Origin of the sequence: Pseudonocardia ailaonensis, assembly GCF_039531635.1 — a bacterium.
Taxonomy (GTDB): Bacteria; Actinomycetota; Actinomycetes; order Mycobacteriales; family Pseudonocardiaceae; genus Pseudonocardia; species Pseudonocardia ailaonensis.
In genome coordinates this window covers 653,498-710,553 of record NZ_BAAAQK010000005.1, presented here as the reverse complement: position 1 = coordinate 710,553, position 57,056 = coordinate 653,498, and the positions used below count along the sequence as shown (strand labels likewise).

Below are 57,056 nucleotides of genomic sequence, written 5' to 3'. Positions count from 1 at the left end.
TCGGAAGCCTGCTGGGCGTTCAGGTAGGCCGCGAAGAAGGGGGACGCCGACCCCAGCAGGGTTGCACCCACCTCCGCCATCAGGCGAGGCGTCCGCTCGCGGTCGAACGTGGAGAACAGGGCTATAACGTGCCCGCAGACCAGCTGGTTGGCCAGGTTGTTCGCGCCGCCGATGTGACTGACGGGGAAGGCGATGGGCCAGACGTCCGACGGTCCGAGGCCCCACCGCACGGTGAAGCCAGTGCCGCCGCTCATCACGGAGCGGTCGGTGTGCAGGATTCCCTTGGGCTCCGCCGTGGTGCCCGACGAGTGGTAAATCCACCGCACTCCGTCCGCGGCGGGCGCCGGGGGCAGCGCGTCGGGGTCCCCGACCGGCAGCGCCAGCCCGCGGCCGTCGTGACCCTCCCACGGCAGCGTGAGGACGTCGAAACCATGGGTGGCCGAGAGCTCGGACGCCATGGCGGCGTGGTCGAAACCGCGGAACCTGTCGGCGACGACGAACAGCCGGGGTCCGACCTGGCGCGCGATTGCATCGACGTCCGCATGCCGCAGCATGGGGATGATCGGGTTCTGGACCGCACCCAGGCGCGCGAGCGCCCCGAGCAGCACCATGGCTTCGAGCCCGGTGGGCAGCTGCCAGGAGACGCGGTCGCCGGGCCGGACGCCGTGCTCCACCGCGAGTCCCGCCGCGACGGCCTCGCATCGGTCGCGGTATTGCCCGAAGGTCAGCGTCCGACTCCGGTCGTCGAGATACATCGTCGCGCCGGGGGTTTCCCTGGACCTCTGCTCGATGAGCTCCCACAGGGTGGCCGGATATGTGGGAACCGCGCGCTCCGCCATGAGCACAGTTGTCCTCCTCAGACGCCGTGGCGCCGCCGGGCGGACCCCGGCGACGCCACGACAGTAGAGCCCGGAATCGGAGCCAGACTATCTCACCAAGCGCTTGCTTGCCTCGTCTGCATCGGGTTCCGTGCCTGAGGTCACTCCGGCCTTGTCCAGGGCGATCCCGCGAATCTCCTTCGACGCCAGGATGAGCAGGAACGTCAGTACGTACATGCCGATGGCGTACCAGGTGAACACGCTCGCGGAGCCGCGAGAGCTGAGCCACGTGTTGAGGTACGAGGCGATGCCTCCGAAGATCGCGGCGGAGAAGGCGACGACGAGCTGATGGCGAGACCACCGCTGCGGGTGGGGAACTGCTCGGCCATCCTGGCGAGCTGGGTGCCGGTGTTGAGCGCGAGCACGAAGTTGGCGATAGACGCCGCCAGCAGGAGGCTTCAGGCACTGCAGCTCAGCAGACCGGGCGAAGACACCGAAGATCGTCCAGTCGAGGAACTTGAGCGCCTGGCCGAAGTTGGCCGCCACCAGTTGTCGCTTCTGCGACATCTTTGCCTGATCCGCCATCGGATCTTCCTGGAATAGTTGGAGCAGCAGACTCGGCACTACGCGGCCGACTGAGGACGAGTAGTGCTGGATGAGGTCGAGCAGACGTTCGATGTGCGGGCCGCGACCGGCCGCGCCGCTGTCGTGGCGCAGCGGGCCTGGAGGTCCGGTCCGTCGTCAGGCGTGAGGAGCCGCAGCTCCAGGCCATCCGGTCGACAGATCACCGGGGAACAGGACTTTTCGTGCAGCGGTCGATTCCGTCAAGTCGACTCTCCATCGAGTTCACACACGTGATCCCGAGCTCTCATGGAGCAGCCGATCGACCAGGCGCCGGCAAGATAGAATTCTACTGTCTGACGAAGTCGTCAAGCTGCCACCCACGCCCGCCTAGTTCCCCTCGGAGCCGAGAATATGCATATACCGAGCATCGATCCGTACGCCGGACAGCCACTTCGGATGCCTCAATTTGACGCTTCTCTCAAATCGCGTCGACAGTAGTTAGGGTCTCGCCGCGCACCCGTGCCCGACGAAATGAGCTATGCGCGCGACGGTGGTCGCGGTGTGGGGCGAGTCGGGGGTCACGACGGGCCACGAGTGCACGGCGTCGGGCAGCACCGAGAGGTCCACCTGTTGCCCCGCCCGCGCCATCCTGGACGCGAGCCCGGCGGCGTCGCCGATCAGGGACTCCCCCGTCCCCACCAGCACTACGGTGGGAGGAAGGCCGACGACGTCGGCGAGGACCGGCGAGACCAGCGGGTCGTCGTCCCGGTGGCCCTGCAGATAGGTCTCCGCCGCCTGGCGGGCAGAGTCCAGAGGAAACATCCGGTCGGTGTTCGTCGGCGAGGTGAACGTGTCCGACACGCACCGGAGGTCCAGCCATGGCGAGAGCAGCACCAGACCGTCCACGGGCAGCCCCTCGTCGCGCGCGACGAGGGCGGCGGACAACGCGAGGCCCGCCCCCGCCGAGTCACCGGCCAGGACCACCCGGCCGGTGCCGGACGCGGACCGCACCGCGGCGAGAACAGCCAGGGCGTCCCGCAGACCGGCCGGGAAGGGGTGCTCGGGGGCCAGCCGGTAGTCGACCAGCACGATCCGCTCCACACCTGCCCCCACCAGCGCGCCGGCGAAGGCGGTGTACGCCACCGGGCTGCCTAGCCTGAACCCGCCGCCGTGCAGGTAGACCAGCACCTCCTGTCCTGTGGCCCCGCGCACCTCGAGCGTCCGGCACGGAACGCCCGCGACCTCGCCGTCCACGACGGCGATACCGGGTACCGCGTCCGGCTCCGTACCGGCCGCGGCCAGCCGCCGGGCGGCCAGCTCGTCGTCGGCCGGGTAGCCGGGCCGCTCAGCGGGCAGTGACGACGGAGTCGCAGCCGACATCTGACACCTCACGATCACGTGTGCAGGACAGGGGCGGGCCGGACCTGCCGTGCGGGCCGGCTCGATGATCGGGCCGGCTCATCCGGGGACGAAGTCAGTCACCGGGTGGCGCTCGACCCACAGCCGGTGCAGCTGGCGGCGGGTGAACAACCAGCGGCCGTCCCGGTTCACGTACCGGTCGGCGTACCGCATGACCCACGTCTCGACCGAGGTGGGGTCCTCTTCGGACACATGTCGGGCGGTGGCGGACACCGACCCCTCGTAGAGACCGGGGCTGGCGCCCTCCCGCACGACCGAGCCAACGACGGCGTGCATCGTCGCCGTGCCCGGACCGGTCCGACCCAGGGCCTTCCGCACCGCGGCAGGCCCGACGATTTCAATCCACTCGCCCTCCGCCCGCACGCCCGACCGGATGGCCGCGACGACCAGGGCTCCTTCGGGGGCGAACAGCTCGGACGCACGGTCGAGATCGTGGACGTCCACAGCGTGTGCGTACTCGTCCGCCAGGGCACGGGTCGCGACCCGGACGGCGGTGAGGTCCGCGCTCACAGTCCGCCCCTCCCTGCGGCACCGGCGGAAACGAGGCCGGGGAAGCGGTCGTGGAACGCCGACACGAACCCGGGGAGGAGCCGCAACGCCTCGTCCTCGTCACGGTCGAGCGAGGTCAGCCGGAACGACAGGTCGGTCACGCCCGCATCGAGGAGCTCCGACGCCCGGTCGAACGTGGCGGCGACATCGAGCCCGCCCGCCTCGGTCCGCGCCATGGACAGCTTGCCCTCGACGCGGAAGGCCGAGGTGTCCCGACCCGCGGCGAGCAGCGCCGCCCGGAGCTCGACCACCGCGACCGCCAGCTCCGGGTTCGACATCCCCATGATCGGGATCCAGGCGTCCCCGAACCGCATGATCCGCCTCAGCACCGCCCGACTGAGCGATCCCGACACCCAGATCGGTACGTCGGGCCGGCGCGGCGAGCACCAGACGTCCTCGGCCCGGGACGGGCCCAGGTCGAGCGAGGCGGGCGCGTCGTCCCACAGGGCGCGGACGGTCTGCAGCGTCTCGTCCAGCAGGTGGCCGCGCCTAGCAAAGTCGAGGCCCGACGCCTCGTACTCCCGCGCCTGCCAACCAGTCCCCACGCCGAGGTCTAGCCGCCCGCCGGAGAGCACGTCCAGCGTCGCCGCGGTCTTCGCGAGCAGGGCCCCGCTCCGGAGCGGCGCGACGAGCACACCGGTCGCCAGCCTGATCCGGGAGGTCCGCCCCGCCAGCATCGCGAGCACGGTGAGCGGCTCGAGCCACGGCTCGTCGGGGCCGGTCGGGAACCGGCCCCATGAGTAGGCATCGGTCTCTGACCCCATCACGACGTGATCGACGGCCACCAGCCGGTCGACGCGTGCCTCGTCGGCGGCGACGGCGACGCGGACCAGCGCGGCCGGATCGAGGGCAGCCGCCCCAAAATTTACCAGTTGCAGGCTAAGCGCGGGTACACGTCGCGCATCGGGCACGGTCACGTCGGTCCTCTCCTGGAGCTGTCCGGGCAGCTCCAGCCCGCCCGGATGCGCGCGAACCGTTGCCCGTCTGGGGTAGACAACCCGTCCTTGACGATAACGTCAAGTGCCGATGGGACAGTGCGATACCATCCAGCTCGTCCACCGTTCGTGGAACCTAACCCGAACAGACCAGGCACATGCTATCGAGAATTGCTGCTGGTAGATCCGTCGAACACAGATTGACACAACTGTCAAGCAGTTGTAGCGTGACGCGGCCCGGGCAGGATCCCGAGCCCTCCCGCACAGAGCGCTGAGGGCTCGTTGGGAACGGTTCACACGCGGCGGCCCGCGGCTCCGGTTTCGCGCGGCTCTCATTCGGAACCCGCGCAGGAAGGGACGACGATGTCGGAAACGACCACCGAAGAAATCATCAAGATCGTGGAGGACTTCCACCAGAACATGGGTCGGCTCAGCCCCGACGAGGCCACGGCCCTCTTCAAAGACGACGGCTACATCCAGATGATGATGAAGGAGCCGTACTCCGGCCGGGACGAGATCCACCAGATGTTCTCGGCCTGGTCGAGCAACTACACCGACGTCATCACCGTGCCGCGGACCGTCACCGGTCAGGACAACCGCGTTGCCGTCGAGTGGCTCGACACCTCCGACCACAACGGCAAGCACTACGAGATCCCCGTGTGCGCGATGTTCGAGTTCGACGGGAACAAGATCGCGGCGTGGCGGCTGTACTACGACTACGCCGCAGAACGCGGCCAGGACGCCGGGCTCAAGCCGCCGGTGGAGTAAGGGTACGGGTCCATCGGGCGGTCTCGCATCATCCGAAGTGGACGCCGCGCCGTCAGCAAGGGGCGGGCTCCCGGAGGCCGGGAGCCCGCCCCAGACGTCTCCGCACCCGTTGCCGCACACGGACAGGACGACCACCCTCAAGGCCTGCAACGCACTCGTCACCGGCGCGAGCCAGAGCATCAGCGCCGCGATCGCGCAGCGGTTCGCCGCCGCGGGGGCGAACCGTTGCCCTCACCGGCCGCACCATGAACTCCGGCGACAGCCCCTGGCCGGCGGTCTGGACGAGGCCGTCTTCCGCTGCGCGCGACACGGGACGGTCGCCGTGCCGCTGGTCGCCGACCTGACGGACGAGGCGGATCGGTCCCAGATCGTCGACTTGGCGGCGGCGCAGCTGGGCGGCCCCGTCGACATCCTGGTCAACAACGCCGCGGCAGGCATCCACCTGCCAGCCGCCGAGATGGCGCCCCGCCACCGGCGCCTGATGTTCGAGGTGAACTTCCACGCGCCCGTCGACCTCGCACAGGCGGCGATCCCCGGGATGCGCGCCCGCGGCGGGGGCTAAATCGTCAACATCTCCTTCGCCGCCGCATGCTCGTAGCCGGGACCGCCTTTCGCGGTGTCGCCCATGGGAACCACCGGCGGCCCCCGGCGCCACCAAGGCGGCGCTGAACCGGTACTCGAACGTGCTCGCCGTGGAGCTGTACGGGAGCGGAATCAGGGTCAACGCGCTCGAACCGGCCAAGGTGGTCCTCACCGAGGGCGCGGCGGCCCACCTTGGGGGACGGGACGTTCGACTGCAACCCGGTCGAGGTGATCACAGAAGTGGCCCTGGCGTTGTCGCAGTGCCCCGAGGAGGCCTCCGGGGGACGTGGACCGACGAGGAGATCGTGGACCGTCTCGGGCTGACGGTCGCACCCCGGACGGCTCCGCCGACCTGGACAGGTGAGATCACGGCGGAAGCCGTTGCCCCTCAGCCCTGCTACGTCAGCTGGAGGACCCCCCGGTTGAGCTTGCCCGCGCGCAGGTCCTCAATGGCGTCCTCGTAGGCCTCCAGCGGGTAGGTGCGCGTGATGAGCTCGTCGAGCAGCAACCGGCCCGCCCCGTAGAGCTCGACGTAGCGCGCCACGTCTGCGGCCGGCCGCGAGGAGCCGTACCGGCAGCCGAGGATGGACTTGTCGAGGTAAAGCGCGCTCATCGGCACGGACAGCTCCGCACCGGGTCCCGCCACTCCCAGGAGAATCACCTGGCCGTGCCAGTCCGTCATCTCGACCGCCTGGCTGACGAGGTCCGGGTGCCCCACGCACTCGAAGACATGCGCCACCCCGGTTCTAGTGAGGTCGCGGACCGCCCGCACGGCGTCGGTCTCGCGCGGGTCGACGAAGGCGGTGGCGCCGAAGCGGCGTGCGTCCGCCTCCTTCTCAGGGTTCGCATCGATCGCGATGATCGACGCGGCGCCGGCGAGCCGGGCCGCCTGGATGACGTTGAGCCCGACGCCGCCGGCTCCGATGACGGCCACCGACTCGCCCACTTGGACATTCGCCCGGTTGAATACTGCACCGGCACCGGTGAGGACGCAGCAGCCGATGAGGCAGGCCGAGGCGAACGGGATCTGCTTCGGGATGGACACCGCCTGCCCCGCCCGGACGACGATCCGGTCGCTGAAGGTGGACAGCGCCGCGAAGTTGTACAGCGGCTCGCCGGCGCGCTGGAACGGGGTCTCGGTGATCCCGAAGGTGCTACGGCACATCCCGGGCCGCCCGGTGACGCAGGCCGGACACACCCCGCAGTTCGCCAGGGTGCTCAGCACGATGTGGTCGCCGACGGCAAGTCCGGTCACCCCCGGCCCGACCTCCTCGACGACCCCCGCGCCCTCGTGCCCCAGGACGACCGGCACGGGGAACGGAAGCGACCCCTTGATCACGCTGAGATCACTCTGGCAGACGCCGCTGGCGTGCACGCGCACGGACACTTCGCCGATGCCCGGCGCCCGGACCTCGACATCCTCGCAGAGCTTCGTCGAACCACCGTCGAAGATGACTGCTCTCACGCTCTCGACCTCCCCGTCGATCCTTCGGGCCTCGGTGGCCCCTCGCCTCAGGCCGCGTCGGCCGCAGGGTTGCGCACCGGGATGCCTAGGAACCGCCGCGCGTTGTCCCCCATGAAGTCGCGGGCCCGCTTCTCGTCCATGCCTTCGGCGTACTTGTAGAAGCCGCGGGGCTCGGTGAGCCCCTCGGGGTGCGGGTAGTCGGAACCGAAGAGGACCCGGTCCCAGCCCACGGTCTCCACGACGTCCTCCACGGAGCCCTCCCAGAACGGGCTGACCCACACGTTGCGGCGGAAGACGTCGAGCGGGTGCTCCTCGAACGTCTGCGGCATCTTCCCGTGGGCGTCCTGCAGGTCGTGGAACAGCGGCTTGATCCAGGCACTGCCATTCTCGATGCTCGCGACCCGCAGCTTCGGGAACCGGGTGAAGGTCCCATGGCAGATGAGGCTGGTCAGCATGTCCGCGATCTCGCGATGCCCCAGGACGACCTGGCGGAACGAGCTCACCGCGGTGAAGTCGTTGGTCGCCGGCGGCTCCCACATGTCGATGTAGTCCGTCAGCGGCGGCTGGCTACCGTGCAGCACGACCGGCATGTTCGCGTCCGCGACGTCCGACCAGAACGGGTCGAACTCGGGCAGGGCCGGGGACCGCCAACCGTGCAGGCCCTTGGTCGGGGCGGGCTTGATCAGGACCGCCCGGGCGCCGTTCGTCACCGCGTACTCGAGTTCACGGCGCGCGTCGTCCACGAGGGCGCACGAGATCACGGGTGTGGAGAAGAGCCGGTCCTGGTAGGAGAAGCTCCAGGTGTCGAGCATCCAGCGGTTGAGCGCGTGGATGATCGCGACAACCAGCTCCGGGTCGTTCGCCGCGGTGTGCTCAACCAGGTTCGCCAGGGTGGGGTAGCAGAGTGCCTCGTCAACGCCGTGCTCGTCCATGACGGCGATGCGGGGCTCCGGCTCCCGGAACGCCGGGATCGAGTCCATGCCCTTGCCCGAGAGCTCGCGCAGCGTCAGGCCCTCGACGTTGTTGCCCGAATAGAACGGCTCCCACGCGCCCGGGGCGGCGACCCGCTCGAACGTCGGGTTCGGGATGAACTCGGTGATGTGGTTGTTGATCGCGATCCGCGTGTGCCTGCCGACCTGCACGAACTGCACGGCCTTGCGGTAGCGCTCCGGGAGGTACCGGGTCAGGGCCTCGGGGGTCTCGTACATGTGCTGGTCTGCATCGAAGATCGGTGCATTCATGAACTGGGTCATTTGTCTACCTCCGGCTGTGGAATAGAATTCGCCCGCACGTTGGTTCGATTGACGTTTACGTCAACTCACTGATCAGGGTCGCCCGAGCAGTCCCCGCAAGGCCGTTCGGGGGCGGTGTGCCCCCTCCGGCACACCGCGCCTACATGCATCCGTCACCTCGTGGGCGGCTTGAGCCCGGCGTGGTCGCGCTGCACGGAGTGGCTGCAGTACACGCGCCAGGCCGCGATCTTCTCGCCGTCCAACTCTAAGACGCCGAAGCACGGGTGCTCGTGGTGCTTACCCTTGTGGTCGCTGGTGTCGAGCCATTCGACGACGACCCGGTTACCCTGGGCCGTCACCGTCCGCGGGATGGTGACGGCCCCCGAGTTGTGGGCCGACCACACGGAGGACATCTGACGAATCTCGGCCCGCCCGGCGTACGGCTACTTCATCATCATCTGTATGTAGCCATCCGCGGTGAACAGGCCGGCCGCCTCGTCCGGGGTCAGCCTGCCCATCTCGGCATGGAACCGCTCCACGATGGCGACGATCGTCTCGGTGCCCGGGCTGGCCACCCGACGTGCCCCCTTCGCGCCTGATTCAGGTGAGGTCGAAGTCGTCCAGCCGGGGCTCGACGCACATGTCGTAGAAGTCCTCGGCCTCGAACGGCGTGTTCACCTGCAGCCGCCCCCACTCGTTCACGTAGTAGTTCTTCGCCCGCGAACCGTCGTCGGCAAGGAAGACGAGCCCCGAGGCCGTCTCCTGCACGAGCTTGTTGTACTCGTCGTGCACCTCCCGGCGCACGTTCATCGAGGAGTGGCCGCCCTCGACCATGGCGACGATGGCCTTGCTGATGTAGGCGGTCCAGATCTCGAACCAGCTGACCAGGCCGGCACCGCCGGAGATCGGCTGGGAGTTGGGCCCGTAGAGCATGAACATGTTCGGAAAGTCGGGAATGGTCATGCCGAGGTACGCCTGGGCCCCCTGCTTCGCCCACTCGTCCTCGAGCCGGATCCCGCCCAGGCCCCGATAGTCGGCCGGCCACAGGTAGCGCCCGGTTTGGAACCCGATCGCCGCGACGATCATGTCGACCTCGCGCGACGTGCCGTCGGCGGTCACGATCTCGTGGGCCCCGATCCGCTTGATCGGCTCCGTCACGAGCTCGGTGTTGTCCCGGACCAGCGCCTTATACCAGTTGTTGTCGACCACAGGGCGCCGGGCGAGGGGGGCGTAGTCCGGGACCAGGCGGTCCACCAGGTCCTCCCGGTCCCCCACTTGCATCTTGATGTACTGGACGAGGCCGGCGCGGATCGTGTCGTTGACCTCGCTGACCGCGCCGCCCTTCGCCTGCCACTCCGGGTCCGGGATCAGGAGCTTGCGGGCGTCGAGCAGCGGCATCTGGCCGACATAGCGGTTCCAATTCCAGTACCACGGCATCGCGTCGAGCAGCCAGCTCACGTGCGGGCTCAGCGGGTCGCCGTAGTGCTCGCGGGGGCTGATCCACTGCGGGGTCCGCTGCATCACGTGGACCTGGTCGGCCTCGGCGGCGATCTGCGACAGCAGCTGCACCCCGGTCGAGCCGTTGCCAATGACGGCGACCCGCTTGCCCCGCGCGCTGTTCTCCTCGCTCCACGCCGTGGAGTGCACGATCTCGCCCTTGAAGTCCTCGACACCCGGGATGTCGAGCTCGCGCGGCGTGGCGAACAGGCCGGCGGCGCTCACGACCACGTTGAAGTCCGCCACGGCCTCACCCTCGGCGGTCCCCGCGCGGACCGTCCAGCAGGAGGTCGCCTCGTCGAAGGTGAGCTCCTTGACGTCGTGCCCGAACCGGATGTTGTCGAGGACCCCCCGCTTGCGGGCGACGTCCTCGATGTACTGGCGGACCTCTTTCTGCCGCGCGAAGTACTCGGTCCAGCGGTGGTCCTTCTCGAACCCGAACTCGTAGGTCGACGAGAGGGTGTCGACACGGGCGTCGGGATAGGTGTTGATGCTCCAGACGCCGCCCACCTCGGATCGCCGCTCGTAGATCATGTACGGGATGCCCAACAGCTCGAGCTGCACGCCCATCACAACCCCGGCGAGGCCCGACCCCACGATGAGCACCCGGAAGTCGGCGGGGAGCTCGGGGGCGGTCCCATCCTTCCACACGGCCCGGTGCGAGAACTCCTCGAAGCACAGCAGCGTCCGCCGCATCCGCAGAAGGTCGTCGGAGACCTCCCGTGCCTCGGCCATCCGGATCAGCGCGTCCCGCCGGTCGGCGTCCGGGATCCGGGTGTCGCGCGGCGCGCCCTCCTGCAGGGACATTAGATACCGCACGGCGAGGTCCTTGAGCTTCGCCTGGTCCTCGTTGGTCAGGGTCACCAGCTCGCCGGCGCCGCCCCGGACGATGATCCGGGTGCTGCGGAGCGCCGCTACCTCGGGATCCTCGGTCGCCTGGTAGAGGGCCATGCGCAGCGAGTTGAGGTCTGCCTGCTCGACCGCCTCACGGACAAATGCTTCGTCGACCACGACCGGCCCACACTCCTGATCTCGATACGACCCGGCCGCGGCGCACGAGTCGGCAGTAGCCCTCGTCCGACACGACCTCGGGACGGGAAGCGGCGTCGTGGTGTCCCGTGCCGATGCGGCGGCAGCCTCATCGGTACGGACCCGGCGGGCCGCTATTCTTGAATAGGGTTCACTTACCGTCAGCGGACGACCAAGCGCTCGACACCGGCACAGCAAGCGCTTGAGTCGACGGGATGAGGAAACTCTCTTTTGACGAAATCGTCAAGAGCTGACGGCGACCACCTCCTAACGCGACCTCGGGACACGGGCCTCGAAGCACGATGACCTGCGACGCGGTGACCACCACCGACCAAGCGTAGTTGACATACCCGTCAAGCACATCTAGAACGAGAGGGATCGGTCGTCCACGACCCGTTCCGTCGACCACCGCGGGCCCACGGCAGGCCGGCGCAACGATGCGGCGCTCCAGCAGCGTGAGGATGCGATGCAGTTCAACTTCCAGTTCCCCACCCGGGCCGTCAAGCACTGGGGTGCCTGGGTCGGCGAGGGTGATCTCGCGGACCTGGCCGTCGCGGCCGAGGAGTGCGGGTTCGCCGTCTTCAGCGCGACGGACCACCCCTTCCCGCTGGAGACCTGGGTGAGCCAGGGCGGGCACCACGCGTTCGACCCGTTCGTCGCCCTGGCCTACGCCGCGGCACGCACCAGCCGGATCCGGCTGCTCACCAACCTGCTGGTCGCCGGGTACCGCAACCCCTACCTGATGGCCAAGTCGCTCGCCAGCCTCGATGTGCTTTCGGGAGGACGCGTGATCGCCGGGATGGGGGCCGGGTACATGCAGGAGGAGTTCTCCGCGCTGGGAGGGACGTTCGCGGGCCGGGGCGCGCGGTTCGACGCCGCGATCGATGCGATGCGCGCGTCCTGGAGCGGAGAGCCGGTCTGCGCGGACGGGCTGTTCCCCGCGGCGGGCAACGTCGCGCTTCCCCGGCCGAGCGGGGCCGCGGGCCCGCCGATCTGGATCGGCGGGAACGGACGGCCGGCGAAGAGGCGCATCAGCAGCAGGGCGGACGGCTGGCTGCCGTTCGAGCAATCCGCCGCGATGGCCGAGGTCACCGGCACGCCGCCGCTGACGCCGGTGCAGCTGCCCGAGGAGATCGCGGAGATCCGGCGGATGCGTGTCGACGCAGGCCGCCCCGCCGAGTTCGACGTCTGCTTCACCCCCCTGCTCGGCAAGGACGCCCGGGCGAACGCGGACCACCTCGCGGCACAGCTCGACGGGTATGCCGACGCGGGCGTGACCCACGTCTGCATCGAGTCGCGGGCGCGCAGCTTCGCCGACTGCCTGACCGAGCTGGAGACCTACTCCACCCTGGTTGCGCCCGTGGCCGCCGGGCCCGGACGCTGAACCACCCACCACTCGACGAGGAGTCCGCAGATGTTCAAGGTCATGCTGCTCGTGAAGCGCAAGCCGGGGATGTCGATGGAGGACTTCGTCGACTACTACGAAAACGTGCACGCCGCTCGGGACAAGAGCGGGTCCGGGATCGTCCACTACGCACGGCACTACCTGCGGCCCGCCCCGTCCTTCACCGACGATGAGACCGCCGAGCCGCCGTTCGACGCCGTGACCGAGGTCTGGTACTCCGACCGCGCGGCCTACGACGCCATCCGGGAGAAGCTGGTGCAGAAACCGGCGTGGGTCGCGGACGTGGTCGCCGACGAGGAGCGGTTCATGGACCGCGCCCGCTGCCGCACCGTGTTCGTCGACTCGCGCGTCAGCGAGATGCACCCCTGAGAACTCCACCGATCAGTTTCACCACCTGAAGGGGAACTACAGTGCCGCAGGCTTAACGGCTCGTCGTCGTCGGAGCAGGCTTCGGTGGCATCTACGCGCTGCACAAGCTGCGCGAGCGCGGCTTCGAGGTGCTGCTGCTGGAGAAGGCTCCCGGCGCGGGCGGGACGTGATTTTGGAACTGCTACCCGGGCGCCCGGGTCAACGTGTCGGCATCGAGTACTCCTACAGCTTCTCGGACGAGATCCAGCAGGAGTGGGACTGGAGCGAGGTGATGCCCACCCAGCCCGAGTTCGAGCGCTTCCTCAACTTCGTCCCCGGCCGGCTCGACCTGCTCCGCGACATGCGGTTCGGGACGACCGTGACGGCCGCGGAGTACGTCGAGTCCACCGCGGGCTGGACCCTGCACACCGACGACGGGCAGACCCCGAGCACTCAGTTCGTCGTGGCGGCGACTGGTCTCTCGGCCCCTCACCCCGTCGGTCCCCGGTCACGAGGACTTCGCCGGGGTGAGCATCATGACCAGCACCTTCTCCCGCGGAGGCTTTCACCGGCAAGCGGGTCGCCGTGGTCGGGACCGGGTCCTCGGGGGTGCAGGTCATCCCGGACATCGCCAAGCAGGCGGCGTCGCTGCACCTCTTCCAGCGGTCGGCAGCGGTCACCAGGCCGGCAAGCAACCGGCCGATCGAGCGCACGGAGATGGAGACGATCAAGCGACCTATCCCGAGCTACGCCGCATGCTGGCCGCATCGTTCACCGGGACCCTGCACGTCGGCGAGATCACGGTCGAGGACCTCCCGAAGGACGCGCTCATCCTGAAGGCGACGCCGGAGGAGATCCAGCGCAAGGTCGACCATGACGGCTGGTCCGCCGCGTGGGGCTGACGGGACGCCCCTTCGGCGACCCGGAGGCAACAAGGCCGCGTCCGAACTGTACGGCGACATGGTCCGCAGGGCTACAACAAGGACCACGTCACGCTCGTGGACCTACGCAAGGAGCCGGTCACGCGGGTCACGCGCATGGGCACCGAGACCGCGGCGGGAGCCTACGAGTTCGACGTCATCGTGTACTCCACGGGCTTCGACGCCATCACCGGCGCGCTGCTGCGGATCGACATCCGGGACCGGGACGGCGTCTCGCTGAGGGACCACTGGACCGAGACCCCGGTGCAGCCGAACGACTCACGCCAGTGGGTGAACCGCGCGTGCTGGGCGGCGCGGGAGCCAGAGACGTAGCCACCGCTGTGTATGCCGAGGATGCACGGCGAGGGCATCACCGGCCGTGCACCCGAACGACGAGCGGCGGCGAGGAGCGGATCTCGATGTCCCTGCTGAGCACGCCCGGTGTGCTGGACGGTCCGCTCGGCCGCGTCGCGGCACGCAGCGCGGGGAGGCTCGTGTCCGAATGCCGCCACCGAGGGAGCCGCGGCGACTAAGGTCCCTCAGCTCGTCCGCGACCGGAAGTCCGTTCTCGGACTGAGCCTTCTCCTCCGAGTGCACGGTCAGAGCGGCATCGAGATGCCACCGTTGACGCGCAGGACCTGACCGGTGACCCGCCGCGCCTGGTCCGACACAAGGTAGAGGACGGCGTCCGCGATGTCCTCCGGCTCGCACAGCTGCCCCAGCGGGGTGCCGGACCGGTGAGCACCCAGCACCTGGTTCCGGCGCGCCTCGTCGATGACCCCGTCCGCACCGCGGAAGTTGCGCTCGGTCATCGGGGTCTCGACGAACCCGGGCGCGACGGTGTTGACGCGGATCCCGCTCGGGCCGAGCTCGGTGGCGAGTGTGCGGGACAGCTGCGCCGCGGCGACCTTGGACATGGCGTAGAGACCGTTGCCGGCCACGGCGAAGTCGATCGCGGTGGACGACATCGTGACGATGGCTCCCCCGCCGACGCTCTCCATATGCGGTGCGACCGCCTGGCACCCGAAGAGCACACCCTTCGTGTTGACGGCGAGGACGGCCTCGAGTTCGGACTCCTCGACGTCGAGCAGCCGGACGTCGAGGATGATCCCCGCGGAGCTGACCAGGATATCGATCCGGCCGTGGCGCACGGCTACCTCGTCCGCGGTGGCGACCATCGCGGCGCGGTCCCCCACGTCGACGGTATGGGCCGTGGCGCTGCCACCCTGCTCGGCGACGGCGGACGCGGTCTTCTCGGCGCCTGCGCCGTCGCGGTCGACACAGGCGACGACGGCGCCGGCCACGGCCAGTCTCAGCGCGACTGCGCGCCCGAGACCACTCGCCGCCCCGGTGACCACGGCGACACGTCCCGCCACGGGCTGATCGGATGACATGAGCTCTCCTCGTCGAGACGTGCCGGCAGGAGCGCCCTCCTCGAACCGCGAACGGCCGCGGCGCAACCCGGCTCCCTGCGGTCTATCGATATTTGACGATAATGTCAAGTAGGCGACCGGCCGGATGTACGGCAGATGGAGGTCCCAATGCACATGACGGAAGGCGACCTCGAGCCGCATGCTCTCGACGATGTCCGCCGGGGCGACGTCGATCAGGTTCGTGAGGATCGGTCCAGCTCGACAATCGCGGGGGCGTAGGGGCCAGGCAGTGCCGATGCCGAACGGCCCTCGGGCCCACGCTCGGCGGATCCGCGCGGGGTCGGTCGTCGCCCGGGACTCCAGCCACGGATCGCCGAGCGCTTGTCCTCACTCGCAGCGGAAACACCCGCCAGCCACGGGCCGCGTGAGAGAGCGCGGCACGGAGGATCTCACCGGGCACGGAGCTCACCCCGGCTCTTCCAGTTGCCCTCACCCGGATACTCAGGCTCATGGAGTCCGCCGTGCCGCCGTGGGCTGTTCCCGCGTGCGCGGAGTTTCCGACCTGCACTGGCTCGCCTACGCCGACGCGCTCCAGGAACGCTCCCCGCTCGCCCGCGGCGTCGTCGCGGCGCTGGAGTGGGTTCGCGGCGAACGTGACGGCCCGCTGACCGGCCGATCCGAGCGGCCGGTGACCGCGGAGTTGGCTCGGGCCGAGATGTGGGCCGCCCACGAGATCGTCCATCCCGACGCGCCCCTGCCGGCGCGGACGCTCGCCGACGAGTTGGGCGTCCCCCACCGTTGTCCTCTCCCGATCGCCCCTCACGCCGCTGACGGGGTGCGGCTCACCCTGCGCTGGCTGCTTGGCGACGTTGCAGAGCCACCGCTCGACCTCCCAGTCCGTGACACCGAGCGCGAGCTCGTCGACGCCGCGATGGCCGCTGCCCCACACCGGTTCTGGGGTCCCGAGGAGCGCCACGCCGCCCGAGCGGAGGCGCGAGCCGCCCTCGAGCGGTCCCGGCGGCTGCTCGATCGGATCGCAGCGATTCAGGATCAGGTCGCCTCGGCTTAGCGCTCGGCGACGGCTTCCGCGTCCCATCCGGCTGTCTCCTCTCGCTCCGACGAGTTCCATGCGGTCTCCTCGCGCATCGCGGTCTCCTCGGCCTCTCGTTGGGCGTCGGCGGTGTCCCGGGCGGCGATCTCCGCGAGGGCGAGTTGGGCACGGGCGACGGCGGCCGTGGTCTCGTCGACGGTTGGGATCCGGCCCGGCGTCGGGTCGGCTCGCTCGTTGTCCGCCGCCACACTTCGATCCCGCAGGTCGTCGATGCCCGTCTCGGGCCCCGCGCCGACATCGGCAACGTCCTCGTCGTCCACCGCCAGGTCGCGCTCGCTGATCTCCCGGTGCCGGTCTTCGACCTGTTGGTCGGCCTGGTGGACGGCGAGCCACTCCTCGGCCGTGACCCGGTCGCCGGGGTGAGCGAGATCCACGCCGCGAGCACCCAGCTCGACACGAGCCCGCTCGGCGCGATCGCGGGTCTGGGCGGTGTGGACGTACCACTTCGACCGCGCCTCATCCGCCTGCTCGAGCTCAACGGCCTGCTCGCGCAGGACCTCGGATTCCGCGCGCGCCTGCTCTGCGTCGTGGCTCAGCTGGCCGCGCTCTTGCTCGTCTGTCGACGTCTCCGAACGTGCTGCCCATATCTCAGCGTCGGCAGCGGTCATGGCTGCCTTCTGGTGGACCTGGTCCAGCTCCTCGCCGACCCAGCGCGGTGCCCAGGTCGTCTCACGTTCGTAGGCGCGGACCCGCATCCGGAGCTGCCCGTCGCTCAGGTCGGCTTCCTCGGCACCGCCGTCGGGAAGGTCGAGCGCTCTGTGGGCGGCCCGGAACATCGCCGACGACTCGGCCAACCCGGCGGCAGGAGCAGCCCCCAGCGGATCGCGCTCGTCAGTGTGTCCGGCGAGCTCGCGGTACGCACCGGCCCAGCCGGCTCGGCGCTCCCACTCCGCCCTCTCGACTGCGTCCTCCGGAACCTGACCGAGAACCGTACGAGCCCACTCGGGCTGCTCGTGTGCCAGCTCCGCCCCGATCTCGTGGCGGCGACGGTCGACGTCGTCGGCACGGTCCTGAAGCCACTGCGTCCAACCCTGCGGAGCGTCGGCCGGGACCAGGTCGGCGGCCGAGGTGATCTCCGGTGTGAGCCGCCCGTGCAGGGTCGTCGTTATGCGGTGGTGCAGGACCTGGGCGGGCGAGCGTGCGTCGGTCAGGTCGCGGCCCTCCACCGCGCCCCGCAGCACAGCGGATGGCTCGTGACCGGCGAGTTCCGCGGTGCGCAGGAGTCGGTCCAGGCTGGATAGTGCCTCGTCCGCGGCGAGCCTCTCGCGGATCGGCGGCGGCAGGACACCGTCGCTCACGAGCCGATCGAGGGTCGCGGCGATGCGCCCGGCCGTCACGTGAGCAATGCCCTCGGCCAGCTGTCCGGCGTGGGTGAGCGTCGAGCGCGCGGTGATCTCTGCCTGCTCTCGCTCGGCGAGGGCGGTGCGGTCGGTGGCGGCTGCGGTGAGGACGTCGCCCAGGACCGCACGAGCTGAGCGGGGCTCGGTCTCGAAGGTCTCACCCGGCAGTGCGTCCGACGCCAGGTTGCGAGTGACCGTCCACGCCGTGTTCGCCTCTCGACCGCGGGTCATCGCGACGTAGAGCGCCTCCGCGCTGGTCCCGGAGCCGAGGACGGCGTGCGAGGTGTCGACCGTGCGCCCCTGCGTCGCGTGCACGGTGCTGGCGTAGGCGAGGGCGAGATGGTCGCGGACGTACTCGGCCGAGAGCTGCAGCGAATCTCCGCCGCTGGTCGGGACGACTGTGAGCCCGCCATCGGTGCGGATGTCGCTCACCCGGTAGATCGATCGGTTGATGGGTGCGCGCGTGTTGCCCTCGAAGCCGAGAAGGCCCCAGCCATTCCGGCGGGCCTGGACGAGATCGCCGCGTCCGGCGACGGTGCCCTGCAGACCGAGCTCGACGCCCGACGGTTCGACACGCCCCAGCTCGACCAGCTCGCCGCGAAGAGCCTCGCTGACGCGCGCGGCCGCATCGTTGCCTCCGACGATCAGCACCGAGTCGCGACCCGCCAAGGTGTCCGCCAGCCACGCGCGCGAGGCGGCCACTTCGGCCTGTTCCAGCGTTCCTGAGCCGACGAGCCGGCCATGACGCTCGTACGCGCCGAGTGCCTCGGCCTCGCCGCCGCGAAGCTCCAGGGATGCGGCGCGCTCCCACTCCGCCGCGAACCGGCGAACCTCGCCGAGCTCGTAGGTGACACCGCGCTCGGAGACGTCCGACAAGCCTCCACCGGGGCCGACCGCGCCGAGTTGCCGCGGATCGCCGACCAATAGGAGCTTGGCCCCGGCGGCGTCGCATCGCCGGACGATCTCCGCGAGATCCCCGGTAGTCGCCATGCCCGCCTCGTCGACGACAACCAGGTCCCCGTCGCGGGGCAGCATCGTGGCCTCCGAGTTGACCAGCCACCGCGCGGTGTTCGTCGCCTGCAAGCCCTCCTCGACGAGCAGGTCGGCGGCGACCTGCGACGGGGCCAGCCCGAGCACCCGGCGCCCGGTCGCCTGCCACGCCTCGGTCAGCGCCCCGACGGTGAACGTCTTCCCCGTCCCGGCGGCGGCGCTCAGCACCTCCACGCGCGCACCCGAGGTCAGGACACCCCGGACCGCCGCGGCCTGGTCAGCGCCCAACTCGTGCCCGGACTCCGCGAACCGACGGATCACTCCGTCCGCGGCCTTATCACCGAGGGTGGGTGCGCCCCGGGTGACCGCCGAGCGCCGCAGCAGTCGCTCGGCGGCAAGCTGCGCGGGAGCACTGAACCGAGCACTCCCCGGGGCCACGAACATCGACTCGCCGTCCGCGCGCGTCAGCTCGACAGGAAGGTCACCGATGGGCGGCGGGCTCAGCGGGATGCTCTGCTGCAGAGCGACATCGGTCAGCCGCTCGAGGAGCGGCCGGATCTCGTCCGGCGACGCGCCGAGCCCGCCCGGGAGCTCGTCCGACACCGCGCGCAGGAGATCGGATCGGGTCCACGAGGCTCGCGAACCCGAGACGTTCGCGATCGCCCGCTCCACCACGTCCCGGACCGACCACTCCTCCGCCGGCGCCGATTCCTGCGATCGGGCCACGACGTCGTCGGCGACCTGGCGCAGTCCGCCGGTGACGGCTTGACGGGACTCGCGCTCCCATCGGTCGAGGCGGTCGGCGAGCGTCTCGGAGCCGTGCTCCTTCGCGGCTCGCGTCGCCAGGGTGGCCTGCTGAGCGATGCGCGTGCGCTCCAACGCCGACGGCTCTCTCCCGAACCGGGAGACGAAGGCGTCGGTCAGCTCCCGGCTGCGGGTGGTGATGGCGTGGCGGCGGGAGGAGAAGACCGCCATCAGGTCGGGATCGATGCCGACGATCTCCCGGGCCCGTCCATCGGGCCGGGTGGCCAGCTCCACGCCGAGGCTCGTCGCGAGGTGCGACTCCATGACGCGCTCGGCGATGGCGCCCGCAGCACCCCGGTGGGTGTGGAGCGTGCGGGAATCGAGGGTGCGCCACGTGCCGTCGGCTGCCTGGACGCGGTTGAGGATCGCGTTGTGGACGTGGAGCTGCGGGTCCTGGTCACGAGAGTCGTGCTGCAAAAACTGGGCAACGACGAATTCGCGGGCGTCGACCCAGCGCCCTCCGCCACCACCGTGGTGACCTGCGCGGGTGTAGCCGGCCGCGTCCTGCAAGTAGTCGAGGCCCGCCCGCGCACCGGCGAGCACGGCATCCTCGACCGCCCGGTGGTGGGCCGTCCAGGCCTCCGCCGCCTGCTGGTCACCCGCGGCGCGAGCGTCGTTGGCCGCACGCTCGAAGGCGACCCCGAGCACCGTCACGCTCTTCGGCGCGGAGAACGTCGCGTCGATGAAGGCGACGGCCTGACGTGCGGACGCCTCGGCCTGGGTCTGGAGTTCCGCGCGACGCTCCGGACCGGCATCCAGCTCGGCCGCGAGCAGGCCACCGTAGATCTCCTCGGCCGCGCGGTACTTGCGATGCGGAGCGGCGAGCAGCGCGGCCTCGCCCCAGGTCGCCCGTGAACGCGACGCCGGATCCCGAGGATCGGCGAGGTGCATGTAGACGGCCTCGATCAGATCCGGGTCGATCTCGCCCACCAGGCCGAGTCGTTCCGCACCGGCTCCGTACCAGAGCCCAGCGGGCTCCCCTGCCGCGACAGCGCCGGTGTAGTAGCCCTCGCGACCGCCCGACACCGGGCCCGTCAGGTAGCCGACGTCGTGTCCCACGGCGAGGCTCAGCACGGCGGCACTCGCAGTTCCATCGGATCGTGATGCCTAGGTGTGACTAGGTTCGTGATCTTGAATAGTTGATCTCTGCCGTGGTGTCTCATCGGTGGCCTCTGCGGTGCTGTGCTCGGTCATGGCGCTCGGCGGTGACGAGTTGCTGGCTGTCGGGTTCGGGGAGTGCTCGGCTCGTGGTCCAGGCTCGAGCGATATCGCTCGCGGCGTTGGCGAGCGGGACGACGGAGCCGTCGTGCAGATCGGTTCCCGCGGTGTGGAGCGCGAGTTCGCAGCTGCCGACCGCGGCGCGCAGTCGCCTCGCGACGCCGGGGCGGAAGCGGTCGTGCCAGTCGCCGATGCGCTGCCAGGACCCCTCCTCGTCGTCGAACGCGGTGGAATGGGCACCGTGGAGCCACCACAGCTCCTCGACGACGACCGGGTGCCACAGCCAGCAGGAGGGCAGCTCGCCGTCCGGGTACCGGAGGTAGACGGACTCGACCCAGTCGATGAGGTCGCGTAGCCCGGTCGCACCCGCTTCGACATCCCTGGCCGCGAGCCACCCGCCCACACCGCTCCCGGCCGTGCCGGTCTCGTCTCCCGCGGGCGGGCGAGCCCGGGTGAGCCGGGTGACGTCGGCCGAGAGCTGGCGAACCAGCGTCTCCAAGTCGCCCACCTTCCGCTGGGTCCGCTCCAGTGCGCGGGCGAGGGCCGTCAGCGTTCCGTCCGCGTCGCTCACGGCCGCCTCCCTGGCAGCGCGATGACGTTCGGGGCGGCGTCGATGGCGGCAGGGGCTGCCTCGTCGCGGCGATCGGCCCGCGCATCCCGGAACCGACTTGCTGAGTCGCCGTAGCGGTCTGGCCCCCGGGTGGCGAGCCAGTCGAGCAGCGCCTCGACAACGACGTCCCGGCGCACCCTGAGCTGGCAGTACCGCTGCTCGCCCCGGATGGCCCGGGCATGCGCACGGACGTCCCGACGACGCCAGACCATGAGCACCTTGCCGACGGCCGGCGGGATCCCGCGCCGGTAGACGACGGCGTGGCCGGTCGGCAGGTTCGCGATCTGCGCGAGTGGCAGCACGGGGACCTTGCGCACGGTCCGAGAGAACGTGCGGCCGTGCAGGTCGGTCGTCGTGACCGGCTCGTCCCGCTCGCCTGCGAGCGCGGACCAGAAGGCCAGGTCGTCGCGGTCGCGCGTACCGCCGAACACCATCACCACCGCAGCGTTGTTGAGGATGATCGCGGCACCGGTCTCGCACCACCGCGCGATGAGCTGGGCCCGGGACTGGAACGCGCCGATGATCGTGACCCCGCGGCCACCCATGTCCGCCGTCCAGGACGGCAGCGGAACCGGGGAGATCAGCGCCGCCTCGTCGAGAGCGAGCGTGAGTGGCGGATCCAACCGCCCGCTCGACCGCGTCGCGGCCAACCGACGGGCTTCGCGGGCGATGTATCCCGTCAGCGCACACACGAGTGGCGCCGCCTGGGTCTCCTCGGCCCCGAGGAGGTAGACGGTGGCGTTCGAGGCGAGGATCTCCTCGACGTCGAAGGGGTGCTCGCCGCTCGCCGCGGCCGACGCCGCGGGCGAGGTCAGCCAGCCCAACGCGGGCATGATCGTCGAGGTGATCGACGTCCGCGTCCGATCGTTGGTGGTGACGAACTGGGTCGCGTCCTCGGCGTAGTCCGGCGCTGGCGAGGTGCGGAGGAGCGAGGCGATCTCGCGCTGCGCCTCCGCGGGCGAGGTGACCCAACCGAGCACCTCGCGCATGCTGAGGTCGCCCAGCGCGGCCGCGTGCAGGAACGCGGCCAGGACGCGACGGGCCTGGGCATCCCAGAACTCGCGGTCACCACCGCCGCCGTGCGAACCGGAGACGAGGAGATCCCCGGCACGCTCGGCGGCCGTGACCGGGTTCTTACAGCCGGTCAGCGGGTCGAAGGTGATCGTCGACGGGTGGCTTCCCAACCCGACGGCGTTGAACACGTAGGTCGGTCCTCTGCTCGACCGGAGCGGAGCCGTCAGCTCCAGCAGATCGGTCCTCGTCGAGGTGACGAGAGCAGCGCCCGGCGCGTCGATGACCCTGCCCGCGATCCACCCCGTCTTCCCGCTGCGAGGTCCGCCAACGGGGACGATCACGTCCTCCACGGAGGCCCAGACCCGCTGGGCGCCAACTCGGCACAGGGCCACGGCGACGTCGAGTGTGCGGATCGGGCCTCGCTCGGAACGCGGCAGGGCGGCCAGCTCGGGGCGGACGAAGGCGGCCTTCCGTCGCATCGCCGTGGCGGACGCGAAACGGGCGATGTCGATGCTGGAAGCGACACCCGACTTGCGGCGGGAACGCGCGCTCCACCGCACCACCCGCGCCGACGAGCGGCTCCACAGGTGCCAGCCGACGGCGGAGACGGGCAGCGCGCCGCCCCCGACGAGCCACCACCCGAGGTGCCCGATCAGGCGCCAGCAGGCGAGGGCCGCGAGCAGGGCAAGTACACCGGCGATCCACCGTGCGCCGCGCCGCCAAGCCAGCGCAGCACCGCCTGCACTGACGACGAACAGCAAGAACGTCATCACTCCCCCTCGGATCGATCGGAACTGCCGTTCGGCTGCCGGGAGGCAGCGAGCAGCTGACGGGCTTCGTGCTCGGTGACCCCGAGCTCCTTGGCAAGTCGCCGGCGGCCGATTCCGTCGGCGATGAGTGCGGCTGCGCGGTCACTCGGCTCGGGCTCGGCGGGTGAAGCCGAGTCCCACCACGTCATGCCCTGGTCGTGGAGGTCCTGATCGACCTCGGGCATCTCGGGCGTGGGCACGCTCCGCCCGACGAGGACTGCGAGGTGCACGACAGCGCCGAGCACTGCGGGAGCGATCCCGGATACGCCGACGACCACCCACCAGGCGGGCTCCAACCGGTAGGCCTCGAGAACATGCCCGAGGGCGTTCGCCGCGACCGACAACACCAGGAGGCCGAGAGCGAGGACCCGTGCGAATCGGCGGGCCCGGGCCGAGGCCTCGGCGCCCAACCACACCATCGAGCCCGCCGCGGCGCCCGCATCCACGACGACCGGGAGCAGCCAGGCCAGTCGGGGGTCGAACCCGCACTGCCGGGCGAGATCGCGCAGAGCGGCGAACGACAGCACGGCGGCCGCCGCCGCGACCACGGCGAGCATCGCCAGCAGCCACCTACGCGCGCTCACCGGGCTCGCCTCAGCCGCGGGCAGGCCTCGTCATGCCCGGTCTCGTTGTTGGCAGGGATCGCGTCGTACGGCCCGCCGTCGGCGACGATCCGACCGCAATCACCGCAAGGCCACCCGGCGGTCGGGCGCCACGCCGCCCGGGCGTGTGCCGTGCTGCCCTCGACCACGAGCTCGAAGGCCAGCTCCGCCGGGATTCCGTGGTCGTCGCTGATCCCGAGCGCGTCGGCGATGTCCTGCCAAGTGCGCCCGACCGAGCGGGCCTGGCAGGCGAAGTCGTAGAGGCGCGCTCGTCCGACGGAGAGGGCGAGCGCCGCTGCTCGGACCCCGGCGAGGGGATCGTCGACGACCCGCACCCAGAACGAAGCCTGGGGGAACGGCTCGCACTCGACGCTCGTCGCACCGAAGAGCTCGATCGCGACCCGCTGGATGCTGTCGACGATGGCACCTCGGTGGAATCGGTGGTCTTCCTCGGTAGTCATCGGTCACTCCTCCTGTCGTGTCGTCGTCGCGCCGTCGTGCTCATCCCTCGGCATCGGAGTCCTCGCCGTTCAGCACCGGGGTCGCGGCGTCCTCGAGCGTCGTGAAGAAGCTCCCGATCGCGGCGGGAACGTCCCGCCCCACCGGGGTCGCCACGAACAGCACCACCGCGATGAGCGAGAAGACGACCGCACCAGCCGGAACCCGCGCCTTCGCACAGATGACGGCACCGACTACGGCAAGGAAGATCAGAACGCCCGCGCTGCTCACTGCACTTCTCCTGTCGGTTCATGCCGAGCGCCGGGCCTTCCGCCAGCGCGGGACCTCGAAGCCGGCGGCACGCATCTCGCGGATGAGGCCGAGGCGTTCTCGGTGGGTGAAGCCACCCCAGATGCCGTAGGCCTCGCCGGTCGCGATCGCGGTCGCGAGGCACTCCGGCTGGACCCCGCACGCGCGGCAGATCGCCTTGACGTGTGGCACCTTCTCCCCCTCGTCGGGGAAGAAGAGATCGGTGCCGACCTCTTGGCAGCCGGCGTCGACCTTCCAGTCGGGATCGATGTCCTGACCGAAGAGAGCCTCGAAGAGCTCACGCGTGTCCACGCCGGACCTCGCCCGCGTCGTAAGTCCAGTCGGCGACATCGACGGCTCGGCTCTCGGACACCGCCGTCTCCGCCATGACCTCGAGGGCCCGCGCGGGGACCACGACCCGTCCCCTGATCTTGAGCGCGGGGAACTCGCCGTCCTTGATGGCTCGGTAGAGGGTCATCTCGGACATGCCCAGCATTCGGGCCGTGGCCGCCACGCTGTAGAAGCGCGGCGCCTCCTCTGGAGTCTCGTGCTGTCTCATCGGACCTCCTGATCTCGCCTCGGCTCACTATATGCATATGGTGCACCTGAAGCGCCTAGTCTGGCTACGGGGCGGTGGATAAGGCGTGTCGCGGGGGACAACTCGACACACGGGGCACAATGCGTCGGACGACGAAAGGCGGGCCGGTGGCGAGGAGCCCCAAGTACCAACAGGTCGCCGACGACCTGCGGGCGAAGATCGCGAGCGGGACGTACCCGATCGGCGAGCCGCTGCCGTCGACCTCCGCTTTGATGTCCGGCTACGACGTCTCGATCACGGTGGCCCGGGCCGCGATCAAGCAGCTCCAGGCCGAGGGGCTTGCCGAGGGGCAGCCCGGCAAGGCTGTCTACGTCGTGGGCGAGCCCGGACCGTCCCAGCCCTCCGCCGAGTTCTCGGAGATCACCCGTCGGATCGAGGATCTTCGGGAGGCTCTCGACTCGGCGATGACCCAACTCGACGCCCGGGTCTCCGAGCTCGAGAAGAAGATCCGTCGCTAAGCCCTCGTCCGAGCTCGTCGAGCCGGGTCAGGAACGCCGCCGACCACGCCGCGAAATCGACGGCGAGACGATCTAGCTCCACCTGCACCTGACGCTCTTCCTCGCAGGTCAGACCGCTCTCTGAGGCCGCCTGCTGCTGCTCCTCGTTCACGCTTCCCACCCTGACTTGCGTCAACGCGCCACGACAGGGCGCACAAGGGGGCACACTCGAACGCGGGGGCACAGAGGGGGCGATCCGTGGAGCCGAACGAGCAGCTCAGCGCCCTGATTCGTGCTGCCGGATTCGTGGACCCCAGCGGGACGATCGCCCGCAAACGGTTCGCGCGCGCCGTCACCGCGGCCGAACACCGCCGAGGGGTGACGCGAGATGTCACGCACACCCACGTCACCCGATGGCTCAACGGGTCCGTGCCACGGGAGGAGACGACGCGAGCGAGCGTCCTCGAAGTGCTGGGCGAGGAACTCGCCCGGCAGGTCCACGCCGACGAAGCGGGCTTTGGCGTTGCGACGATCTCCCCCGACCTGGGCCTGATCTACCCCGTAAACGCGGACGCGTCCGCGACGACGCTCGCTGCACTCCTCCAGGCCGACATCGACCAGGCAGCCGTCATCGTCGACTCGGCGGTGAGTCCCTCCGCGTGGAGCCAGTCGTCGCTCTCCTGGGTCGTGAGGACGCGGGATCCCGCGCACCGCGTGCCGCGACGGATCGGCGCAGCGGACGTCGACCGAGTCCGGCAGACGCGGGAGAGTTTCGCGTTGCTGGACAACAGGTTCGGCGGCGGGCACGCGCGGCGGTCGCTCGTCGTCTACCTGCGCGAGGACCTCCCTGCCATCCTCCGAGCGAGCGCCGGCTCCGAGACCCGCGCCGACCTCCTGGCCGCGAGCGCGGAGATCACCCAGCTCGCTGCCTGGGCCTCGTACGACGCCGGACACCATGGTCTCGCGCAGCGCTACTTCATCCAGGCCCTGGGCCTGGCGGGCGCTGCCGACGACCACGGGCTCGCCGCCGGCGTCCTGGACGCCATGAGCCATCAGGCCACCTTCCTCGGCAGCTTCTCCGAGGCAGCCACTCTCGCCCGAGCCGCACTGCTCGGGACGACCTCGCTCAACGTGCCGATCCTCAACGCGCACTTCCATCTCATGGAGGCGCGCGCCCTCGCGCGCATGGGAGACGCGATGGCCTGCGATCAGGCGTTGAGCCGAGCTGTCGCGGCGTACGAGCAGCACGTCCCGGGGCACGGTCCGGAGTGGGTGCAGTACGTCGACGACGCGGAGGTGGCCGCCGAGCTGGCGCACTGCCAGCGCGACCTCGGCCGCAGCGGACAGGCCATCCACTGGGCGACGAAGGCGGTCACCGACGCAAGCGGCAGCTACGCGCGCAGCGACTTCTTCGCGACGATGGTCCTTGCCCAAGCCCAGTTCGACGCCGGTCAGCCCGAGGAAGGCGCTCTCACCGCACTGCGAGCTCTCGACCAGGGCGAAGCGCTGCGGTCCCGGCGGATCGTGTCCTACGTCGTCGAGCTCCACCAACGGCTCGGACGTTTCCGCGGATCGCGCGTGCTCGCCGACTTCACGGAGCAGGCGCACTCGCGGCGACTCTGGCAGGCCGCTGTCAGTACGCAGACCAATCGCGACGACTCCCGCCGGTCCGGATCGCGTCGATCCGCTTAGCGGCCTCCTTGGCCGACTTCGCGGACGTCGCGGCTTGCTTGCTCAGCCACGACGTCATGGCGATCTCGCGGATATCCGCGAGGTCGGTGTACGCGTGCCAGCCAAGGATGTCGTGGCCGTACGCCCGGACGAAGGCCGCGTACTCCTCCGCCGTGTGCCAGCCGAGCCGGTCGTAGAAGAGTGCGGTCTGGATCAGGTCCCACTCGCGCGGCCCGGTCGCCATGCTGTCGAGGTCGATAAGAACCGCCTCGCCGTCGCGGTCAAGCAGCACGTTGCCCACGTTCGCGTCGCCGTGGATGATGCCCGGCTCCAGCTCGTAGGGCAGCGCATCGAACACCAGTCGCGCCCACTCGTACTTGTCGCGAAGGAACTCCTCGTCCTCCGGAGCCAGGCCCGGGTACTCGGGGAGCGGCTCCCAGTCCTCACCGAACGGCCTCACCTCCGGGAGCTCGACGTCGGGGTGGCTCTCCAACGCGTGCAAGTCCCGGAGGATGTAGCCCACCTCGTCGAGTGGGGCGTACTCCTCGACGTCGGTCGCCGACCGCCAGAACGTCACCACCCTGCCGTCGGCCTCGATCGGCTGCTCGACGTCGATGACGCGCGTCGCCGGGTAGTCCACCGCCGCCAACCACCGCGCGACAGCCACCTGCCGCCGCGCACCGTCGAGTGGCGCACCCGGCCTCGACACCCGCGCGATGACCTCGTCGGGGAGCCGGTAGACGGCGTTGGAGCCGTAGCGAACGAGCTTCGACGGCTCGTACGGGATGTGGACCGCCTTCGCGGCGCCGCGCAGTGCCACGGAGGGGTCGTCGAGTTCGGGCTGAGTCGCCTCGGCGTCGCTGATCGCGCACCTCGATTTCGTCGTCATGGGCGGAGCCGCAGCCGGTTGAGGTCAAGCCTAGGCGCGGCAGCGGAGGCAGGTCAGTCGGCGGGATACAGCCGGCGCGTGAACGAGCGGGGCTGCTCGGCTCCGTCGATGAACCACGCCACCGGCTTCCGCGTACCCAGCTGCCCAACGCGAAAGCTCGTGACCGAGGTCGACAGCACCCGGTGGTCCGTCGAGCGAGACCGCGCGTACTCCAGCGCCTCCCCCTCGGACCCGAACACGACCTCGATCCCACCCACGTCGTCCGGCTTCGTGGCATGGACCGAGTACACGATCTCCGACACGCCCGCCTCCTAAGTACGCCAATCTACGACATACTACGACGAAACTCGTAGACCGCGACGCCAGACACCTAGCGTGCGTGTCGTGGCCCGGCTACTGACCAGCGGCGAGCTCGCCAAGGAACTCGGCGTCAGCCTCCGCACAGTGCATCGCTGGATCGCCGATGGGCTTATCGAGCCGGAGTTCCGGACGCCGGGCGGCCACACGCGCTGGAACGTCGAAGCCGTCCGCGAGCGGCTCCGGTCCGCCGATCAAGACCATTGAACAGCCAGCTCACCGAAATCCAGGTCACTCACACAGGGCCTGAGATACTGGACATACCCGCGCAATGCAGAAACCCATGACGATCTGCGGGCTACGAGTTCGGTCCACGCCTCCTTCAGATCATCAAAATTGCTGGCAACTCGACCATCCTCCGCAGAGGACATCATCGACGCTTGGTCTGTTCGGCAGCTAGACGGCGGCCCGGCCATCGATACTCTCAGCAGGAGGCCGGCTTTTAACCTCTAGCTTCCATAACAGGGATCGGGCGTGGAGATCGACATGAGGCCGTATCCCCTGGCGAGGCGCCTGCGCGTGCTGCATCAGCTAGGCAACGGAGTCTCCGTGTCCCGAGTTGCTCGCGCTGAGGGCATCCCGACCTCGGCCGTCCGACGTTGGAGAGACTCCGAGGACGCCGAGTCAACCGTCGCGGTGACTATTGCGAACGGTCGCGTCACAGGGGTTTCCATCATCCCTGCTCGGTGACAATGCAAGGAGCCCGGCCGCACCGGGAAGGACTTCGAGGGATTTGATCCCGCTTAACGTCCAGCTTCCATCCGCTACTGAGTCCCGACGCGGCCAGGCATCTCTGCAAGTGAAGCACGGGACTCCCTTCGCGTCATCAGCCCTGATGACACGAACCTGGTTTTGTCGGTGTCCACCTCCATAGTGCGGAGCCGATCATCCTCCATCTGACGAAGGGCCTGCTGATGGCAACGACCGAGGACTGGTACGACGCGCTGCTGAACGCCGTCGGTCTCGACGGGAACCGGGCGATCCTGCGAATCACGACGACGTACCAGGCTGCGGGCGGTGACGGCAGCAAGGTCTTCCCGCCGACGTTCCCCGCGCCCGGTGGGAGGACCGGAGAGTCCATCTACCTGCTGGAGGACCGGGTCGTTGATGGCAAGCCGCGGAACGCAGTCGTTCTCGACCAGGTCCCGTCCCAGGCAAACCGAGCCGAGGAGGCGCTGCTCCGGGCGTACCGAGAGGGCCGAGTGCAAGTGCCCCTTCTGCAGATCGACCACTCGGGCGCGGCTCCCCTGGTCCTGACCTCGTTGGAGTTCCCCCACCGGTACGCCGACGCCTATCTGCGCGACAGCTTGCTGGACGGAGAGGCCTTCGACCGCACGAGCCTCGGCAAGGAGTTGCTCTCCGCCTCACTCGCCGACGCGACGGCGCTCTACAGCCGCGATCCCGGGTCGTTGATCTACGGGGCCTGGAACAGCCACCGCAAGGGCCGCCAGCAGAAGTTCCCGCGGGTGTATTCCAGCGAGATCGTGGGATGGGGCCCGGCGACCGGTGCTCGTCACGCCGGTCGGATGGATCCAGCAAACCTGTCCGGGGCCCGGAAGGGTCCGGCCGACAGCTGGGAGTTCACGATCTCGGCCAAGAAGGCCAAGGACGAGAAGCTCAGCGAGATCGGGCACGGCAACGTTGCTCCAAACGCACAGCACGGAGGTGTCACGATCACCTCGGCCCAGCGCTTCGCCACGCTCTCGCTCGCCGGCCTCGACCGGATCCGATTCGGCTCCCAGCCACGCTCGGCGGCGGTCGCCGCACGCGCAGCGCTCGCGGCCTATGCCCTGGTCGCGGACCGGCTGGCGTTCGGGGGGCCGTCCCTGTGGCTCCGCAGCGGCTGCGAGCTGGTCGTCGCCGACGAGCGGATCGACTGGGTCCTGCGCGGGGGCGCGACCGAGAGCCTCACACTGACGACCTCCGATGCCGTCGACCTCTACGGGCTTGCCGTGGCCGAGGCGGAGAAGCAGGGTCTGCCCTTTGCACTGGAACCCGTCGCGCTGACGCCGTCGAAGGCGCTCGCGCAGGCGATCGACTACGCGCTCACCAAGGCGGACGGGGACGAGGCCTGACCGTGGGCGTCACCATCTCGATCGATCTGCTGTCGGGCGTCTACGACGCCGCCGACCCCGAGGATCCACGGCGGGCCGAATGGCCGCCCCACCCCGCGCGGCTGTACTGCGCGCTGGTCGCCGCGGCCCGAGACGAGACCGACCGGGCTGCACTGCAGTGGCTGGAGCGGCAGGATCCGCCGCTGATCATCGCCGCCGGGCAGGCGCAGGAGACCAGCCGAAGCGGTTACGTGGTCGTCAACGCAGTCAGCGCCAAGGGCGGCAACCAGTCCCACCCCGGTCGCACCAACGGCCTGCGGGTCCGGAGTTCGTCGATCCCCGCGGCCTCCACGGTTCGCATCACCTGGTGCGAGGAGGCACCGGCCGGGGCCGTCGAGGCCCTCGACAGGATGGCGCGTCGGATTCCCTACCTGGGCCGATCCACGGGCATTGCCCTCGTCGCGGCCGCAGCCGCTGCCGACGAGTGCCCCGAAGAACTCGTGGTGTTCGAGCCATGCTCGCTGCTCGACCGCGAGCACATGGTGCGTATCCCCTACCCGGGTTTCCTCTCGGAGCTGGACTCGTTGTTCGCCGCGGACCGGCAGGCCTGGGAGGCCAGCCGCTACCAGCCGTATCGACGTCGGTCTGCCGAATCCGCCGCTCCTGCGGAGACCGAGGCGGTCATCCCGTCCGTCTACACGGAGCTGGTGACCTTGAGGTTCTCCGGCCTGGCCCCACAGGCGTCGTTGACCGTCCCGTTCACGACCGCGCTGCGCAAGGCGGTGCTCGCGGTCGCCGGGGACTCGGCGCCGGCGGCGCTCCACGGGCACGGCGCCGACGGGCGTCCCCACGTCGCTTTTCTGGCTCTGCCCGACGTCGGAGGCGAGTACTCCGACGGGCACCTTCTCGGACTCGCCGTCGCCGTCCCCGACCTACCTCCGGCCGAGCGCCGGGCGGTCCTCGCAGCCGTCGGGGGCCTTCGCCGAGGCGAGGTCGAAGGGACCATGACGCTGAACGTGCCGCCCATCGGCAAGGTCGAACTGCTCCAGCCCGCCGAGGTATACCGGCCCTGGGGAGCCTCCCCGCAGCGCTGGCGCCGAGGCAGCCGACGCTGGGTCAGCGCGACTCCTGTCGTTCTGGATCGGTTCCCGAAGCGACCAGAAGCCGTTGAGCAGGAGATCCGCACGGGCCTGCGGAAGGTTGGCCTCCCTGAACCGCTCGAGATCGCGATCAGCAAAGAGCCCCTGGTTCGGGGTGCGGCTCGGATACGACCACCCGACCTCCCCAGGCGCGCCCAGGGCCGGCCCTACCGGCACATCGCTGTCACCTTCGATCGACGTGTGTCCGGCCCGGTGCTCGTCGGAGCCGGCCGCTATCTGGGCATCGGCCTCCTCGCCCCCGTAGGAGCCGACGATGACCGTTAGTGACCCGGCGCTGCGTGCCGAGGACTTTCCCGAGTTCTTCCGCGCAGTCCACGGCGTCGACCCCTTCCCCTGGCAGCTCGACCTGACAGGGAGGGTTCTCGCCGAGGGCAGATGGCCCGATCTGGTCGACGTGCCGACGGGCCTGGGCAAGACCAGCATGATCGACATTGCGGTGTTCGTCACTGCAGCCACGGCGAGAACGGCTGGCGCGGAGCGAGCCGGCAGGCGTCGGATCTTCTTCGTCGTGGACCGCCGCCTGGTCGTCGACGAGGCGTTCGAGCACGCGACCCGTCTCTCGGAGCTGCTGCAGGAGGCCACCAACGGAGCTGGAGCCATGGCGCGGGTGGCCAGGGCGCTCCGCGCGCTCGCTCCCACCGCCTCCGGAGACCTCCTGCCGGTCACGAGGATGCGCGGGGGCACAACGTGGGCGGCAGCGTGGATGGACCGACCCGACCGGCCCGGAATCGTCCTCGGCACGGTAGACCAGGTCGGAAGTCGGTTCCTGTTCCGCGGCTACGGGGTCTCCGACCGGCGCAAGCCCCTCGACGCCGCCCTGGTGGGCACCGACTCGTTGATCATGGTCGACGAGGCTCACCTCGCGACGGCGCTGCTGACCACGTTCGGGGCCGCCTCACAGCGGGACCAGCTGGGGCTACCCGTCCCCGACCCGCTCACCGTCCGGCTGTCCGCAACCGCAGAACCGACCTTCGAGACCTACGCGCTCGATGTCGACGCGCACCGGGGCACCGCCGTCGCCTGGCGGAGACTCAACGCCGGGAAGGGGCTTCGCCTCGTCGAGTCCACCCCGAAGGGCTCGGCCAAGGACATTGCGGCACAAGCCATCGAGGCCGTCTCGGCCCTATCCGGCGGTGGCCGAGCACCGGCAGTGCTCGTGGTGTGCAATACGGTCGATCGGGCCCGCGAGGTGTTCACCAAGCTGCGGGCAGGCCTGCCGGAGGCAGACTGCGAGCTCCTCATCGGGCGCTCCCGTCCGATCGACCGGCCGGGCCTGCAGGAGCGCGTCCTGCGCCTGCTCGGTGTCAGACGGCGAGCGACGGACGTTCCTGCGGTCCTCGTCGCCACTCAGACAGTGGAAGTCGGGGTCAACCTCGACGCCGACGCGCTGATCACCGAGTCCGCCTCGTGGGACGCCCTCGTCCAGCGCCTCGGCCGACTGAACAGGCTGGGCCTGTTCTCCGACCGGTTCCCGGGCGATGGCCACGCCGTGGCGACAGTCGTCCACGACGGCACAACGGACGGACCCGTCTACGGTGCGGCCCGAGACGCCACGTGGTCAACCCTGACGACCCTCGCCGAGGGCGCGACAGGGGACATCGACGTCTCGCCCCTGGCTTGTCGAGCGCACACCGCATCGGCGTTCGCCGACAGGAGCTACCTCCGTGCGACCCGCGGCGTTCCAGTCTTGCTGGGGCCGACGCTGGACACCTGGGTCCAGACCGCGCCAGTTCCGCTCAACGACCCGCCCGTGGCGCCCTTCCTCCACGGCTTCGACAGCGGCGCCCCTGCCGTCCAGATGGTGTGGCGAGAGGGGCTCGTTGAAGACGATCCGTTCGACGGGGACGCCGAGCTGCCGGCGGAGCGGCTCGACGCGTTGTTGACCCAATGGCCGCCAAGGTCTCCCGAGATCGTGGAGATTCCGTTCGTCGCCGCCCGCCGCTGGATCGGCGGGCAGTCCCCGGAGCCCGTCAGCGACGTGGACATCTCCGGCGAGGAGCTCGGTCGACAGCAGCCCGTCGCCGATCCCTTCCGCGTGCTGGCGCAGCGGGCCAGCAGGCAGACCGGACGCGCTCGGACGGACGCACCGACGCGCTGGTCGTGGATCGATGCCGAGCAGCTGCGCCCAGGCGACCTCGTTGTCGTCCCCACGGAGCGGGGAGGTCTCGACGAGTACGGGTGGGCTCCCGCCGACCGCGGCCTGGTCGCGGATGTCAGCGAGGCAGCGTCGTTCGCACCGGGCCGCGGGGCGCTCCCCGCGGCTCTTCGCCTCGACGCCGGCCTCGCAGCTCGCCTTGGCCTGGATCGAATCGGCACGGAGCAGGTAACCCGACTTCTCGATCTCCCTACGGGAGAGCCTGTTGACGTCGGGGTGATGCAAAGCCTCGCCGACAGCCTTCCTGTCGAGGGTCTGCGCCGGTTCGGGTGGACGGAGACGACGTGGCGGGAACTGGCTGCGTGGCTGCGCACCCGCTCGCCCCGGCGAGTCGAGATCACGGATCCTTCCGATGATCGATGGGGCGAGCCCGAGGTGTGGGCCGTACTGCTGAGCGGCCCACGCGGCGCTGCTGCCCCCACAGAGGGCGACGACGAACATGCCGGCGCAAGCTCGGCCGCTCCGGCTCAGGTGACGCTCGAAGCGCACCATCTGGCGGTGCGTCGGCGAGCCGGGGACATTGCCCGGGCACTCGGGTTGTCGCTGGACCTGGCCGCAGTCGTCGAGGACGCCGCCGGATGGCACGACCTCGGGAAGGTGGAGGACCGATTCCAGGCGATGCTTCATGGTGGGGACGCGACGGCCGCCGCCCTCGCACGCGAGCCACTGGCGAAGTCCGGAATGGATCCGGTCAACCGCAACGCATGGCGCGACGCGGCTCGCCGCAGCGGCCTTCCCACCGGAGCGCGCCACGAGGCTTGGTCCGCTGCACTCGTCGAGGAGCACCTCCGGCACCTCGACGACGGATACCACGGTGATGTCGACCTGCTCCTGCACCTGATCGCCAGTCACCACGGATACGCCCGCCCTCTCGCATGGCTCGTTGCCGACAACGACCCTCGCGACATCGGCGTCGCTCTCGGCGAGCACAAGGTCGTCGTGCGCTCTGACCAGACGGTCGACCTCCAGCAGCCGGCGCGCTTCGCCCGTCTCAACGCGCGCTACGGCCGATGGGGTCTGGCGCTCCTCGAAGCCGTCGTCCGATGCGCCGACACCACAGTCTCAGGAGAGGGATCATGACAAGCCTCCCGCTGCCGGCGCTGCATGGCGAGAGCCCCCTGGGCTTCCTTGCCGCACTCGGCACCGCTCGGCTCATGACAGAGCACACGGCGCATCGGCCAACCCTGGCCTGGTCACCCGAGACCGGCACCGCCGCACTGCACAACGTCGACCTCACCCTCGAGGACGTCGTCAGTGAGCTCATCGGCATCGTCGCCGCGATCCCGGAGGACGGCGTCCTGCCCGGACTCCCCTCCGACTTCCCGCCCCCCGGTGAGGCGCCGGACAAGCTGCGTCTTCCCCGCCCAGATTTCTCCCGCTTCGCCGAGGCAGTCGCGCGCGACGGCGGACGGGCCGCCGAACGATGGCTCTCGAGCCTGGTCACCGATCTGAGCGTCGACGACAAGGGTCGCGTCGACATCACGTTGTTCGCCGCCCCGTCGGGCAAGCAGTCGATGCGGACCATGCTCGACAAGCCACTGGGCCTGGTCAGGCGCAACCCGGAACTCTTGCGCGAGGCGCTCACCTCGTGGCGCCGCTATCCCGGTGTCTCTGGCGAGTACCTCGACCACCGCGTTCTGTACGACGCCACGGACTCACCGAACGGAAAGCCGGCTGAGCGAGGTGTCCCAGGCGCGACATGGCTGGCGCTCATGGCCTACCCTCTGATGGTGTCCGCCGCCGAGAACGGCGACATTCGCACTACGTGCTGGCAGGCGTTCCCCCGCGGGCCGAAGCGGCTGATCTATCCACTGTGGTCAGCTCCTCTCGAGCTCGACGCGGTGCGAGCTTTGCTCAGCCACCCGGTGATGAAGCGTGCGGAACCAGGCGACCCGCCGGAGCTCGCACGGCTGCTCTCGATCTTCCGGATCGTTCACGCCTCTCGTCGGCGACTGGCTGGCAGAACTTTCGCCGGCGTCCTGGCTCCGAACGATCAGCCCCTTGAGCCTGAAGAGGCACTTCCTCGATGACCATCCGGCCCGACGACCCCGCCCTACCCGAGACCGTCCCTGCCCGGATGGTCAACGAGTTCGTCTACTGCCGGCGTCTCTTCCACCTCGAGTGGGTCCAGGGACGCTTCGCGACCAGTGACGACGTCGAGGAAGGTCTCTACGTCCACCGCGTCGTCGACGAACCCGGCGGCGACCTGCCGGAGCCGGAAGACGACCTCGAACGCTTCGGCGGGCGACGGTCGCGAAGCTACTGGCTCAGCTCGACCGCGCTTGGTGTCAGCGCCAAGATCGACGTGGTCGAGGTCGGCTCCGACGGCGCTGTCACACCCGTCGACTACAAGAAGGGAGGACCCGACCGCAACGGAAAGCCGTGGCCAGCCGACGTCGCACAGTCGCGCCTCCAGGCCTTGCTCCTCCGTGAGGCCGGCTACAAGGTCGCCAACGCCGAGATCTGGTACGCCGAAACCCGGACCCGGGTCGCCCTGCCCATCGACGACGACGCCATCGAGTCGAGTCGTAGCACCCTCGCCGACCTATGGCAGGTCGCAGGCTCGGACGAGGCGCCACCGCCACTCGTCGACAGCCCGAAGTGTCCGCGCTGCTCGCTCGTCGGGCTCTGCCTGCCCGACGAGATCACCACCCTCAGAACACGCGCTACAGCCCCCAAACGGCCACGCGGCATCATGGCCGCCAGCCCGGACAACCGGCCTGTCTACGTGATGGAGCAGGGAGCCGTAGTCGGCGTCCGTCGCGGTCGTCTCGAGATCACCCAGGGCTCCGACAACCTCGGCAGCTACCGGTTGATCGACGTGTCGCAACTGTGCCTGTACGGGAACGTCAGCGTGAGCGCGCAGGCGATGCGCGAGATGTTCGCCCGCGAGATTCCGGTGTGCTGGTTCTCCTACGGAGGCTGGTTCTCCGGCATGGCCGAGGGGCTCCCCGGGAAGCACGTCGAGCTGCGACGAGGGCAGTACACCGCGCCCGCCCCCCAAACCCTGGCGGTCGCTTCGGCCATGATCGAGGGAAAGATCCGCAACAGCCGGACCTTGCTGCGCCGCAACAGCAGAGTCAGCCCGACGCGCACCGTCGAGCAACTCCTCGATCTCGCACAGTCGTCCCGAACAGCTGTTGGATACCCGACCCTGCTCGGACTGGAGGGGACGGCCGCGCGCCTCTACTTCGGGCAGTTCACCGGAATGCTGACACCGACAACGGGCATCGACATCGGCTCCTTCGACGACAACGGCCGCGCCCGGCGACCACCGCCCGACCCGGTCAACGCGCTGCTGTCCTTCCTCTATGCACTTCTAGTGAAGGACCTCGTGATCGCGACATACGCCGTCGGCTTCGACCCGTACCTCGGGGTCTACCACCGGCCACGGTATGGGCGCCCTGCCCTCGCCCTCGATCTGGCTGAGGAGTTCCGGCCGCTCATCGCGGACAGCACCGTGATCCAGGTGATCAACAACGGCGAGGTCCGGCCTCAGCACTTCACCCGGCGAGCCGGTGGGTGTCAGCTGGACAAGGAGGGACGCCGCGCCGTGATCCGAGCATACGAGCGACGCATGAGCCACGAGATCAAGCACCCGGTCTTCGGCTACCGAGTCAGCTACCGGCGGGCCCTCGACGTCCAAGCACGCCTCCTCGCCGCCCACCTGACCGGTGAGATACCCGAATACACGCCGTTCACGACGAGGTAAACATGGCGCGCAGACGATTCCTCATCGCGTACGACATCGCCGACCCCAAGCGGTTACGACGGGTCTGCAAGACCATGGAGGAGTATGGCGAGCGGCTTCAGTACTCAGTCTTCATCTGCGACCTCAGCCGAAGTGAGCTCGTACACGCGAGACAGCAGTTCGAATCCGAGATGAACATGGGACAGGACTCGGTGGTCATCGTCGACCTAGGCGACGTGACGAGCGCACGCTTCACCTTCGTCGGGCAACACCGCCCCCTCCCCACCACGGACTCGAGAATCGTCTAGCGAGCGCTAAGGTGCCGACGAAATCCCTGGGAAGCGCTCGCGCCCTGGTCACCGAAGCCAGCGCCATACCCGGCGCGTTCGACGGCGGCTACATGCGCAGCGGTTCCACTCAGCGCTCGCGACGTGACGTAAAGTCGCTGGTCAACCGCACCAGATTTTGCGAGCTCTCTTCCCGGCCATCACGGCCGGGCTCCGTAGCGGCCAGAAGTACGCCCTGCTGGCTGCCGCCGCGGTGCCACCTCTTCCCGGCCATCACGGCCGGGCTCCGTAGCGGCGGCACGATCACCGCGAAGGACTCCCACAGCCTGGTGGTGCTCTTCCCGGCCATCACGGCCGGGCTCCGTAGCGGCCTGCCCCAGCCACGTCTCCCCCAGCGCGTGCGCCTGCTCTTCCCGGCCATCACGGCCGGGCTCCGTAGCGGCTCGCTGGTGACGGCCACCCCGTCCTGCTCCAGGCGCCGCTCTTCCCGGCCATCACGGCCGGGCTCCGTAGCGGCGGGCTGGAGGCGCGCGTGGAGGCCTCGACGGGGCGGGCCTCTTCCCGGCCATCACGGCCGGGCTCCGTAGCGGCCGGTCGTGGTCGACCTTGGACCACCAGTCCTCGCAGCCTCTTCCCGGCCATCACGGCCGGGCTCCGTAGCGGCGTCATGGTGCGAGTCGCTGTGCAAATCGCATCACGGGGCTCTTCCCGGCCATCACGGCCGGGCTCCGTAGCGGCTTCACCACGCCGTGCCCGGCACCGCCGGGGTTGGACCCCTCTTCCCGGCCATCACGGCCGGGCTCCGTAGCGGCCTGGTTGGACAACTCCAGGGTGATGTGGCCCTGGAAGCTCTTCCCGGCCATCACGGCCGGGCTCCGTAGCGGCATGATCCGCCACGGCCTGCCCGTGGAGGCCCCGGCCGCTCTTCCCGGCCATCACGGCCGGGCTCCGTAGCGGCCTGTCCCTCAGCCTCCAGGGCATCCAGGGAGCCGGTGCTCTTCCCGGCCATCACGGCCGGGCTCCGTAGCGGCTTGGCCTCCTCCAGGGTCTTCACGCGGGCCTCGATCCTCTTCCCGGCCATCACGGCCGGGCTCCGTAGCGGCCACTTCCGCTTCTCGCAGTAGTCGTCGAGCCGCTCCTCTTCCCGGCCATCACGGCCGGGCTCCGTAGCGGCATCTTGCTCGCGGTGCCCGCGGTCGGAGTCGTGCCGGCCTCTTCCCGGCCATCACGGCCGGGCTCCGTAGCGGCGACCTTGAACTGGCCGAGGCGGTCGCCGAGGCGGATGGTCTCTTCCCGGCCATCACGGCCGGGCTCCGTAGCGGCGAGCTGCTCGCCCGCCAGGGCCGCGCGCTCGCGTCCTCTTCCCGGCCATCACGGCCGGGCTCCGTAGCGGCGACGTGTTCTGCGCGATCACCGTGCTGATCGGCGACTCTTCCCGGCCATCACGGCCGGGCTCCGTAGCGGCCTGCAGCTCCCGACGCGCCCGATGCGGCGCTGGGACACCTCTTCCCGGCCATCACGGCCGGGCTCCGTAGCGGCGGCGCGGTGGTCCGCTACTACGCCTCGCCGCTGCTGCAGCTCTTCCCGGCCATCACGGCCGGGCTCCGTAGCGGCGGATCTCGTCGTAGATCGGGGTGTCGCTCACCACCGCCTCTTCCCGGCCATCACGGCCGGGCTCCGTAGCGGCGCCTCCGCCTGCACCCGCTGCCGCTCGGCCCGCTCGTCCTCTTCCCGGCCATCACGGCCGGGCTCCGTAGCGGCGGGTTGCCAGCCGGGCAGCCGCCGCCACCCGTACGCGCTCTTCCCGGCCATCACGGCCGGGCTCCGTAGCGGCGTCGTGGCCGGCGTCGGGGTCGGGAGCATCCGGCCCCTCTTCCCGGCCATCACGGCCGGGCTCCGTAGCGGCCCCTCCAGACGGGCAACGGCGTTCTCGGGGATCTGCTCTTCCCGGCCATCACGGCCGGGCTCCGTAGCGGCAAGAAGAACTCGTCGCCCTCCCACAGGCCGGACGGGATCTCTTCCCGGCCATCACGGCCGGGCTCCGTAGCGGCTGGGTCTCGTCGGCGGCCCGCCGGGCGGCGTCCCGCTCCTCTTCCCGGCCATCACGGCCGGGCTCCGTAGCGGCCTGCGGTGGGTGAAGTCCCTGCCGGCCCTGCCGCGGCTCTTCCCGGCCATCACGGCCGGGCTCCGTAGCGGCGCCTTGCCCGAGGAGGCGCCGGTGATCGTGATCGACGGGCTCTTCCCGGCCATCACGGCCGGGCTCCGTAGCGGCCAGATGGCCGGCCAGTACTTCGCGTCGTTGAACAACATCTCTTCCCGGCCATCACGGCCGGGCTCCGTAGCGGCAAGGCGCACGCGATCGGCCTGCAGAACGGATTCACCTCTTCCCGGCCATCACGGCCGGGCTCCGTAGCGGCGACTACGTCGTCCGCACCCTGCCCGACGGGCGGGAGGTCTCTTCCCGGCCATCACGGCCGGGCTCCGTAGCGGCTTGCCGCACTCCGGGCAATGCCACTGCCCATCGGCAACTCTTCCCGGCCATCACGGCCGGGCTCCGTAGCGGCTCGGGCGGCTGCTCCGGGTTCGTCCACGAGACGTCATCTCTTCCCGGCCATCACGGCCGGGCTCCGTAGCGGCAGCTCTTTATGGCCTTGGCAAAGCAGATCGTGGCCGTCCTCTTCCCGGCCATCACGGCCGGGCTCCGTAGCGGCGAGCAGCGTGAGGGTCACAAGAAGCCCCTGAGCGCGCTCCTCTTCCCGGCCATCACGGCCGGGCTCCGTAGCGGCCACAACTCCGACGGCGCGGCGACCGACTGGACCCTCGGCTCTTCCCGGCCATCACGGCCGGGCTCCGTAGCGGCTTCCAGGTCGACCAGGCGAAGCACTGGGCGGTCGAGGTCTCTTCCCGGCCATCACGGCCGGGCTCCGTAGCGGCCCCTCGAAGCTCCAGGCCGGGCTGTCCGGTGCAGTCGGCTCTTCCCGGCCATCACGGCCGGGCCTCGTAGCGGCCGGGCTGTCGGGGGTGCACGCGCCGTCCGGTGTGGTGCTCTTCCCGGCCATCACGGCCGGGCTCCGTAGCGGCCCGACACCCTCGGCGACGCCGGCGGGGTGATCGAGCACTCTTCCCGGCCATCACGGCCGGCTCCGTTAGCGGCTGGCGTAGTGGCATTCGTTGTGCTGGTGACCGCACCGGCTTTTCCCGGCCATCACGGCCGGGCTCCGTAGCGGCGAGGGTCTCGCGCAGGTCCTCAAGGATCTGGCCGGCTCTCTTCCCGGCCATCACGGCCGGGCTCCGTAGCGGCAAGATCATGCGGACACTGCCCGGACACCATCCCGGCGGCTCTTCCCGGCCATCACGGCCGGGCTCCGTAGCGGCCGCACCCGCTGGTCCATCAGCGCCAGCATGTGGTCGCCTCTTCCCGGCCATCACGGCCGGGCTCCGTAGCGGCATCGAGCAGTCGATCCTGCTGGACGTGATGCACGGGGCTCTTCCCGGCCATCACGGCTGGGCTCCGTAGCGGCACGTTCCGCTCGACGTGGACGATCGAGCGGGCCCGCACCTCTTCCCGGCCATCACGGCCGGGCTCCGTAGCGGCTCGGCGACCGGGGCAGCGAACCTATCCCTCACGGCCGCGGCTCTTCCCGGCCATCACGGCCGGGCTCCGTAGCGGCTGCTGTTCAGTGGGGGAGGGGAAGGTGGATCACGCCCTCTTCCCGGCCATCACGGCCGGGCTCCGTAGCGGCCAGTGGTTCTTTAGGGGGGGGAGGGTTACGTCCCGAACGCTCTTCCCGGCCATCACGGCCGGGCTCCGTAGCGGCAAGGTCACCAGCCCCAGCAGTGAGACGCATCGGCTCCTCTTCCCGGCCATCACGGCCGGGCTCCGTAGCGGCACCGTGCCCGTCGGTCCGGAGGTAGACCTGTGAGTGCTCTTCCCGGCCATCACGGCCGGGCTCCGTAGCGGCGGGGGCTTGGACGTTCGCCGGTGCAGCAGCAGGCCCCCTTCCCGGCCATCACGGCCGGGCTCCGTAGCGGCCGTTCCACCCGCAGGCCAGCGAAACCCTGGGCGACTCTTCCCGGCCATCACGGCCGGGCTCCGTAGCGGCCAGGTCCGGAAAGGTGTAGGCGGGTGCGCAGGTCACGCTCTTCCCGGCCATCACGGCCGGGCTCCGTAGCGGCCTGATCAGCGCGAGCTACGCGATCATCGCGTTCGGGCTCTCTTCCCGGCCATCACGGCCGGGCTCCGTAGCGGCGACTGGGTGCAGGTGGAGGAAGCGTGGATGGGGAAGTCCTCTTCCCGGCCATCACGGCCGGGCTCCGTAGCGGCCGGAAGTGACCAGCGCGCCTGCCGACACCTCGGCCGCTCTTCCCAGGCCATCACGGCCGGGCTCCGTAGCGGCTTGGCCGGACAGGGCTGCTCGGTGAGCACGTCCGACCAGCTCGTCCCGGCCATCACTGCCGGGCTCCGTCGCGGCCTGATCTGCCCGCTCTGGGCCCTCGCGCACGGGCACCTCTTCCCGGCCATCACGGCCGGGCTCCGTCGCGGCGTGAACTTTGACTGATCGCGATGCCCACCATGTCGATTGAAGTCGGACTGGCCGGGCGGAAGGTCGCCCGGCCAGTCGGTCACAAGATCCTGATTGTCTCGCAGATCCAGTTGTCGGTCAGCTCGAAGGACGCTGCCAGCGCTCGGCGGCGGGCGCGGAGGCGGATAGAAGCGGCGACCTCCACCGCGCCCTCGTGGGCCTGGACCGGGTGGATGCTGATCAGGCGTGCTCCACCGTGCGATCCGGTCCCGTCCACAGGCAGGGCCTGCAGGTAGCGCAGGACTCGCGGGTGGACTCGGTCGCGGACCAGACGGGGCGCGCGGCGCTGGTCGAGGACGTCCACCAGCATCGAGACCGTTCGCGTCGCCACCTTGAGCGCCTCGCGGTCCGGGACGACGTCGGCGACCGGGTCGCCGGCCGGAAGTCCTGCCGGGATCTCCAGGAGCGGGTTGTGGCCGCAATCCTGGCAGGGCTGCAGCAGGTCCTTACCGTTCCAGACGTAAGGGCGCCGGGGCGTGAGTCCGAGAGCCTGTCGAAGGATGTCCTGAGTGGTCTCCTCGGTGTCGTGGGCGATGGTCATGGCGGCGGCCTCCCGGCGGGATCGGCAACCAGCCCGTGGACGGGGCGTCCTTGCTGTGGTGGTGGGCTGATTGCGGGGCGCGGTGCGAAGCGCCCGCCCTTGCCCTTCCGCGCCCGACCCCGCCCGGCGAGGCTCACGCACAAGGGCCGCCCGGAGGGCGGTCTGCGCCAGCAGACGCGTCAGCGCCCTTGTGCGTGAGACCGGGCGGGGTAGGCAGGCCCACCACAGAAGACAGCCCGCCGGAGGCGGTCCGACGGCGAAGCCGCCTCTTATGCCACGAAGGTCAGGATCGAGTCGGTGCTGCCGAACTCGCGGAACTCGAGCTCATAGTCGCCGATCTGGGCGGCTGTGCCGCCGATGCGGTTGATCCCGTCGAGGAGAAGACGGTGGAGTGCTCCGGGGTCCATCGGTACCGGAGCCGTGACTACCTTGCTGACGTCCTCGCCTCGGCGACGGAGCACCAGCTCGATGAGGCCGGTGCCGATCATTGGGGCAGCAGTCGGTCGGATCTCCGCGTACGGGATCTCATCGACGCTCGTCTCCAGAACAACGACCGGCGGGTCTTGCGGGGTCGACCGCTCGTCGGGCACGACGTCAACGCACTCCGCCGAAGCGGACTCTTCGCTGGCCTGCGGAAGCGCACAGATCACCGCACGTACCCCGCGCCGCGGCTCGATCAGTCCCCACTCCCGCAGCAAACCCAGCGCCCGGTTCGCTGTGCCGATCGCGATGCCATAGCTCTTCGCCACCTCGGCGGTCGTCGGTAGGGCAGACCCGGCGGCGATGGTGCCGTCCAGGATCTGGGCGCGGAGGTCCATCGCGGTCAGCTGGTACGGGTTCTGGGCGAATAGCTCGTCGGCACCGACCACACCAGGATCTCCGACCGGGCGGCGAGGAAGGCGGTCGAGCAAGCCGGTCGACGCGCGCTGATCGGCCTCCGACACCCAGGCGGCATAAACGCGCAGAGTCGTCGCTCCCCCGCCGCCATGGCCGAGACGGCCCGCGACCGTACGTACGTCTACGCCGCCCGCGATGAGCTCGGTAGCGGAGTAGTGGCGCAGCTTGTGGAAGGTCGTCTTGATGCCCAAGCGCTGCACGAGACGTCCGTATCGACGAGTGATCGTCCGCGGGTTCATGTGCGCCGCACCGTCGCCCGAGTGGGAGAAGACGAAGGCGTCGTGCGCCAGCTCGTAGCCGAGGGCTGCGGCGAGCTCCGTGCTCCGCGCGCGATGGGCCGTGAGCAGAGTGATGGACTCCGGGTCGAGCGCGATTCGGCGGTGCTGGTGGGTCTTGGTGTCCTTCTCCCACGTCTCCGTCTTGAGCTCAGCGATCGACCGTTGCACGCGGAGGGTGCCCGTCACCAGGTCGACGTCGTCCCATCGCAGCGCGCACAGCTCGCCACGGCGGGCGCCGGTCACCATCGTCAGCCAGACAAGCACCGCCCAGTCCGGGTCCTCCCAGGACGCGTTGAGGATCCGAGCAGCTTCGGCGGAGGTCGGCGGCTGTGGGTTCCCAGGAGGCTGCTTCGGCGGCTCCGCGTTCTCGATCGGACTTCGCGACAACCACTTCCAGCGGACGGCGCGCCTCAGTGCGCCGCTCAGGATCACGTGGATCTGTCGGATCGTCGACTGCGCCAGCGGCTTGCACACGTGCTGATGGCAGCGATGGTCGCAGTCGTGCACGGCCTTCACCCGGTGCTCGATCATCCGACGGCGCTTGCAGTGGAGCCGGCAGCGACGAAGTTCGGCGTAGAAGGAGTCGAAGACCTCTGCGGTAAGCGCGGCCAGCTTCACGGGGCCGATCAGCGGCACGATGTGCGTGCGGGCGAGGTTCTCGTACGTCGCCTTCGTGGTGCGCTCGACCTCGAGCAGGGCGAAGTGCTTCTCCAACAGCTGGCGCACTGTCGCCGAGGTACGCGGGTTCAGCCGCTCGTCGACCTGCACGAGGAGCCGACGAAGCGTCTTCTCCGCCTCGTCCTCGGCGTCTGGGCCCCGCTGGACGATCTCTTGCAGGTAGTGGCGCTTCTTGGTGATCGGGTCTTGACCCGCGTAGACGCGAACGCGGTAGGAGCCGCTCTCAAGCGGAGCGATCTCACCGCGCTGTCGCGAACGGCGCTTGCGCGGGGCGGGTGGCATGGCGCGAGACTAAGCCGACTCGCGCCATATCCCGCGCCACAACACGACAGGCCCGAGAGTCGGGAGACTCATCGGGCCTGGTCAGAAGGGTGGAGCTGAGGGGATTCGAACCCCTGACCCCTTGACTGCCAGTCAAGTGCGCTACCAGCTGCGCCACAGCCCCTTGCGATGAACAGAACCTTACACGGCCGCCGCGGGGGCCCTTCGAGGGGGTCCCCGCGGCGGGACCGGCTACTTCTTGATCGCGCCCTGGAGCCAGTTGCTGTTGTTGAGGTCGACCTTCGTGCCGTTCACGGTGACGGTCGGGGTGCCGAAGGAGCCGTCGGTCTGGAGGGCGGGGGTCTGCTCCGCGGCCTTGGTGGCCGCGGTGATGGCGGCGGCGTTGCCGTTGGCCGCGACGCACTGGCCGAAGGAGGCCGGGGCGCCCAGGTCGGTGCCCGTCTTCGTCAGCTGGTCGTTCGTGAGGCCGGCGCTGCCCTCCGCGGGCTGCGCCGCGTAGAGGGCCGCGTGGTACTGCGGCCAGATGGTGGCGTCGACGGCGCAGAGGGCGGCGTTGGCGGCGCGCGTGGAGTAGCCCGCAGGAGTGGTGCGGGTGTCCAGGATCGTGACGGCGTGGTAGTTGACCTTGATCTGGCCGGCGTTGAGCGCGGTGGTGATCTGGTCCTTGTACGTCGTCTCGAGGCGCTCGCAGTAGGGGCAGAGGTAGTCCTCGTACACGTCCACGGTGACCGGCGCGGAGGCCTGACCGGCCGCGACCACGACGCCGCTGCGGCTCACCGGGTAGGTCGCCGCCGGCCCGGCGGCGGCCGCGGACCTGTTCTTCAGCGTGATCGTCACGCCGATGACGATGGCCGCGATGACCACGACGGCGACGATCGTCAGCACCAGTGCGTTGCCGCTCAGGCCGCCGCGCTTCGGGGTGATCCCCGCCGCCCGCAGGCGCGCCTGGGCCGCCTCCTGCCGCCGCTGCCGTTCCCGGCGATCCGCTCCGCCCACGTCCGTTCCCTTCCCTACCCGACCTTGGAATGACGAGGACCCGGCTCGGCCGCACGACCGATCAGGTTCTCCAGGGCGCCGAATGTGCGGGGTCGCACGATCAGCCAGGCGGCGAGCACCAGGAACCCGGTGTCGCGCACGATCTCCTGGACGTACTGGGTCTGGCCCGGCTCGACCGCCCCACCGCCGCCGAAGCAGCCGCAGTCGATGTTCAGCCCGCGCGCCCACGCCTGGGACACACCCGCGATGAACACGAGCAGGAGCACCGCCGACAGCACGGCCACCGCGCGGGTGCCCACACCGAGCAGGAGCAGCACGCCGAGTGCCAGCTCGAACCACGGCAGGATCCCGGCGACGATGCTCACGCCGTCCGTCGGGAGCACGTCGTAGGCCTTGACCGCGACGTACGTCTGGGCCGGGTCGAGCGCCTTGAGCAGGCCGGACGCCAGCCACACCGCGGCCAGTCCCAGCCGCGCGAGTGTGCCGACCACGTCGAGAACACGGCCCCTCGTCACGAGGGAACGGTATCGCCGCCGCCTGAAGGGACCGTGAGGGGATCCTCAGAACGCCTCGCGGGCGGACTCCTGGTCGAGGACGGCGTCGAGGTCCTTCAGCCGATCCATGGTCGCGACGGACCGGGCGGTGCGGTTGTTCGCCCCGAGCAGCTCACGGTGCCGGTGCACCCACTGCCAGTAGCCCGCGGTGAAGGGGCAGGCGTCGTCGCCCACTCGTTTCTTCGGGTTGTAGTCACACCCTCCGCAGTGGTCGCTCATGCGGTCGATGTACGCGCCGCCGGAGGAGTAGGGCTTGGTGGCCATCATGCCGCCGTCGGCGTGCTGGCTCATGCCGATCACGTTGGCGGGCATCACCCACTCGAAACCGTCGACGAACGCCGTCCGGAACCACTCGTTGAGCTCGGCCGGCCGGTAGCCGCGCTGCAGGGCGTGGTTGCCGAGCACCATCAGCCGCGGGATGTGGTGCACCCAGCCGCGGTCCCGCACACCCTGCAGCGCGCTGCGCAGGCAGGCGGCGGTGACCGCGTCCGCGTCCAGCGACGCGAACCATTCCGGCAGCGGGGTGTGGGCACGCAGGGCGTTGCGGCGGGTGTAGCCCTTCCCGAAGCGCCAGTACAGGTGCCAGACGTACTCGCGCCAGCCGAGCACCTGCCGGATGAAGCCCTCCGCCGAGGCGAGGTCCACCTCACCCGCCCGATAGGCCTCCTCCACGGCGTGCACGGCGTCGAGCGGGTGTAGGACACCGTGGTTCAACGGCACGGAGAGCAGTGAGTGGGCCATCGTCCAGTCCTGCTCGAGGATGGCGTCCTCGTAGGGACCGAAGCTGCCGAGGCGGTGTTTCACGAAGTGCCGCAACGCCTTCTTCGCCTCGGCGTGGGTGATCGCGAACAGGCGCGGGCCGTCGGCCCCGACCGACGGGACGTCCGCGAGGTCCGTGCGGACCTGCCTGTCGATCTCGTCCTCCTCCGGCCACCACGGCTCCTTCACGCCGAGGGTCGCCTTCTTCGGTGGGGGCTCGCGGTTCTCGGCGTCGAGGTTCCAGCGGCCGCCGGCGGGCTCGTCGCCGTCCATCAGGACCTCGAAACGGACCCGCTGGGCACGGTAGAAGTCCTCCATCCGGAACCGCTCGCGGTCACCCGCCCAGTCCTGGAAGTCCTTCCTCGGCAGGGCGAAGGTGGGGGTGGGCAGGACGTCGGCGACCAGGCCGTCCCTGCGGAACCGCTCCACGAGATCGGCAGCGGCGAACGACGTCGGCTCGTGGACGACGACCGGCTCCCCCACCTGCTCGAGGGCCTCCCGGTAGGTGTCGGCCCTGATCACGCGGGCGCGGTCGCCCAGCTCCGCGGCGAGGTGCCGGATACCCGACAGCACCAGGTGCAGCTTCTGGCGGTGGAAGCGCTTGCGGGCCAGCGCGCGGGTGGACTCGACCAGGACGACCTCGCGGTCACGCATCTCCGCGGTCGCGTGCACGTGCGGGCCGAGCTGGTCCGCGAAGAGCCACAGCGGTTCCATCCGGTCAGTGTCGGCGGGGCGGGCCCCGCCCGCGAGTCGGCGGCCTACGCTCCCCCTGTGGACGAGTCCGCGCAGTCTTCGGAGCAGGCAGAGCTGGCCGAACATCAGAACGACCACCACCACCGCGACATCTCCGGCGGCTGGCTGCGCGCCGCCACCTTCGGGGCGATGGACGGGCTGGTCACCAACATCGCGCTGATCGCCGGCGTCGGCGGCGGCGGGGCGGACCGGCAGGTCATCGTGCTGACGGGCATCGCCGGGCTGGTCGCCGGCGCCTTCTCGATGGCCCTGGGCGAGTTCGCCTCGGTCGGCACCCAGAACGAGGCGGTGGACGCCGAGGCGGAGGTCGAGCGCCGCGAGCTGGCCCGGCACCCGCGCGCGGAGCAGGCCGAGCTCCTGCAGGAGTACCGCGACATGGGCCTGTCCGAGGAGACCGCGCGCAAGGTGGCCGAGGAGATCAGCGCGAACCCCGACATCGCGCTGCGGGTGCACGTCAGCCAGGAGCTCGGCGTCAGCCTGGACGACAAGCCGTCGCCGTGGACCGCGGCCGGATCGTCGTTCGTGTGCTTCGCGATCGGCGGCATCATCCCGCTGCTGTCGTACCTGTTCGGGTCGTCGTCGCTGTGGCTGGCGCTGGGGGTCGGGGCGGTCGGGCTGTTCGTCGCCGGGGCGATCTCGTCGCGCTTCACCGTGCGGACGTGGTGGGGCGGCGGGCTTCGACAGTTGATGTTCGGAGTGATCGCGGCAGGCGCGACGTTCCTGGTCGGGACGCTCATCGGGGTGAGCGCCGCCTAGGCTGGCACCCACCCGCACCGACAGGAGGCCACCCGTGACCGCTGAGATCCCGCTCGACGGGCTCGGCGCACAGAGCCTGGTCGAGCTCGCCCTCGACCGGATCCGGGGGGACATCCTGCGGGGCACGATCGGGCCCGGTGAGCGGCTCGTCGAGGAGCAGCTGACCAGGCGTTTCGGGATCAGCCGGGCACCGGTGCGGGAGGCCCTGCGCCTGCTCGGGCAGCAGGGCCTGGTGGAGCACCTGCCGCGGCGCGGGGTGCGGGTCGCCGAGCTCTCGGCGGACGACATGGAGGAGCTGTTCGGGCTCCGGGACGCGCTGGAGCGCTACGCCGTGGAGACCGCGCTGGCCGTCCCCCTCGACCAGGAGCGGCTCGCCGTCCTGGAGCGGGCGGCCGAGCGGATGGAACGCGCGGCCGTCGCGGACGCGCCGCTGGACCGGGCGGACGCGCACCGCGAGTTCCATCTCGCCCTGGTCGCGCTCGCCGGCCACCGGCACCTGCTGCGCGCCTACGAGCCGATCATCATGCAGCTGCAGCTCTACATGGCCGCCAATATGCGCCGAGAGGCCGAGCAACGCTCCCCCGCCGAGGGCGCGCACCGGCACCGCCACCTCTACGAGGCGGTCGCCTCGGGCGATTCCGGCACCGTGTTGGCCGCCCTGGCGGGCCACGGGGCCCGCACCTACCTCGCCCCGGAGCTGGACCCCTCGTGAGTGGCAATAGTCGCCATAGCGACTGAGTTCACCCACCCCGCCGGCTCCGCCGTCGACCGTCCCCCGGCGCCACTCACAGAGGAGTTATCGCAGTTCGTAGATCAGGTTGAGCGGGGTGCTCGTGGCGACGCGGGCGGTGGTGAAGCCGGCCTCGCGGGCGATCTCGCAGGTCCGGGCGGGGCCCGCCTGGTTGCCGAGGCCCGTGGCGGGGTCGGCCGAGAGGCCGCTCGGCAGGCAGATCAGGGTGGATGCGGCGGCGAGGACCTTGCCCAGGGGGTTGAGGCCCTCGACCACCGAGTCCCACGCCATGGGTTCCACGAGCAGCACCGCGCCACCCGGGGCGAGGGCCGCGCGGGCCGAGCGCAGCGCGGTGACGGGATCGGGCATGTCGTGCAGGCAGTCGAAGAACCCGATGAAGGCGAACTCGCCGCTCAGCCCGTCGGCGGCACCGACCTCGAAGGCCACGTTGTCCAGGCCGGCCGCGCGGTCGCGGGCGGACTCGATCGACGGGGCGTGGTAGTCGACGCCGAGCCACTGCGAGGCCGGGTAGGCGTTCGCGAGGATCACGGTGGAGGCGCCGAATCCGCACCCGACGTCCGCCCCGCGCGCTCCGGCGCGGAGCTGCTCGTCGATCCCCTCGAGCGCCGGGATCCACTCGGTCGTCAGGTGCGCGAGGTAGCCGGGGCGGAAGAAGCGCTCGGTGCCCTCGAACATGTCGGGATGGTGCTCGTGCCAGCCGATGCCCTCGCCGGTGCGGAAGGCCTCGGTGAGCCGGTCGAGCGCGCGCGTCGCCGCCGTCATGTTCTGCATCCCGCCCACGACGAACGCCGGGGAGTCCGGGTCCGTGAACACGGCCACCTGTTCGGGGGTCATCCGGTAGCGCGCCTCCTCGGCGTCGTCGCCGGACACGAAGTCGACGTAACCGGCGGCCGCCATCACGCGCAGCCACTCGCGGACGTACCGCTCCGACAGACCGCCCGCGGCCGCGGCCAGCTCACCGGCGGTGACCGGGCCGGCGCCGGCGAGGGCGCGGTAGAGCCCGAGCCGGTCGCCCAGCAGGCCGAGCGGGATCGTCAGCGCACCGCCGAGATCACCGATCACCTTGCCGACCAGGTCTTCGAGGGCCTTCTCGTCGAGTGCGGGGGTCGAGGTCGTCATCAGTGCTCCTTCGCCGGTCGAGCGGGGTGGAGACGGGTAGGAGACGCCCGATCCGTCCGGTTGTCGATACGCAGACCTGCGTAGGCCCGGGGAGCTGTCACACAGTCGTAACTGCCCGAGCCTTGTCCCGACACCATTCTGTCGACAATCGACCAAGTGCAGACAGCGACAGGGGCACCCCCGATGGGGGTGCGCGGGCTCCGGACGGCCTATCGGGCGGGCGCGCTGCGTCCCCTCACGGTGGTCGAGGATGTGCTCGCGCGCATCGCCGGTCGCGGGGACGACGCCGTGTGGATCAGCGTCACGCCGGCGGACGAGCTCCGGGAGCGGGCCCTCGCGCTGGAGTCGCTCGACCGGGAGCTGCCGCTGTGGGGCGTGCCGGTGGCGGTGAAGGACAACATCGACGTCGCCGGCCTGCCCACCACCGCGGCCTGTCCGGACTTCGCCCGCCTCCCCGACGCCGACGCCGGAGCGGTGCGCCGGCTGCGGGAGGCGGGCGCGATCGTCGTCGGCAAGACGAACCTGGATCAGTTCGCGACGGGGCTGAACGGCACCCGCTCCCCTTACGGCGCACCGGAGTCGGTGTTCGGCGGGGACCTGATCTCCGGCGGGTCGAGCTCGGGCAGCGCGGTCGCCGTCGCGGCCGGGATCGTGCCCGTGGCGTTGGGAACGGACACGGCCGGATCGGGGCGGGTGCCCGCGGCGCTCAACGGGATCGTGGGGCTCAAGCCGACCCGCGGGCTCGTGGGGGCCTCCGGGGTGGTGCCCGCCTGCCGGTCGCTGGACTGCGTCAGCGTGTTCACCCGGGACCTCGGGGATGCGGCGACCGTGCTCGACGTACTCGCCGGACCGGATCCGGACGATCCCTGGTCACGCTCGGGCACTCCCCTGCCGGTCGGGCTCCGGCTCGCCGTGCCCGCGGAGCTGGACGTCGATCCGGGTGTCGGCGCCCGGTTCGCCGAGGTCGTCGACCGTGCCGCGGCCCGGGCCGACGAGGTGGTGGGGGTGGACGTCGGTCCGTTGCGGGAGGCCGGGGACCTGCTCTACGGCGGGCCGTGGGTCGCCGAGCGGCTGGCCGTCCTCGAGGAGTTCCTGGCGGGGCCGGCCGACGTCCTGCCCGTGACCCGCGCGGTGATCGAGAGGGGGAAGGACTTCTCCGCGGTCGACGCCTTCCGCGCCCGGTACCGGCTGCAGGAGCTCAGGGCATGGGCGGCGCGGCTGTTCGAGACCGCGGACGTGCTGCTGCTGCCCACCGTCCCCACCACCTTCACCCGCGCCGAGCTGGCCGAGGAACCGGTGGCGCGCAACCTCGTCCTCGGCCGCTACACGCAGTTCACCAACCTGCTCGATCTCGCCGCCGTCGCCGTCCCCGCGGGGTTCACGGCGGACCCGGACGGTACCGGCGGCCGCCCCTGCGGGGTCACCCTCTTCGGCCCCGCGTTCTCGGAGACCCGGCTGCTGGCCGCAGCCGCCGCGCTCGTCCCCATGGAGGTTCGATGACGACCAGTACGGACACGCGCACCGCGACGATCGGCCCGGTCGCGGCCCGCCCCTACGCCTGGCCCTACGACGGCGCGGTGCCCGCGTCGAAGGTGGCCATCATCAACATCGACTGGCAGATCGACTTCTGCGGGCCGGGTGGCTACGTCGACCGGATGGGCTACGACATCTCGTTGACCCGCAAGGGACTCGGCCCGACCGCGCGGTTGCTCGCCCACGCCCGGGAGACCGGGATGCTGGTGATCCACACCCGCGAGGGCCACGCGCCGGACCTGTCCGACCTGCCCGCGAACAAGCGCTGGCGGTCGAAGCAGATCGGCGCGGAGATCGGCTCCGAGGGACCGACCGGCCGGATCCTGGTCCGCGGCGAGCCGGGCTGGGAGATCGTCCCGGAGGTCGCGCCGATCCCGGGCGAGGTCCTGATCGACAAGCCGGGCAAGGGCGCCTTCTACGCCACACAGCTCGACCTGGTGCTGCGCAGCAACGGGATCACCCACATCCTGCTCACCGGCATCACGACGGACGTCTGCGTGCACACCACCATGCGCGAGGCGAACGACCGCGGCTACGAGTGCCTGATCCTGTCGGACTGCACCGGCGCCACCGACCCGTCCAACCACGACGCCGCCCTGCACATGGTGACCATGCAGGGCGGGGTGTTCGGCGCCGTCGGGACCTCCGACGCCGTCGTCGAGGCGACCACCTGGAGCACCCCGTGACCACAGTCGACGCCGCACCCGGCGCCTACACCTTCGACCCCGCGACCACCGCCCTGGTGATCATCGACATGCAGCGGGACTTCTGCGAGCCCGGCGGGTTCGGCGAGACCCTCGGCAACGACGTGTCGTTGCTGCGCAGCGTGATCCCGCCCCTGCAGCAGGTCCTCGCGACGGCCCGCGCGCTGGGCATGACCGTGATCCACACCCGCGAGGGGCACGTGCCGGACCTGAGCGACTGCCCGCCGGCCAAGCTGAACCGCGGCGATCCGACGCTGCGCATCGGCGATCCCGGGCCCAAGGGCCGCATCCTGATCCGCGGGGAGTACGGCCACGACATCATCGACGAGCTGGCCCCGCTGCCCGGTGAGCCGGTCGTCGACAAGCCGGGGAAGGGGTCCTTCCACGGCACCGGCTTCGGACAGCTCCTGGCGGACAACGGGATCACCTCGCTCATCGTCGCCGGGGTGACCACCGAGGTCTGCGTGCACACCACCGTCCGGGAGGCCAACGACCGGGGCTACGAGTGCCTCGTGCTCTCGGACTGCACCGGCTCGTACTTCCCCGAGTTCCACCGCGTCGCACTCGAGATGGTCGCCGCCCAGGGCGGGATCTTCGGCTGGGTCGCGGACTCCACCGCACTGCTCACCGCCCTCACCGCCCAGGAGGCCGTGGCATGACCACCGCTGAAACCACCGAGAAGCCCGCACCGATGAAGCTGTCCTGGTGGGTCTCCGGGGACACCAACGCGTTCTTCGGCCTGGGGTTCAACACCCTGGTCAACGTGCTGGTGCTCTCCGGGCTCTGCCTCGGCGTGATCAACATTCCGGGGGCCGACGTCTTCGGGGTGATCCTCCCGGCGCTCGGCGTGCAGCTGCTGATCGGCAACGTCTACTACACCTACCTCGCCCGGCGCCTGGCCCGCAAGGAGGGCCGCACGGACGTCTGCGCCATGCCGTACGGGCCCTCCGTGCCGCACATGTTCATCGTCGTGTTCGTGATCATGCTGCCGATCTACCTGACGACGAAGGACCCGCTCGTCGCCTGGGCGGCCGGGCTGGCGTGGTCGCTGATCATCGGCGTGATCGTGCTGCTCGGCGCCTTCGTGGGGCCGTACATCCGCAAGTACACGCCGCAGGCGGCGATGCTCGGCACGCTGGCCGGCATCTCGATCGCCTTCATCTCCATGCGCCCCGCGGCGCAGATGTTCACCGCGCTGTGGATCGCGCTGCCGGTCATGGTGATCATCCTCATCGGCTTCTTCACGGACCTGAAGCTGCCGGGGAACATCCCCGTCGGGCTCGCGGCACTGCTCGTGGGCACCGCGATCGGCTGGGTCGGCGGGTACATGTCCGGCGACGCGGTCGCGGACGCCGCGGCGAACGTCTCGGTCAACCTCCCGTGGTTCGACTTCGCGCGGCTCGGCCACGGGCTCGCCGACGTCGCCCCGCTGCTCGCGACCGCGATCCCGCTGGGCATCTACAACTTCACTGAGGGCATGACCAACGTCGAGTCCGCGGCCGTCGCGGGCGACGAGTACAACCTGCGCTCCATCCTGATCGCGGACGGTGCCGGGGCCGTCGTCGGTGCGGCGCTCGGCTGCCCGTTCCCGCCCGCCGTCTACATCGGACACCCCGGTTGGAAGGCCGCGGGCGGCCGGACGACGTACTCGCTCGCGTCGGGCGTCGTGATCGCGCTGATGTGCTTCCTCGGCCTGTTCTCGCTGCTCGGAGCCCTGCTCCCGCTGCCGGCGATCGTGCCGATCCTGCTCTACATCGGGCTGCTGATCGGGGCGCAGGCCTTCCAGGAGACGCCGAAGCGGCACGCCATCGCCGTGGTCATGGCGATCATCCCGAACATCGCCTCCTGGGCGACGGGGCTGATGAACAACGCCCTCGCCGCCGCCGGGACGACCGCGTCGCAGGTCGGCGAGGACGCGCTGAGCAACGCCGGGCTCGTGTTCCACGGCACCGCGCTGCTCGGCGGCGGCGCGATCCTCGCCGGGCTGGTGCTCGGCTCGATCACGGCGTTCATCGTGGACAAGAACTTCTTCGCCGCCGCGGCCTACTCGGCGATCGGGGCGGTGCTCGGGTTCATCGGGCTGATCCACGCCGAGGCCGTCGGGTGGAACGTGGGCGGGCAGATCGCCCTGGGCTACCTGTTCGCCGCCGTCGTGCTGGCGATCTTCGGCCTGGTCATGCGGGGCCGCGGCGACTCCGGCGGGGTCCGGGAGGACCAGCCGGTGGCCGCCGACCTGGTCGGGGCCGAGCCGGGCGAGGGCGTCCCGGTGGCACGCGAGCCCGAGCCGGCGCGGGCGGACTCCGTGCAGGAGATCCCCGGCCGCCCGGCGACCGCATGACGGGCACGGCCACCGAGAACGTCACGGGGCCGGCCGCCCTGCCCGACGTGACGGCCGAGATCACGGAGGTGTTCGGCCGCTACGAGCAGGCGCTGCGGGAGGCGGACGTCGAGCTGCTGACCGAGCTGTTCTGGGCGGATCCGCGGTGCGTGCGCTACGGCGTCGCGGACCGCCAGCAGGGCGGCGCCGAGATCGCGGCCTGGCGGCGGGCGAACCCCGGCGTCCCGGCCGGTCGGACCCTGTCGGAGACGGTCGTGCTGGTCACCTCGCCGACGACCGCGGTGGTGAGCACACTGTTCGGCTACCCCGGCACGGCCGCGGAGGGCCGGCAGACGCAGACGTGGGTGCGCTTCGCCGAGGGTTGGAAGATCGTGGCGGCACACGTCTCGGAGATCACCCCGTGACGGTGCTGCTCGGGGTCGTGGCGGCCCACCGCCGCGGCCAACCCCTGCACGAGGAGCTGCTCGCCCTGGGCGCGGTGTTCGCGCGGACGGACCGCACGGCCGCGGTCTACCGGCTGCTCGCGCTCGACGGCGGGGGCGTACCCCGGGGCGGGCTGGTGCGGGTCACGGCGGGAGGCGCGTCGGTGGAGGTGGAGCTCTACCGGATGCCGGTGCCGGCGGTGGGACGGCTGGTCGTCTCGCTGCCCGCCCCGCTCGCCGTCGGCAGCCTGGTGCTCGACAGCGGCCGGTCCGCGTACGGGATCGTCTGCGAGTCCTGGGTCACCGCCACGGCCCGGGACGTCACCGAGCACGGGAGCTGGCCGGCCTACCTGGCGGCGGTCCCCTGAGCCGTCCCGCTGTTCTGCTTTACTCCGCTCCGACCGCGCGCTCCCCCGCCACCGTCTCGGTGGTGGGGTCCGCGCGGTCGGTGCGGGGCAGGGTCTCGGGGGCGCGCACCCAGAAGGCCAGCGCCAGGAGCGAGATCAGACCCGTCAGGGCGAAGGCCCAGCCGAACCCGGCGACCTGTGCGACCGCACCGGCGACGAGCGGGCCGACGATCGCGCCGACGTCCGCCGCCATCTGGAAACCCGCCAGCACGGTGCCGCCGCGGGCCCCGCTGCCGATGACGTCCGCGACCGCCGCGGTCATCGACGGGTTGACCAGCCCGCTGCCCACCCCCGCCACCAGCGACAACACCAGGAACAGGACCGTGTTCGGGGCGACCCCGATCAGGCCGGTCGCGACGGCGGAGACGGCGAGGCCCGCCAGCACCGGGGGTCTGCGGCCGCGGCGGTCCGCGAGCCGGCCGGACAGCAGCAGGGTGGCCGCGTTGCCCACGGCGAAGACGGCCAGGGCGTAGCCGCTCCATTCGTCGCGGAGCCGGAGCGCCTCGACGACGAACAGCGGGACGAGCGCGACCCGCACGCCGAACACCGTCCAGCCGTTGGCGAAGCTCGACGTGAGCGCCGCGCGGTAGGTCGGGTGCCGGAACGCCGCGCCGAAGGTCACCACCTCGGCGGCCGCGGCCTCGCCACCCGCCGGGGAACCGATCCGTCCCCGCAGGAGGGGCAGCGCGATCGCCATCGCCAGGGCCAGCGCGCCCGCGTAGACGAGGAACGGGGCCCGCAGGCTCACCGTGATCAGGCCGCCTCCGACGAGCGGGCCGGCGATGTTGCCGAGCAGGAACCCGGTCGCCCACACACCGGACGCGCGGCCGCGCTGGTCGGCGGGAGAGAGCCGGATGAGGAGCGAGATCGCCGACACAGTGAACATCGTGGAGCCGATACCGCCGAGCCCGCGGAAGAGCAGGAGCTGCACGTAGGACTGGGCGAACGCCGTGGCGCCGACGGACGCCGCCGCGATCGTCAGCCCGATCCCGAAGATGCGCAGCTCGCCGAAGCGGCCCACCAGCCGTCCGCCGAGCGGGGCGAACGCCAGCCGGAAGCCGGCGAACAGGCTGATCACGGCCGAGACCGCGGTGTACCCGACGTCGAACGAGCGGGCGAAGGCCGGCAGCGCCGGGGCGACGATCCCGAACCCGACGGCGACGACGAACGCCGCGACGACGAGCACCCAGATCTCGCGGGGCAGCCGTGACCCCTTCGACCGCACCGGTGCCCCCTTCGTCCCGAACGCCCCCACGC

General features: G+C 70.5%; 53 protein-coding genes, 1 tRNA gene, 1 pseudogene and 1 CRISPR repeat array (1 of these 56 cut by a window edge). Of the genes and pseudogenes, 26 read left to right on the top strand and 29 right to left on the bottom strand.

Going from position 1 to position 57,056, the window contains the following annotated elements; translation table 11 throughout:
* From ABD324_RS12100 to ABD324_RS12080, 5 genes are all read right to left on the bottom strand, one after another.
* Nucleotides 1–839: the 5' portion of a class I adenylate-forming enzyme family protein gene (locus ABD324_RS12100; protein ID WP_344416370.1), read on the bottom strand. It extends 742 nt beyond the left edge of the window; only the first 839 of its 1,581 coding nucleotides appear in the window; the start codon lies at nt 837–839; its stop codon lies off the left edge, out of view.
* A gap of 87 nt (nt 840–926) precedes the next feature.
* Entirely contained in the window at nt 927–1,403 is a 477-nt protein-coding gene (locus ABD324_RS12095) for a hypothetical protein (protein ID WP_344415609.1), read from the bottom strand.
* A 477-nt stretch (nt 1,404–1,880) separates the two neighbouring features.
* Nucleotides 1,881–2,762 carry an alpha/beta hydrolase fold domain-containing protein gene (locus tag ABD324_RS12090; protein ID WP_344415607.1) on the bottom strand — a complete coding sequence of 294 codons (882 nt, stop codon included), beginning with the start codon at nt 2,760–2,762 and terminating at the stop codon, nt 1,881–1,883.
* 78 nt (nt 2,763–2,840) lie between these two features.
* A complete protein-coding gene (locus ABD324_RS12085; protein ID WP_344415605.1) occupies nt 2,841–3,311 on the bottom strand; it encodes a nuclear transport factor 2 family protein in 471 nt (156 codons plus the stop codon).
* Nucleotides 3,308–4,267 (bottom strand): TIGR03619 family F420-dependent LLM class oxidoreductase, encoded by a 960-nt coding sequence (locus tag ABD324_RS12080; protein ID WP_344415603.1) that lies wholly within the window; start codon nt 4,265–4,267, stop codon nt 3,308–3,310. Before ABD324_RS12080 ends, ABD324_RS12085 begins: the two co-directional genes overlap by 4 nt.
* Nucleotides 4,268–4,648: 381 nt before the next feature.
* Between ABD324_RS12080 and ABD324_RS12075 the strand changes: the two genes are divergently transcribed.
* The gene (locus tag ABD324_RS12075; protein ID WP_344415601.1) at nt 4,649–5,053 is read left to right on the top strand and encodes a nuclear transport factor 2 family protein; all 405 of its coding nucleotides are present in this window, start codon (nt 4,649–4,651) and stop codon (nt 5,051–5,053) included.
* 109 nt (nt 5,054–5,162) lie between these two features.
* Nucleotides 5,163–5,615, top strand: coding sequence for an SDR family NAD(P)-dependent oxidoreductase (locus ABD324_RS12070; protein ID WP_344415599.1), 453 nt, complete (start codon nt 5,163–5,165; stop codon nt 5,613–5,615).
* 417 nt (nt 5,616–6,032) lie between these two features.
* Here the strand turns inward: ABD324_RS12070 and ABD324_RS12065 are convergent, their stop codons facing one another.
* The 5 genes from ABD324_RS12065 to ABD324_RS12045 form a co-directional block, all read right to left on the bottom strand.
* A complete protein-coding gene (locus ABD324_RS12065; RefSeq protein ID WP_344415597.1) occupies nt 6,033–7,100 on the bottom strand; it encodes a Zn-dependent alcohol dehydrogenase in 1,068 nt (355 codons plus the stop codon).
* 47 nt (nt 7,101–7,147) lie between these two features.
* On the bottom strand, nt 7,148–8,353 hold the full coding sequence (locus ABD324_RS12060; protein WP_344415595.1) for an amidohydrolase family protein: 1,206 nt from the start codon (nt 8,351–8,353) through the stop codon (nt 7,148–7,150).
* A gap of 152 nt (nt 8,354–8,505) precedes the next feature.
* Nucleotides 8,506–8,745: a nuclear transport factor 2-like protein gene (locus ABD324_RS12055; RefSeq protein ID WP_344415593.1), complete on the bottom strand. Its 240-nt coding sequence runs from the start codon at nt 8,743–8,745 to the stop codon at nt 8,506–8,508.
* A 30-nt stretch (nt 8,746–8,775) separates the two neighbouring features.
* A complete protein-coding gene (locus ABD324_RS12050; protein WP_344415591.1) occupies nt 8,776–8,907 on the bottom strand; it encodes a hypothetical protein in 132 nt (43 codons plus the stop codon).
* Nucleotides 8,908–8,932: 25 nt separating this feature from the next.
* Nucleotides 8,933–10,840, bottom strand: a complete 1,908-nt coding sequence (locus ABD324_RS12045; RefSeq protein WP_344415589.1) for a flavin-containing monooxygenase — start codon at nt 10,838–10,840, stop codon at nt 8,933–8,935.
* 484 nt (nt 10,841–11,324) lie between these two features.
* Between ABD324_RS12045 and ABD324_RS12040 the strand changes: the two genes are divergently transcribed.
* The 5 genes and pseudogenes from ABD324_RS12040 to ABD324_RS12025 all read left to right on the top strand — a co-directional run bounded on the left by ABD324_RS12040 (nt 11,325) and on the right by ABD324_RS12025 (nt 13,864).
* Nucleotides 11,325–12,242: an LLM class F420-dependent oxidoreductase gene (locus tag ABD324_RS12040; RefSeq protein WP_344415586.1), complete on the top strand. Its 918-nt coding sequence runs from the start codon at nt 11,325–11,327 to the stop codon at nt 12,240–12,242.
* 30 nt (nt 12,243–12,272) lie between these two features.
* Nucleotides 12,273–12,632: an EthD domain-containing protein gene (locus tag ABD324_RS12035; RefSeq protein WP_344415584.1), complete on the top strand. Its 360-nt coding sequence runs from the start codon at nt 12,273–12,275 to the stop codon at nt 12,630–12,632.
* 71 nt (nt 12,633–12,703) lie between these two features.
* Nucleotides 12,704–12,802: pseudogene (locus ABD324_RS37200) on the top strand (NAD(P)-binding protein); the annotation flags it as partial.
* Between the two features lie 564 nt (nt 12,803–13,366).
* On the top strand, nt 13,367–13,513 hold the full coding sequence (locus ABD324_RS12030) for a hypothetical protein (RefSeq protein ID WP_344415582.1): 147 nt from the start codon (nt 13,367–13,369) through the stop codon (nt 13,511–13,513).
* Nucleotides 13,514–13,609: 96 nt separating this feature from the next.
* Nucleotides 13,610–13,864, top strand: a complete 255-nt coding sequence (locus ABD324_RS12025) for a hypothetical protein (RefSeq protein ID WP_344415581.1) — start codon at nt 13,610–13,612, stop codon at nt 13,862–13,864.
* A gap of 266 nt (nt 13,865–14,130) precedes the next feature.
* Here ABD324_RS12025 and ABD324_RS12020 read toward each other — a convergent pair whose 3' ends face one another.
* A complete protein-coding gene (locus ABD324_RS12020) occupies nt 14,131–14,925 on the bottom strand; it encodes an SDR family NAD(P)-dependent oxidoreductase (protein WP_344415579.1) in 795 nt (264 codons plus the stop codon).
* Between the two features lie 508 nt (nt 14,926–15,433).
* Between ABD324_RS12020 and ABD324_RS12015 the strand changes: the two genes are divergently transcribed.
* Nucleotides 15,434–15,973 carry a hypothetical protein gene (locus ABD324_RS12015; protein WP_344415577.1) on the top strand — a complete coding sequence of 180 codons (540 nt, stop codon included), beginning with the start codon at nt 15,434–15,436 and terminating at the stop codon, nt 15,971–15,973.
* Here the strand turns inward: ABD324_RS12015 and mobF are convergent.
* The 8 genes from mobF to ABD324_RS11975 all read right to left on the bottom strand — a co-directional run bounded on the left by mobF (nt 15,970) and on the right by ABD324_RS11975 (nt 24,708).
* On the bottom strand, nt 15,970–20,223 hold the full coding sequence (gene mobF, locus ABD324_RS12010; protein WP_344415575.1) for a MobF family relaxase: 4,254 nt from the start codon (nt 20,221–20,223) through the stop codon (nt 15,970–15,972). The genes ABD324_RS12015 and mobF overlap by 4 nt on opposite strands.
* 85 nt (nt 20,224–20,308) lie before the next feature.
* Nucleotides 20,309–20,938: a hypothetical protein gene (locus ABD324_RS12005; RefSeq protein WP_344415573.1), complete on the bottom strand. Its 630-nt coding sequence runs from the start codon at nt 20,936–20,938 to the stop codon at nt 20,309–20,311.
* The gene (locus ABD324_RS12000) at nt 20,935–22,761 is read right to left on the bottom strand and encodes a type IV secretory system conjugative DNA transfer family protein (RefSeq protein ID WP_344415571.1); all 1,827 of its coding nucleotides are present in this window, start codon (nt 22,759–22,761) and stop codon (nt 20,935–20,937) included. The genes ABD324_RS12005 and ABD324_RS12000 overlap by 4 nt, the downstream gene beginning before the upstream one ends.
* On the bottom strand, nt 22,761–23,384 hold the full coding sequence (locus tag ABD324_RS11995; RefSeq protein ID WP_344415569.1) for a DUF2637 domain-containing protein: 624 nt from the start codon (nt 23,382–23,384) through the stop codon (nt 22,761–22,763). The genes ABD324_RS12000 and ABD324_RS11995 overlap by 1 nt, the downstream gene beginning before the upstream one ends.
* A complete protein-coding gene (locus tag ABD324_RS11990; protein WP_344415567.1) occupies nt 23,381–23,863 on the bottom strand; it encodes a hypothetical protein in 483 nt (160 codons plus the stop codon). Before ABD324_RS11990 ends, ABD324_RS11995 begins: the two co-directional genes overlap by 4 nt.
* A 40-nt stretch (nt 23,864–23,903) precedes the next feature.
* Complete coding sequence (locus tag ABD324_RS11985) at nt 23,904–24,131, bottom strand: hypothetical protein (RefSeq protein WP_344415565.1); 228 nt, start codon at nt 24,129–24,131, stop codon at nt 23,904–23,906.
* 18 nt (nt 24,132–24,149) lie between these two features.
* The gene (locus ABD324_RS11980) at nt 24,150–24,461 is read right to left on the bottom strand and encodes a WhiB family transcriptional regulator (RefSeq protein WP_344415563.1); all 312 of its coding nucleotides are present in this window, start codon (nt 24,459–24,461) and stop codon (nt 24,150–24,152) included.
* Nucleotides 24,448–24,708 carry a helix-turn-helix domain-containing protein gene (locus ABD324_RS11975; protein WP_344415561.1) on the bottom strand — a complete coding sequence of 87 codons (261 nt, stop codon included), beginning with the start codon at nt 24,706–24,708 and terminating at the stop codon, nt 24,448–24,450. The genes ABD324_RS11980 and ABD324_RS11975 overlap by 14 nt, the downstream gene beginning before the upstream one ends.
* Nucleotides 24,709–24,854: 146 nt before the next feature.
* Between ABD324_RS11975 and ABD324_RS11970 the strand changes: the two genes are divergently transcribed.
* Together ABD324_RS11970 and ABD324_RS11965 are read left to right on the top strand one after the other, a co-directional pair.
* Nucleotides 24,855–25,205 (top strand): winged helix-turn-helix domain-containing protein, encoded by a 351-nt coding sequence (locus ABD324_RS11970; protein ID WP_344415559.1) that lies wholly within the window; start codon nt 24,855–24,857, stop codon nt 25,203–25,205.
* A gap of 237 nt (nt 25,206–25,442) precedes the next feature.
* Nucleotides 25,443–26,876, top strand: a complete 1,434-nt coding sequence (locus ABD324_RS11965; protein WP_344415557.1) for an NsdA family TPR-like regulatory protein — start codon at nt 25,443–25,445, stop codon at nt 26,874–26,876.
* On the opposite strand, the gene ABD324_RS11960 is transcribed toward ABD324_RS11965, so the two are convergent.
* Both ABD324_RS11960 and ABD324_RS11955 read right to left on the bottom strand, forming a co-directional pair.
* A complete protein-coding gene (locus ABD324_RS11960; RefSeq protein ID WP_344415555.1) occupies nt 26,818–27,744 on the bottom strand; it encodes an aminoglycoside phosphotransferase family protein in 927 nt (308 codons plus the stop codon). The two genes, ABD324_RS11965 and ABD324_RS11960, sit on opposite strands and share 59 nt — an antisense overlap.
* A gap of 53 nt (nt 27,745–27,797) precedes the next feature.
* The gene (locus tag ABD324_RS11955; protein WP_344415554.1) at nt 27,798–28,046 is read right to left on the bottom strand and encodes a hypothetical protein; all 249 of its coding nucleotides are present in this window, start codon (nt 28,044–28,046) and stop codon (nt 27,798–27,800) included.
* Between the two features lie 82 nt (nt 28,047–28,128).
* On the opposite strand from ABD324_RS11955, the gene ABD324_RS11950 reads away from it, so the two are divergent.
* The 8 genes from ABD324_RS11950 (at nt 28,129) to cas2 (ending at nt 37,469) form a co-directional block, all read left to right on the top strand.
* Complete coding sequence (locus ABD324_RS11950) at nt 28,129–28,308, top strand: helix-turn-helix domain-containing protein (protein ID WP_344415553.1); 180 nt, start codon at nt 28,129–28,131, stop codon at nt 28,306–28,308.
* A 279-nt stretch (nt 28,309–28,587) separates the two neighbouring features.
* A complete protein-coding gene (locus ABD324_RS37195; RefSeq protein ID WP_425565844.1) occupies nt 28,588–28,791 on the top strand; it encodes a helix-turn-helix domain-containing protein in 204 nt (67 codons plus the stop codon).
* A 224-nt stretch (nt 28,792–29,015) separates the two neighbouring features.
* Complete coding sequence (gene cas7g / locus ABD324_RS11945; RefSeq protein ID WP_344415552.1) at nt 29,016–30,176, top strand: type I-G CRISPR-associated RAMP protein Csb1/Cas7g; 1,161 nt, start codon at nt 29,016–29,018, stop codon at nt 30,174–30,176.
* 2 nt (nt 30,177–30,178) lie between these two features.
* Complete coding sequence (gene csb2, locus ABD324_RS11940; protein ID WP_344415551.1) at nt 30,179–31,579, top strand: type I-G CRISPR-associated protein Csb2; 1,401 nt, start codon at nt 30,179–30,181, stop codon at nt 31,577–31,579.
* On the top strand, nt 31,569–34,550 hold the full coding sequence (gene cas3g, locus ABD324_RS11935; RefSeq protein ID WP_344415549.1) for a type I-G CRISPR-associated helicase/endonuclease Cas3g: 2,982 nt from the start codon (nt 31,569–31,571) through the stop codon (nt 34,548–34,550). The genes csb2 and cas3g overlap by 11 nt, the downstream gene beginning before the upstream one ends.
* The gene (locus ABD324_RS11930) at nt 34,547–35,500 is read left to right on the top strand and encodes a type I-G CRISPR-associated protein, Cas3-extension family (RefSeq protein WP_344415547.1); all 954 of its coding nucleotides are present in this window, start codon (nt 34,547–34,549) and stop codon (nt 35,498–35,500) included. The genes cas3g and ABD324_RS11930 overlap by 4 nt, the downstream gene beginning before the upstream one ends.
* A complete protein-coding gene (gene cas4g/cas1g / locus ABD324_RS11925) occupies nt 35,497–37,182 on the top strand; it encodes a CRISPR-associated endonuclease Cas4g/Cas1g (protein WP_344415545.1) in 1,686 nt (561 codons plus the stop codon). Before ABD324_RS11930 ends, cas4g/cas1g begins: the two co-directional genes overlap by 4 nt.
* Nucleotides 37,183–37,184: 2 nt before the next feature.
* Nucleotides 37,185–37,469, top strand: coding sequence for a CRISPR-associated endonuclease Cas2 (cas2, locus tag ABD324_RS11920; RefSeq protein WP_344415543.1), 285 nt, complete (start codon nt 37,185–37,187; stop codon nt 37,467–37,469).
* 166 nt (nt 37,470–37,635) lie between these two features.
* A CRISPR array of direct repeats spans nt 37,636–41,992; the repeat unit is 36 nt; unit sequence CTCTTCCCGGCCATCACGGCCGGGCTCCGTAGCGGC.
* Nucleotides 41,993–42,071: 79 nt separating this feature from the next.
* Here the strand turns inward: cas2 and ABD324_RS11915 are convergent.
* The 6 genes from ABD324_RS11915 to ABD324_RS11890 all read right to left on the bottom strand — a co-directional run bounded on the left by ABD324_RS11915 (nt 42,072) and on the right by ABD324_RS11890 (nt 47,730).
* Complete coding sequence (locus ABD324_RS11915; RefSeq protein WP_344415541.1) at nt 42,072–42,572, bottom strand: Rv3235 family protein; 501 nt, start codon at nt 42,570–42,572, stop codon at nt 42,072–42,074.
* 269 nt (nt 42,573–42,841) lie between these two features.
* Nucleotides 42,842–44,707, bottom strand: coding sequence for a tyrosine-type recombinase/integrase (locus tag ABD324_RS11910; RefSeq protein ID WP_344415539.1), 1,866 nt, complete (start codon nt 44,705–44,707; stop codon nt 42,842–42,844).
* Nucleotides 44,708–44,797: 90 nt separating this feature from the next.
* Nucleotides 44,798–44,870, bottom strand: a tRNA-Ala gene (locus ABD324_RS11905).
* 68 nt (nt 44,871–44,938) lie between these two features.
* Nucleotides 44,939–45,703: a DsbA family protein gene (locus tag ABD324_RS11900; protein ID WP_344415537.1), complete on the bottom strand. Its 765-nt coding sequence runs from the start codon at nt 45,701–45,703 to the stop codon at nt 44,939–44,941.
* Between the two features lie 14 nt (nt 45,704–45,717).
* Complete coding sequence (locus tag ABD324_RS11895) at nt 45,718–46,218, bottom strand: MauE/DoxX family redox-associated membrane protein (protein WP_344415535.1); 501 nt, start codon at nt 46,216–46,218, stop codon at nt 45,718–45,720.
* Nucleotides 46,219–46,263: 45 nt separating this feature from the next.
* Entirely contained in the window at nt 46,264–47,730 is a 1,467-nt protein-coding gene (locus ABD324_RS11890; RefSeq protein WP_344415533.1) for a cryptochrome/photolyase family protein, read from the bottom strand.
* 57 nt (nt 47,731–47,787) lie between these two features.
* Between ABD324_RS11890 and ABD324_RS11885 the strand changes: the two genes are divergently transcribed.
* Both ABD324_RS11885 and ABD324_RS11880 read left to right on the top strand, forming a co-directional pair.
* Nucleotides 47,788–48,525: a VIT1/CCC1 transporter family protein gene (locus ABD324_RS11885; protein WP_344415531.1), complete on the top strand. Its 738-nt coding sequence runs from the start codon at nt 47,788–47,790 to the stop codon at nt 48,523–48,525.
* A 34-nt stretch (nt 48,526–48,559) separates the two neighbouring features.
* Nucleotides 48,560–49,237 carry a GntR family transcriptional regulator gene (locus ABD324_RS11880; RefSeq protein ID WP_344415529.1) on the top strand — a complete coding sequence of 226 codons (678 nt, stop codon included), beginning with the start codon at nt 48,560–48,562 and terminating at the stop codon, nt 49,235–49,237.
* Between the two features lie 84 nt (nt 49,238–49,321).
* Here the strand turns inward: ABD324_RS11880 and ABD324_RS11875 are convergent, their stop codons facing one another.
* Nucleotides 49,322–50,395 carry a class I SAM-dependent methyltransferase gene (locus ABD324_RS11875; RefSeq protein WP_344415527.1) on the bottom strand — a complete coding sequence of 358 codons (1,074 nt, stop codon included), beginning with the start codon at nt 50,393–50,395 and terminating at the stop codon, nt 49,322–49,324.
* Between the two features lie 156 nt (nt 50,396–50,551).
* Here ABD324_RS11875 and atzF point away from each other — a divergent pair, with 156 nt between their 5' ends.
* From atzF to ABD324_RS11845, 6 genes are read left to right on the top strand one after another with little or no spacing between them, the layout of a single operon-like run.
* Nucleotides 50,552–51,895 (top strand): allophanate hydrolase, encoded by a 1,344-nt coding sequence (gene atzF, locus ABD324_RS11870; RefSeq protein ID WP_344415525.1) that lies wholly within the window; start codon nt 50,552–50,554, stop codon nt 51,893–51,895.
* Nucleotides 51,892–52,614, top strand: coding sequence for a biuret amidohydrolase (gene biuH, locus ABD324_RS11865; protein WP_344415523.1), 723 nt, complete (start codon nt 51,892–51,894; stop codon nt 52,612–52,614). Before atzF ends, biuH begins: the two co-directional genes overlap by 4 nt.
* A complete protein-coding gene (locus ABD324_RS11860) occupies nt 52,611–53,291 on the top strand; it encodes a cysteine hydrolase family protein (protein ID WP_344415521.1) in 681 nt (226 codons plus the stop codon). The genes biuH and ABD324_RS11860 overlap by 4 nt, the downstream gene beginning before the upstream one ends.
* A complete protein-coding gene (locus ABD324_RS11855; RefSeq protein WP_344415519.1) occupies nt 53,288–54,970 on the top strand; it encodes a regulator in 1,683 nt (560 codons plus the stop codon). The genes ABD324_RS11860 and ABD324_RS11855 overlap by 4 nt, the downstream gene beginning before the upstream one ends.
* Nucleotides 54,967–55,374 carry an AtzH-like domain-containing protein gene (locus ABD324_RS11850; protein WP_344415517.1) on the top strand — a complete coding sequence of 136 codons (408 nt, stop codon included), beginning with the start codon at nt 54,967–54,969 and terminating at the stop codon, nt 55,372–55,374. The genes ABD324_RS11855 and ABD324_RS11850 overlap by 4 nt, the downstream gene beginning before the upstream one ends.
* The gene (locus ABD324_RS11845) at nt 55,371–55,760 is read left to right on the top strand and encodes an allophanate hydrolase-related protein (RefSeq protein ID WP_344415514.1); all 390 of its coding nucleotides are present in this window, start codon (nt 55,371–55,373) and stop codon (nt 55,758–55,760) included. The genes ABD324_RS11850 and ABD324_RS11845 overlap by 4 nt, the downstream gene beginning before the upstream one ends.
* 19 nt (nt 55,761–55,779) lie before the next feature.
* Here ABD324_RS11845 and ABD324_RS11840 read toward each other — a convergent pair whose 3' ends face one another.
* Nucleotides 55,780–57,024 (bottom strand): MFS transporter, encoded by a 1,245-nt coding sequence (locus tag ABD324_RS11840; protein WP_344415512.1) that lies wholly within the window; start codon nt 57,022–57,024, stop codon nt 55,780–55,782.
* Between the last annotated feature and the right edge of the window lie 32 nt (nt 57,025–57,056).

Excerpts from the sequence above, each read along its gene's own strand:
- ABD324_RS12095 (WP_344415609.1), bottom strand. The coding sequence starts at position 1,403 with ATGGCGGATCAGGCAAAGATGTCGCAGAAGCGACAACTGGTGGCGGCC.
- ABD324_RS12090 (WP_344415607.1), bottom strand. The coding sequence starts at position 2,762 with ATGTCGGCTGCGACTCCGTCGTCACTGCCCGCTGAGCGGCCCGGCTAC.
- ABD324_RS12075 (WP_344415601.1), top strand. The coding sequence starts at position 4,649 with ATGTCGGAAACGACCACCGAAGAAATCATCAAGATCGTGGAGGACTTC.
- ABD324_RS12060 (WP_344415595.1), bottom strand. The coding sequence starts at position 8,353 with ATGACCCAGTTCATGAATGCACCGATCTTCGATGCAGACCAGCACATG.
- ABD324_RS12055 (WP_344415593.1), bottom strand. The coding sequence starts at position 8,745 with ATGTCCTCCGTGTGGTCGGCCCACAACTCGGGGGCCGTCACCATCCCG.
- ABD324_RS12040 (WP_344415586.1), top strand. The coding sequence starts at position 11,325 with ATGCAGTTCAACTTCCAGTTCCCCACCCGGGCCGTCAAGCACTGGGGT.
- ABD324_RS12035 (WP_344415584.1), top strand. The coding sequence starts at position 12,273 with ATGTTCAAGGTCATGCTGCTCGTGAAGCGCAAGCCGGGGATGTCGATG.
- ABD324_RS12030 (WP_344415582.1), top strand. The coding sequence starts at position 13,367 with ATGCTGGCCGCATCGTTCACCGGGACCCTGCACGTCGGCGAGATCACG.
- ABD324_RS12020 (WP_344415579.1), bottom strand. The coding sequence starts at position 14,925 with ATGTCATCCGATCAGCCCGTGGCGGGACGTGTCGCCGTGGTCACCGGG.
- ABD324_RS12000 (WP_344415571.1), bottom strand. The coding sequence starts at position 22,761 with ATGACGTTCTTGCTGTTCGTCGTCAGTGCAGGCGGTGCTGCGCTGGCT.
- ABD324_RS11990 (WP_344415567.1), bottom strand. The coding sequence starts at position 23,863 with ATGACTACCGAGGAAGACCACCGATTCCACCGAGGTGCCATCGTCGAC.
- ABD324_RS11975 (WP_344415561.1), bottom strand. The coding sequence starts at position 24,708 with ATGAGACAGCACGAGACTCCAGAGGAGGCGCCGCGCTTCTACAGCGTG.
- ABD324_RS11960 (WP_344415555.1), bottom strand. The coding sequence starts at position 27,744 with ATGACGACGAAATCGAGGTGCGCGATCAGCGACGCCGAGGCGACTCAG.
- ABD324_RS37195 (WP_425565844.1), top strand. The coding sequence starts at position 28,588 with ATGAGGCCGTATCCCCTGGCGAGGCGCCTGCGCGTGCTGCATCAGCTA.
- cas7g (WP_344415552.1), top strand. The coding sequence starts at position 29,016 with ATGGCAACGACCGAGGACTGGTACGACGCGCTGCTGAACGCCGTCGGT.
- cas3g (WP_344415549.1), top strand. The coding sequence starts at position 31,569 with ATGACCGTTAGTGACCCGGCGCTGCGTGCCGAGGACTTTCCCGAGTTC.
- ABD324_RS11930 (WP_344415547.1), top strand. The coding sequence starts at position 34,547 with ATGACAAGCCTCCCGCTGCCGGCGCTGCATGGCGAGAGCCCCCTGGGC.
- cas4g/cas1g (WP_344415545.1), top strand. The coding sequence starts at position 35,497 with ATGACCATCCGGCCCGACGACCCCGCCCTACCCGAGACCGTCCCTGCC.
- cas2 (WP_344415543.1), top strand. The coding sequence starts at position 37,185 with ATGGCGCGCAGACGATTCCTCATCGCGTACGACATCGCCGACCCCAAG.
- ABD324_RS11915 (WP_344415541.1), bottom strand. The coding sequence starts at position 42,572 with ATGACCATCGCCCACGACACCGAGGAGACCACTCAGGACATCCTTCGA.
- ABD324_RS11910 (WP_344415539.1), bottom strand. The coding sequence starts at position 44,707 with ATGCCACCCGCCCCGCGCAAGCGCCGTTCGCGACAGCGCGGTGAGATC.
- ABD324_RS11890 (WP_344415533.1), bottom strand. The coding sequence starts at position 47,730 with ATGGAACCGCTGTGGCTCTTCGCGGACCAGCTCGGCCCGCACGTGCAC.
- ABD324_RS11875 (WP_344415527.1), bottom strand. The coding sequence starts at position 50,395 with ATGACGACCTCGACCCCCGCACTCGACGAGAAGGCCCTCGAAGACCTG.
- biuH (WP_344415523.1), top strand. The coding sequence starts at position 51,892 with ATGACGACCAGTACGGACACGCGCACCGCGACGATCGGCCCGGTCGCG.
- ABD324_RS11855 (WP_344415519.1), top strand. The coding sequence starts at position 53,288 with ATGACCACCGCTGAAACCACCGAGAAGCCCGCACCGATGAAGCTGTCC.
- ABD324_RS11850 (WP_344415517.1), top strand. The coding sequence starts at position 54,967 with ATGACGGGCACGGCCACCGAGAACGTCACGGGGCCGGCCGCCCTGCCC.